Source organism: Erysipelatoclostridium sp. DFI.2.3 (assembly GCF_019132535.1).
GTDB classification, from domain to species: Bacteria; Bacillota_I; Bacilli_A; order Erysipelotrichales; family Erysipelotrichaceae; genus Clostridium_AQ; species Clostridium_AQ innocuum.
In genome coordinates, this window is the sequence record NZ_JAHOOJ010000007.1 from 114,531 (window position 1) to 172,201 (window position 57,671).

47 protein-coding genes, 1 CRISPR repeat array and 1 riboswitch (2 of these 49 cut by a window edge) are annotated in these 57,671 nt (G+C 44.0%); of the genes, 41 read left to right on the forward strand and 6 right to left on the reverse strand.

Annotation, left to right across the window (positions count from 1 at the left end):
• A protein-coding gene (locus KSZ58_RS08980) for a DUF6076 domain-containing protein (protein ID WP_040648331.1) crosses the window boundary here: on the reverse strand, positions 1-113 show its 5' end (the start). The gene continues 1,015 nt to the left of window position 1, outside the view; 113 of the gene's 1,128 nt are visible here — the first part of the coding sequence; the start codon lies at positions 111-113; its stop codon lies beyond the left edge, outside the window.
• Positions 114-335: 222 nt separating this feature from the next.
• Here KSZ58_RS08980 and KSZ58_RS08985 point away from each other — a divergent pair, with 222 nt between their 5' ends.
• From KSZ58_RS08985 to KSZ58_RS22700, 11 genes are all read left to right on the forward strand, one after another.
• A complete protein-coding gene (locus tag KSZ58_RS08985) occupies positions 336-956 on the forward strand; it encodes a CHC2 zinc finger domain-containing protein (protein ID WP_055269999.1) in 621 nt (206 codons plus the stop codon).
• The gene (locus tag KSZ58_RS08990) at positions 931-2,322 is read left to right on the forward strand and encodes a phage/plasmid primase, P4 family (protein ID WP_118622915.1); all 1,392 of its coding nucleotides are present in this window, start codon (positions 931-933) and stop codon (positions 2,320-2,322) included. Before KSZ58_RS08985 ends, KSZ58_RS08990 begins: the two co-directional genes overlap by 26 nt.
• A gap of 377 nt (positions 2,323-2,699) precedes the next feature.
• Entirely contained in the window at positions 2,700-3,989 is a 1,290-nt protein-coding gene (locus tag KSZ58_RS08995) for a plasmid recombination protein (RefSeq protein WP_021683580.1), read from the forward strand.
• A 15-nt stretch (positions 3,990-4,004) separates the two neighbouring features.
• Positions 4,005-4,190 (forward strand): hypothetical protein, encoded by a 186-nt coding sequence (locus KSZ58_RS09000; protein ID WP_021683581.1) that lies wholly within the window; start codon positions 4,005-4,007, stop codon positions 4,188-4,190.
• 183 nt (positions 4,191-4,373) lie between these two features.
• Complete coding sequence (locus tag KSZ58_RS22690) at positions 4,374-4,511, forward strand: hypothetical protein (protein WP_254884712.1); 138 nt, start codon at positions 4,374-4,376, stop codon at positions 4,509-4,511.
• Positions 4,483-6,168 carry a recombinase family protein gene (locus KSZ58_RS09010; RefSeq protein WP_308125123.1) on the forward strand — a complete coding sequence of 562 codons (1,686 nt, stop codon included), beginning with the start codon at positions 4,483-4,485 and terminating at the stop codon, positions 6,166-6,168. The genes KSZ58_RS22690 and KSZ58_RS09010 overlap by 29 nt, the downstream gene beginning before the upstream one ends.
• Before the next feature lie 155 nt (positions 6,169-6,323).
• Positions 6,324-7,097 (forward strand): amidohydrolase family protein, encoded by a 774-nt coding sequence (locus KSZ58_RS09015; protein WP_022300537.1) that lies wholly within the window; start codon positions 6,324-6,326, stop codon positions 7,095-7,097.
• Positions 7,098-7,350: 253 nt separating this feature from the next.
• Positions 7,351-9,669 (forward strand): EAL domain-containing protein, encoded by a 2,319-nt coding sequence (locus tag KSZ58_RS09020; RefSeq protein ID WP_217752683.1) that lies wholly within the window; start codon positions 7,351-7,353, stop codon positions 9,667-9,669.
• Between the two features lie 657 nt (positions 9,670-10,326).
• Complete coding sequence (locus KSZ58_RS09025) at positions 10,327-11,235, forward strand: hypothetical protein (RefSeq protein ID WP_224727297.1); 909 nt, start codon at positions 10,327-10,329, stop codon at positions 11,233-11,235.
• Positions 11,236-11,967: 732 nt separating this feature from the next.
• Positions 11,968-12,726: a hypothetical protein gene (locus KSZ58_RS22695; protein ID WP_233104388.1), complete on the forward strand. Its 759-nt coding sequence runs from the start codon at positions 11,968-11,970 to the stop codon at positions 12,724-12,726.
• A gap of 36 nt (positions 12,727-12,762) precedes the next feature.
• Complete coding sequence (locus tag KSZ58_RS22700; protein WP_233104387.1) at positions 12,763-13,965, forward strand: S9 family peptidase; 1,203 nt, start codon at positions 12,763-12,765, stop codon at positions 13,963-13,965.
• A gap of 98 nt (positions 13,966-14,063) precedes the next feature.
• Here KSZ58_RS22700 and KSZ58_RS09035 read toward each other — a convergent pair whose 3' ends face one another.
• Positions 14,064-15,464 carry a glutamate synthase-related protein gene (locus tag KSZ58_RS09035; protein ID WP_009269541.1) on the reverse strand — a complete coding sequence of 467 codons (1,401 nt, stop codon included), beginning with the start codon at positions 15,462-15,464 and terminating at the stop codon, positions 14,064-14,066.
• A 120-nt stretch (positions 15,465-15,584) separates the two neighbouring features.
• Positions 15,585-17,467: direct repeats of the CRISPR family, unit length 34 nt; unit sequence ATTTAGATCCACAAGCTCCGCGAAAGAGCTTGAC.
• Between the two features lie 365 nt (positions 17,468-17,832).
• Here KSZ58_RS09035 and KSZ58_RS09040 point away from each other — a divergent pair.
• The 4 genes from KSZ58_RS09040 (at position 17,833) to guaA (ending at position 22,819) form a co-directional block, all read left to right on the forward strand.
• Entirely contained in the window at positions 17,833-19,002 is a 1,170-nt protein-coding gene (locus tag KSZ58_RS09040; protein ID WP_008819220.1) for an aminotransferase class I/II-fold pyridoxal phosphate-dependent enzyme, read from the forward strand.
• Complete coding sequence (locus KSZ58_RS09045) at positions 18,999-19,601, forward strand: Type 1 glutamine amidotransferase-like domain-containing protein (protein WP_009269539.1); 603 nt, start codon at positions 18,999-19,001, stop codon at positions 19,599-19,601. Before KSZ58_RS09040 ends, KSZ58_RS09045 begins: the two co-directional genes overlap by 4 nt.
• A 67-nt stretch (positions 19,602-19,668) precedes the next feature.
• A riboswitch (purine riboswitch) is annotated at positions 19,669-19,768 on the forward strand.
• Between the two features lie 52 nt (positions 19,769-19,820).
• A complete protein-coding gene (locus tag KSZ58_RS09050; RefSeq protein WP_008819218.1) occupies positions 19,821-21,155 on the forward strand; it encodes an NCS2 family permease in 1,335 nt (444 codons plus the stop codon).
• Positions 21,156-21,277: 122 nt separating this feature from the next.
• Complete coding sequence (gene guaA, locus KSZ58_RS09055; protein WP_009269538.1) at positions 21,278-22,819, forward strand: glutamine-hydrolyzing GMP synthase; 1,542 nt, start codon at positions 21,278-21,280, stop codon at positions 22,817-22,819.
• A 138-nt stretch (positions 22,820-22,957) separates the two neighbouring features.
• Here the strand turns inward: guaA and KSZ58_RS09060 are convergent, their stop codons facing one another.
• Positions 22,958-23,161: a helix-turn-helix domain-containing protein gene (locus KSZ58_RS09060; RefSeq protein WP_009269521.1), complete on the reverse strand. Its 204-nt coding sequence runs from the start codon at positions 23,159-23,161 to the stop codon at positions 22,958-22,960.
• A 103-nt stretch (positions 23,162-23,264) separates the two neighbouring features.
• A complete protein-coding gene (locus KSZ58_RS09065) occupies positions 23,265-23,447 on the reverse strand; it encodes a helix-turn-helix transcriptional regulator (protein WP_009269520.1) in 183 nt (60 codons plus the stop codon).
• A gap of 97 nt (positions 23,448-23,544) precedes the next feature.
• Between KSZ58_RS09065 and KSZ58_RS09070 the strand changes: the two genes are divergently transcribed.
• The 8 genes from KSZ58_RS09070 (at position 23,545) to KSZ58_RS09105 (ending at position 31,402) form a co-directional block, all read left to right on the forward strand.
• Positions 23,545-23,964, forward strand: coding sequence for a hypothetical protein (locus KSZ58_RS09070; protein ID WP_009269519.1), 420 nt, complete (start codon positions 23,545-23,547; stop codon positions 23,962-23,964).
• An 84-nt stretch (positions 23,965-24,048) separates the two neighbouring features.
• On the forward strand, positions 24,049-24,723 hold the full coding sequence (locus KSZ58_RS09075; protein WP_009269518.1) for a GIY-YIG nuclease family protein: 675 nt from the start codon (positions 24,049-24,051) through the stop codon (positions 24,721-24,723).
• Positions 24,724-25,600: 877 nt separating this feature from the next.
• Positions 25,601-25,807: a helix-turn-helix domain-containing protein gene (locus KSZ58_RS09080; protein WP_040014025.1), complete on the forward strand. Its 207-nt coding sequence runs from the start codon at positions 25,601-25,603 to the stop codon at positions 25,805-25,807.
• 142 nt (positions 25,808-25,949) lie between these two features.
• A complete protein-coding gene (locus tag KSZ58_RS09085; RefSeq protein ID WP_009269517.1) occupies positions 25,950-27,386 on the forward strand; it encodes a P-loop ATPase, Sll1717 family in 1,437 nt (478 codons plus the stop codon).
• 331 nt (positions 27,387-27,717) lie between these two features.
• Complete coding sequence (locus KSZ58_RS22705) at positions 27,718-29,274, forward strand: DEAD/DEAH box helicase (protein ID WP_224727298.1); 1,557 nt, start codon at positions 27,718-27,720, stop codon at positions 29,272-29,274.
• A gap of 275 nt (positions 29,275-29,549) precedes the next feature.
• Positions 29,550-29,672 (forward strand): hypothetical protein, encoded by a 123-nt coding sequence (locus KSZ58_RS23190; protein WP_257269327.1) that lies wholly within the window; start codon positions 29,550-29,552, stop codon positions 29,670-29,672.
• 373 nt (positions 29,673-30,045) lie between these two features.
• On the forward strand, positions 30,046-30,342 hold the full coding sequence (locus KSZ58_RS09100) for an MGMT family protein (RefSeq protein WP_009269515.1): 297 nt from the start codon (positions 30,046-30,048) through the stop codon (positions 30,340-30,342).
• Between the two features lie 244 nt (positions 30,343-30,586).
• Complete coding sequence (locus KSZ58_RS09105) at positions 30,587-31,402, forward strand: Cof-type HAD-IIB family hydrolase (RefSeq protein WP_009269514.1); 816 nt, start codon at positions 30,587-30,589, stop codon at positions 31,400-31,402.
• A gap of 494 nt (positions 31,403-31,896) precedes the next feature.
• Here the strand turns inward: KSZ58_RS09105 and KSZ58_RS09110 are convergent, their stop codons facing one another.
• Both KSZ58_RS09110 and KSZ58_RS09115 read right to left on the reverse strand, forming a co-directional pair.
• A complete protein-coding gene (locus KSZ58_RS09110; protein WP_242411042.1) occupies positions 31,897-34,380 on the reverse strand; it encodes an ABC transporter permease in 2,484 nt (827 codons plus the stop codon).
• A 1-nt stretch (position 34,381) separates the two neighbouring features.
• The gene (locus tag KSZ58_RS09115) at positions 34,382-35,083 is read right to left on the reverse strand and encodes an ABC transporter ATP-binding protein (protein WP_009269512.1); all 702 of its coding nucleotides are present in this window, start codon (positions 35,081-35,083) and stop codon (positions 34,382-34,384) included.
• A gap of 512 nt (positions 35,084-35,595) precedes the next feature.
• Between KSZ58_RS09115 and KSZ58_RS09120 the strand changes: the two genes are divergently transcribed.
• The 18 genes from KSZ58_RS09120 to KSZ58_RS09205 form a co-directional block, all read left to right on the forward strand.
• Positions 35,596-36,153: a TetR/AcrR family transcriptional regulator gene (locus tag KSZ58_RS09120; protein WP_009269511.1), complete on the forward strand. Its 558-nt coding sequence runs from the start codon at positions 35,596-35,598 to the stop codon at positions 36,151-36,153.
• Positions 36,154-36,369: 216 nt separating this feature from the next.
• Entirely contained in the window at positions 36,370-37,059 is a 690-nt protein-coding gene (locus KSZ58_RS09125; protein ID WP_008819199.1) for a LytTR family DNA-binding domain-containing protein, read from the forward strand.
• Positions 37,047-38,018 carry a sensor histidine kinase gene (locus KSZ58_RS09130; protein ID WP_009269510.1) on the forward strand — a complete coding sequence of 324 codons (972 nt, stop codon included), beginning with the start codon at positions 37,047-37,049 and terminating at the stop codon, positions 38,016-38,018. Before KSZ58_RS09125 ends, KSZ58_RS09130 begins: the two co-directional genes overlap by 13 nt.
• A gap of 188 nt (positions 38,019-38,206) precedes the next feature.
• Positions 38,207-40,018, forward strand: a complete 1,812-nt coding sequence (locus KSZ58_RS09135; protein WP_008819197.1) for an ABC transporter ATP-binding protein — start codon at positions 38,207-38,209, stop codon at positions 40,016-40,018.
• The gene (locus KSZ58_RS09140; protein WP_008819196.1) at positions 39,990-41,783 is read left to right on the forward strand and encodes an ABC transporter ATP-binding protein; all 1,794 of its coding nucleotides are present in this window, start codon (positions 39,990-39,992) and stop codon (positions 41,781-41,783) included. Before KSZ58_RS09135 ends, KSZ58_RS09140 begins: the two co-directional genes overlap by 29 nt.
• A gap of 635 nt (positions 41,784-42,418) precedes the next feature.
• Entirely contained in the window at positions 42,419-43,837 is a 1,419-nt protein-coding gene (locus KSZ58_RS09145; RefSeq protein ID WP_008819195.1) for an amidophosphoribosyltransferase, read from the forward strand.
• A 298-nt stretch (positions 43,838-44,135) separates the two neighbouring features.
• A complete protein-coding gene (locus tag KSZ58_RS09150) occupies positions 44,136-44,765 on the forward strand; it encodes a TetR/AcrR family transcriptional regulator (RefSeq protein WP_009269509.1) in 630 nt (209 codons plus the stop codon).
• A 1-nt stretch (position 44,766) separates the two neighbouring features.
• Entirely contained in the window at positions 44,767-45,474 is a 708-nt protein-coding gene (locus tag KSZ58_RS09155) for a flavodoxin family protein (RefSeq protein ID WP_009269508.1), read from the forward strand.
• Complete coding sequence (locus KSZ58_RS09160) at positions 45,464-46,174, forward strand: hypothetical protein (protein ID WP_009587949.1); 711 nt, start codon at positions 45,464-45,466, stop codon at positions 46,172-46,174. Before KSZ58_RS09155 ends, KSZ58_RS09160 begins: the two co-directional genes overlap by 11 nt.
• 139 nt (positions 46,175-46,313) lie before the next feature.
• On the forward strand, positions 46,314-47,666 hold the full coding sequence (locus tag KSZ58_RS09165; RefSeq protein ID WP_008819191.1) for an MATE family efflux transporter: 1,353 nt from the start codon (positions 46,314-46,316) through the stop codon (positions 47,664-47,666).
• Positions 47,667-48,176: 510 nt separating this feature from the next.
• Positions 48,177-50,780 (forward strand): translation factor GTPase family protein, encoded by a 2,604-nt coding sequence (locus KSZ58_RS09170; RefSeq protein WP_009269507.1) that lies wholly within the window; start codon positions 48,177-48,179, stop codon positions 50,778-50,780.
• A 589-nt stretch (positions 50,781-51,369) separates the two neighbouring features.
• On the forward strand, positions 51,370-52,794 hold the full coding sequence (locus KSZ58_RS09175; RefSeq protein WP_008819189.1) for a deoxyguanosinetriphosphate triphosphohydrolase: 1,425 nt from the start codon (positions 51,370-51,372) through the stop codon (positions 52,792-52,794).
• 8 nt (positions 52,795-52,802) lie between these two features.
• Complete coding sequence (locus KSZ58_RS09180) at positions 52,803-53,387, forward strand: uracil-DNA glycosylase family protein (RefSeq protein ID WP_009269506.1); 585 nt, start codon at positions 52,803-52,805, stop codon at positions 53,385-53,387.
• A 535-nt stretch (positions 53,388-53,922) separates the two neighbouring features.
• On the forward strand, positions 53,923-55,251 hold the full coding sequence (locus KSZ58_RS09185) for an FAD-dependent oxidoreductase (RefSeq protein ID WP_040014051.1): 1,329 nt from the start codon (positions 53,923-53,925) through the stop codon (positions 55,249-55,251).
• Positions 55,252-55,386: 135 nt separating this feature from the next.
• A complete protein-coding gene (trxA, locus tag KSZ58_RS09190) occupies positions 55,387-55,704 on the forward strand; it encodes a thioredoxin (protein WP_040014023.1) in 318 nt (105 codons plus the stop codon).
• A gap of 9 nt (positions 55,705-55,713) precedes the next feature.
• Entirely contained in the window at positions 55,714-56,940 is a 1,227-nt protein-coding gene (locus tag KSZ58_RS09195; RefSeq protein WP_065530899.1) for a cytochrome c biogenesis protein/redoxin, read from the forward strand.
• Between the two features lie 43 nt (positions 56,941-56,983).
• A complete protein-coding gene (locus tag KSZ58_RS09200) occupies positions 56,984-57,418 on the forward strand; it encodes a helix-turn-helix domain-containing protein (protein ID WP_002608214.1) in 435 nt (144 codons plus the stop codon).
• A 119-nt stretch (positions 57,419-57,537) separates the two neighbouring features.
• Positions 57,538-57,671: the 5' end (the start) of a cyclic-di-AMP receptor gene (locus tag KSZ58_RS09205; RefSeq protein WP_002608215.1), read on the forward strand. 151 nt of this gene lie beyond the right edge of the window; 134 of the gene's 285 nt are visible here — the first part of the coding sequence; its start codon is at positions 57,538-57,540; its stop codon lies off the right edge, out of view.

The following is a 57,671-nucleotide window of genomic DNA, read 5'->3' on the forward strand; positions in this document are numbered from 1 at the left end:
GTATTCACAGGAACATTCAGTGCATCACAGGCAAGCGTACCGACAGGAAATGTTTTGCTCTCATATATGACCGTATCCTGCCAGAAATCCAATGTCATCAATTCTTGATTCATGCTTGCCCTCCTGTCCTGTTTTTTCATTTTTCTAATTATATCATGTAAATGTGAAGAAATCTACGTCCTCAGATAAGTTGTCCTGTTTTTTGAAACAGGATTGTCCTGTCATTAGCCTGTTTTTTGAAAAATCCGTCATAACCATAATAGAAGGAGCGAAGCACCTGCCAATCACGGCGGGTGCTTCGTGCTTTCCAGAATATTATGAACGGAGGGTTTTCTATGACAATCTATGAAACCATCAAGGCGGCAATCAGCGTCAAGCAAGCCGCCGAACACTACGGGCTGAAAGTGAGCCACAACGGCATGGCTTGCTGCCCGTTCCACAACGACAGGCATCCGAGCTTGAAGCTGAATGAGGACTATTTTTTCTGCTTCGGCTGCGGAGCCAAAGGGGATGTGATCGACCTTGTGGCAAGGCTGTTCAATCTGAGCAGTTATGAAGCAGCGCAAAAGCTGGCTTTGGACTTCGGGCTTGACCCGAAACCGCCCACTGCCGCAGCTATGGTCAAGCCGAAGCGTCCCTATATCCGTCAGTTCCGGGAGGATGAAATGCTGTGCTTCCGGGTGCTGACGGATTATTTGCATCTGTTGGAAGATTGGAAAGTGCGCTATGCTCCCAAGACACCGGAAGATGCTCTGGATGACCGTTTTGTGGAAGCCTGCCAGATGCACTGCCATATCGAATATATGGCAGATGTGCTGACGGTGGGTGATCTGGAAGAACGGGTGGCATTGGTGGACAAGCTGATGCAGGACGGCAAAATTGCTTTTCTGCAAGAGTATACCGCACAAAAGAAAAAGGAGGTGGCGCACCATGGCGAAGAACCGGAAAACGCCTGATATGAACTTGCCCATGTGGTTTGACGGGCAGAACATCAACGAAGCTCTGTTTTGTGAAGAATTTCTGCAAGAGCGCAGGATCATCTTCGCAAACGGAGCTTTTTTCACGCCCGATGGTCGAGTGACGGACGATCTTCCTCTGCGTGGGGAGATTTACGACAAGCTGAAATTCTGTGCCGTAAACAATATCCCCCGGAAGATCACCAACATTCTGGAAGTGCTGAAACTGGAAGCGCAAGTGCCGGACTTTCCACCGGAGCAGGATCGGATTCATTTGTCCAACGGTACGCTGCTATTGAACGGCACATTTACCGAGGGCAGACCGGCTATCGTGCGGAGCCGTTTGCCGGTTGCTTACAATCCCGATGCTACTGCGCCGGTGATCTGGCTGAACTTTCTGGATGGGTTGCTTTACGCCGAGGACATTCCAACTTTGCAGGAGTTTATCGGCTATTGCCTGATTCCCTCCAACAAGGGGCAGCGCATGATGGTGATTAAAGGCAACGGCGGCGAGGGTAAATCTCAAATCGGTGCGGTACTGTCTACCATCTTCGGCACGAATATGAAAGACGGCAGCATCGGCAAGATTTCTGAAAACCGCTTCGCCCGTGCCGATTTGGAACACATTCTCCTGTGCGTGGATGATGATATGCGGATGGAAGCTCTGCGCCAGACCAACTATGTAAAATCCATCGTGACAGCACAAGGCAAGATGGATTTGGAACGTAAAGGCAAGCAGAGTTATCAGGGCTGGATGTTCGCCCGATTGCTGGCATTCAGCAACGGTGATCTGCAAGCCTTGTATGACCGCAGCGACGGATTTTATCGCAGACAGCTTGTGCTGACCACCAAGGAAAAGCAGGTGGACAGAGCTGACGATCCTGATCTTGCAGAGAAGATGAAAGCTGAAGCCGAGGGTATCTTCCTGTGGGCATTTGAAGGCTTGCAGCGGCTTGTTGCCAACAACTTTAAGTTTACGGAGAGTGACCGCATCCGTGAAAATCGGGAAGCGGTCAAGCGTGACAACAACAATATCTTTGATTTCATGGAATCAGAGGGATATATCCGGTGCAAAGCGGATGCGTCCATCAGCTCCAAGGATTTCTATGAAATCTACCGGATGTGGTGCGAGGAAAACTCCCTTGCACCGCTGAAAGCCCGCAGCTTCAGCGACGCCATGATTGCCAATGCCAGAAAATTCAATCTGGAGCATTGCAACAACATCACCAACTCTGCTGGACGGCGGGTTTGGGGATTCATGGGAGTGGAAGCCATTGCACGACCTCATATAAATGGGTTTTACGGAGATTCGCCGTGTACGTACGTACCGGAGGACATTCCGGAGGAATGGCGGCAGGTCGAGTAAATCCCATTGCTGGTACGTATGTACGCAGCAAAAGAGCGTGAAACGCTTGTTATAGAAACAGCACACATCCTCTCGTTCGGGCTGTTTCTATGTCCACAGGCTTTTGAAAAAGTGTCTGTGGACACCGGCTGCAAGAGGAAGTTGACACAGAACAGCTTCATGCAGACGGGCTGACCATGGGAAAAGGCGCAGACATTTTCGCCTTGGTCAGCAGAGGTCACCGCAGTGACCGCATTCCCCCTCGGGAGAGCCCTCGGAGAGCCCACGGCACTTTGCAGCCAGTATGGATGAAAGTGTCATAGTGGGTTATTACACTTTGAAAAAGTGCCGTTCTCCAGCCTTCCGCTGTTGCAAATCTCAAAGAAAGGAAAAATCCAATGGCAAGAAATGATGGAATAGACCGTACCGTAGCCAGAAATCAGGACTTGGAAACACCGGCTGATGTGGCGAAGGTACAGGAACACAATGAGCGTGAAAAGGACAGCTACAGCAATCAGGACATCGTGCCGGAACGCACTTCTCTGAACGTCCATTTCAAAGCACCCACGGACGATTATGTAAAAATGTTTGAGCAGATGGAACAAGACGGCGTGATCTCCACCAGAGGTCTGAAACCGGATGCCGTCAAATACGGTGAGTTGGTATTTGATGTGAATTCCGCTTATTTCTACAATCATGGCGGCTATGAATTTGCGAAACAGTTTTATGCCGATGCCTACAAAGCTGCTGCGGAGATCGTAGGTGGTGAGCAGTATATCCTCTCCGCTGTGATGCACGCCGATGAGCGCAACCGAGCAATGTCCGAAGCTTTGGGCGAAGATGTGTACCACTACCACCTTCATGTGGTTTATATCCCGGTGGTGGAAAAGCAGATCCTTTGGTCGAAGCGATGCAAGGATGAAGCCCTCCGGGGAACCGTTAAGGAGGTCATCACACAGGTCAGCCGCAGTAAGAAATGGGAGTCCAAGCCGGTGCTTGGCGAGGACGGAAATCCCATGCTCAACGCAAAAGGGAAAAAGATTTTGAAGTCATCCTACAGTGTGTTGCAGGATGACTTTTTCAATTTCATGCGAAACGCCGGTTATACCGATGTGGAGCGTGGAGAACGTGGAAGCACCGAGGAACATCTGACTGTGACCCAGTTCAAGGTGCAGGCAGAACAGCAGCGGCTGGAAGCTGTGACCGGGCAGGTGGCACAGGCAGAACAGAATTTGGAGGATGCCAAAGCTGCCACAGCAAAACAGAAAAAGAAACTGGAATCTTTGCAAAAGGAAACCAAGGCGGCAAAGACCATTGCGCTGACAGTGCAGGACATTGAAGTAATGGGCAAAAAAGCCACATTCGGAAACAATATCACGCTGACACCGGATGAATGCGACACACTCAAACGCTATGCGGTCAATGGCATTATCGCCAATGCTGACAACAAGCGTCTGAAAGAAAAACTGGCTTCCGCAGAAAAGACGGTTTCCATCTGGAAGCAGCGGTATGAAGCGGTAAACGAAAAATATATGGAACTCAAACAGAAAGCCCAACCCTTTCTGGATGCACTGGAAATCGCATCCGAAAAGGTTCGGGCTTTTATCAATTCTATCCTCATCAGAGGAAAGCAAACACAGGAACACGAACACCCTGCCCGGAAGCGTGGACAGGATATGGAACTTTGATGGAGGAATCGCCTATTGAAGAAATATTATGAGGAAGCGAAATATAATGCGGCATTTGACCGCTGTGTGGATGTTATGAGCCAGATGCTCCAGAAATATGGACATCAGGTTTTGGATAAATTGGAACAGGACGCACCGCAGGGAGTGGAGCATTCCGAGGAAAGTAATCAAGCGCAGCTTCTGACGGATAAGGCTGCATAAAATTTGCAATTTACACGTTGCGTATTCGCTATGGCTATGCTATAATGATTACGCAACGTGTATTTTTTTGCTTTTGTGGAGAAAAGACGGATGGATTGTAAAAACAGAATTATAAAGTTGCGTGAAAGCACAGGACTGAATCGGAAAGATTTTTGCAAGCTCGTCCATATTCCTTACCGGACTATGACTGAATGGGAATTGGACAACCGCCATGCACCGGATTATGTGCTGTGGCTTTTGGAGTATTATATCCGCAACGAGGGACTTATGGTAAAAGGAAGGAATGAGGGAGGTGGAGATTCTGAAAAAGAAACAACTTAAATGCTATCTTTATACAAGAGTGTCCACCTCGATGCAGGTTGACGGATACAGCTTGGATGCCCAGCGTGACAAGCTGCGGAAGTATGCGGCATACGAGGATATGATCGTTGCCGGGGAGTATTCTGACGAGGGCTTTTCCGGAAAGAACATTCAAGGGCGGCAGGAGTTTCAACGGATGCTGAATGACATCCAGGACGGCAAAGATGATGTTTCTTATGTGTTGGTCTTTAAGCTGTCCCGATTTGGCAGAAATGCAGCGGACGTTCTGAATTCTTTGCAACTCATGCAGGATTTCGGTGTCAATCTGATCTGCGTGGAGGATGGCATTGACAGCTCCAAGGATGCAGGAAAGCTGATGATCTCTGTGCTGTCTGCGGTGGCAGAGATTGAGCGAGAAAATATCCGCACACAGACAATGGCAGGACGTGAGCAAAAGGCTCGTGAGGGCAAATGGAACGGCGGTTTCGCTCCATATGGATACAAACTGGAAAATGGAAACCTTGTCATTGCAGAGGATGAAGTGGAAGTAATTCGTGTCATTTATGACCGCTACATTCACACTAATGAGGGTGTTGCAGGAGTTGCAAAATATCTGAACCGCAATGGTTATACTAAGAAACTAAGACAGAATAATACCATTCCGGGATTTTCAAGAGATTTTGTGAAAAATGTATTGTACAATCCTGTTTATATGGGAAAGATTGCTTACGGCAGACGAAGAACAGAAAAGAAACAGGGTACAAGAAACGAGATGCACGTGGTTGAGCAGTCGGAGTTCCCGGTTTATGAAGGACAACACGAAGCTATCATTTCCGAAGAGGATTGGTATCTGGCACAGGAAAAGCGCAAGATCAATTCTTTTAAGCGGGAAAAGGTTAACAATCCAGACCACGCACACATCCTGTCCGGTATCTTGAAATGCCCATGCTGCGGAAAGAGTATGTACGGCAATATCGCCAAGGCGCACAGCAAGGACAAGAAAACACGGTATTATTACTACTGCAAAAATACGGTAACACCTACCGGGCATGAGTGCAGTTTCCGTCTGAATATCGAGCAGACGGAAATCAACAAATTTGTGGCGAAGGTTATCTCCGCTATGGTCAACAATCCACGGTTTGTAGAAGCGATTCAGGCGAAAATCGGAACAGCAGTTGATACAGAAGATATGGAACGGCAGATTGCTGTCCTACAAGGGCGGCTAAAGCAAGCCTTTGGAACGAAAAGCCGCTTGGAGCGTCAGATGGATACCTTGGACATCAATGATGCCCACTATGACAGAAAGATTTTGGACTTGCAGCGCCGCTATGATGAGCAGTATGACACCATAGAGGAAATCGAAGTTCAGATTGGCGAATTGCAAAGTCAGATCCGCAGCATCCAGCAGGAGAAGATTTCCGGAGACAATATCTATCGCTTGTTGCTGGCATTTGATGAAGTCTACCATTCCGCAACGGAAGCGGAGCAGAAGGAGTTTATGAAGGCCTTTATCGAGCGAATTGAGATGTTCCCGGAGAAAAGGAAAGACGGAAGCTGGATAAAGAAGATCGTATTCAATTTTCCTGTGCCTGTTGATGGTGAGGAAGTGAAAGAACTTCCCTTGGAAACTGAAACAACTGTCGAGAGTGTTGTCTTGATGTCACGAAAGAATAAATAAAGTGTCAAAGAACATCTAAAACAAGGGATTTCTGGTGTCAGGCGGAAAAGTGCTGGATATTGGAAATTCCTTTCCTTATATTTGTCAGAGTCAATCTATCTTTTTTCCAGAGGGTTATGTGTAAATAATCGCAAGGATACTAAGGAGACAGCCGTATGGATAGCGAACAGAAAAGAAGAATCCTAGATGCCCATATGCATCTGCCGACCCAGGGAATATCCTTGTCGGAGAAAAAAGAAATACTCCTTAAGGAAATGCAAAAAAACGGCATTGATGAGGGAATCGTCATCAGTGATTCCGCAATTACAAGTGAAATTGGAAGCTTAAAGGATTGTCTGGAACTGTTCTCAGATACCTGCTATGTTCATGTCGTTGGCGGAATCAGTCCTTTCTTCAATTACAAGGAGCAATGTAAACTGCTGGATACGGCTCTATCTGAAAAAAAGATTGTAGGAATCAAGCTGTTTTGCGGACATGAGTCGTTTTATCTGTCAGACAATATACTGGAGCCGGTTTATGCGCTTGCTGAAACATATAATGTGCCGGTGCTGTTTCATTCGGAAAAAGACAGCTCACAATATGCATCCTATTTTGCCGTATGCGAAGCGGTACGACAACATCCAAATATCACCTTTGTCTGCTGTCACTGCCATTATCCGAATGTAGAGGCATGCTTTCAACGGTATAAAAATGTAAATAACATCGTGTTTGATATTTCCTCCATTGCGGATGTACAAATGACAGCGGATATGAGAAAGGCTGTTCAATCCGAATTGCAAAGACATCCGGACGCTATCATGTTCGGCTCTGATTATGCAGGGTGCTCTCAGGCAGATCATTTGGATTTCGCGATGTCTCTGGCAGTATCGGATGATATACGAAACAGGCTGTTGTATAAAACTGCATACCGTGTTTTTCATTTGGCGTAGGAAAATGAAGCGCTGCATAAATTTATGAATATATATAGCCATATTGATATACATACAGCCTGTGTCTGTAGCTATCCACTATGGTGGCAGACAACTCGTGCAGTTGTATCCAATACATTCAGCTTTTCCTATGCCATTGGATGATTTGTATGCAGAATTCGCCTTTTTTTGCGGACTTACAGCAAAGAGAGTTCCTCTTTTCAACAATCTATAGTATAATACCTGTAATTGAATGTTGAGAGGGGGGGCGCATATGTATTCCCTGGGAAAAAAGCAGAAAACGCATACAAAGCTGACCATCGGTATTCTGATTCTCATGATCATAACAATGATTGGTTTGAGTTCTATGATGATACAGCAGAGCAAATCACTGATTATGAATGAAACACAGCGGTATCTTTCTGAATTATCGAAACAGACATCAAGCAGAGTGGATCAAAACATTGCAAAGAATATTGCACAGCTGCGTGAGGTCAGTGCAAATCTGTCAGAGATTGCCACAACCGATGCTGTCGGACAGACCATCATAGACAGTGTTCTAAAGGAGAACGACTTCTCCTGGATTGGCTATGTGGATATGAACGGTCTTTTGCATGTAAAAAATCATAAGACAGTCTCTGTCACAAAGCTGGAAATCGTTCTGGATGCTCTCCATAAGCAGAAAAGCGGCGTGAGTAAGCAGCTGGAAACGCTGTATGATGAAACGGGAATTCTGTATGCAGTTCCTTTTTATGTACAGGGGCACATAAAAGGAGCGATGGTTGCCTGGAGCAATACGGAAAATCTGCAGCTGCTCTCGGATACCGATACCTTCAACGGCGTTGGCTTCAGCTATATCATTTCGCAGGATGGCGATTTTATAATGTATTCCAGTAATCCATACGCCGTATTCCTGAAAAATGACTTCTATAAAAGCATTCAGGATGTGGCGGATATCGACAGCGGAAGCTCTCTTTCTAAAATGAAGTCGGATATCCATAACAGAAAAAGCGGTACCATACATTATATGGTGCATCAGGATGTCCGTGGAGAACCTGAGGAAAGGACTCTGTACTATACACCTCTGCAGGAGGGGAGCTGGTACCTGTTGTCCATAGCACCAAGTATGATTTATGCCAAAAATATACAGGACTATACGAATTTTTCCGTTATGATCAATGTATTTATCTTTCTGGTCTTCGGTATCCTTATTCTCTATATTTTGTTTACGAATACGAAATTCAATAAGGAAATCTATCGTGTTGCCTATGTGGATCCTGTGACCAACGGCTTTACTGCACCACGGTTTGAAAAGGAGCTGCAGGGAATTCTGGATAATTTTCAGCCCTTTGCGTTCGTTTCCGTCGATATTCGTAAATTCAAGCTCATCAATGACTCCTTCGGGAGCAGGGATGGAGACCGGGTATTGCAGTATGTGCATGACTGCCTGCAATCCTATTTGAAGGAAGGTGAATTTCTTGCCAGAATCTCATCGGATACATACAATCTGGTGTTGTTTACAACGGATATGGCAGAGATTCGTGAACGTCTGGAAGCAATGACGGATAAGGTGAACTCCTATAATCAGAGTAAGGAACAAACCTATTATCTGCCGTTGGATTGCGGCATCTATATTGTGACAGACAGCAGTATTGATATCGTCAATATACGTGATCGGGTAAACACCGCCAGAAAAAACAATAAGGACATGATCAGTCGCCATATGTGCTCCTGTGTATTTTATGATGACTATGACCGTGTGCAGATGCTGAAAGAGAAGAAAATGGAGAATTCCATGCAGCAGGCTCTTGAGAATGGTGAATTTATTGTATATCTGCAGCCGAAAATCAATCTGGAGAAGAGTGAAATCGTCGGAGCAGAGGCACTGGTTCGCTGGAATTCACAGGATGGACTGATATCACCCGGGGAATTTATTCCGTTCTTTGAGAAAAACGGCTTCATTGTCAAGCTGGATCTGTATGTGTTTGACTGCGTCTGCCGTCTCTTGCAGGACTGGGAAAACAGGGGAATCGCGCCTATTCCAATCTCTGTGAACCTGTCAAGAAATCATCTTTTGGATCCGCAGTTTTTGAAAAAGTATGAGGCAATACAGAAAACATATGGTATAGCTTCCCATCTGCTTGAGTTTGAGCTTACGGAAACTGTGGTATTTGAAAATCTGGAGCTGCTGAAAAATGTCATTGTACAGATTCATGCGGCAGGCTTTCAATGCTCGATGGATGATTTTGGAAGCGGCTATTCCTCCCTGAACGTATTGAAGGAAATACCGGTTGACATATTAAAGCTGGATGGTGCATTCTTCGATAAGGAAGGGGATCCAAGAGGCAATGATGTTGTGGAGACTGCGATTGAGCTTGCCAGAAAGCTTGGGATGAAGACTGTGGCAGAGGGCGTGGAAACCTTTACACAGGTGGAATTTTTGCGAAATGCAGATTGCGATATGGTACAGGGATATGTATTCTCCAAACCGTTGTCAATTGAGAATTTTGAAGTTTTGGCGTTTTCGGCAAGGAAAGCAAAAACGGACACGAATTCTGAATACAACAAGACGGGTAAGACTTCAAACGAATAAAGACGAAGACTGCCACAAGCACAGGGCAGCCCTTCTGAAATTCAGTTTTAGTGGGATATGATCAATATCACCTGAAATACAGGTTTTGCGGCATAGGATGATCAATACCACATATTTGTCATAACCAATACGTTTGAAAGAATAACGGGATCGACTGAGACTCGTTCAGAATCATGTATTTCAAAACAGACACAAGAGGAATATGAGATGATGCAGTTTCTCAGGTGCTTTTTCGATTTGTGGATAAACTTAACATAGGGAGACATCCATACGATTGTAGTTATCAATAGATGTTGAAGTCTCCCTTGCAAACACCCTAAAGTAAGAAAGAACCGTTTCTCGATTTCCTCTTTTTCTTATACCGTTTTCAGAATTCATGATACGTTTGAATGATATATGCTTTTGTGCACAGGGTTACTTTCAATGCAGCTTTTCGCATAGACTTTCGATCATGCTTTGTTTTATTCGCAATCTGCAGGATAAGCTGCAGTATTACTTCACCGGCTCACTCTTATCCTGTGGTAGTATAGGAGCTGTACCTGAGCGATATCATATAAGGAAACATGTCCTGTTCTTACAAGCCGTTCAGGAGCACCTGTGATATCATACGTAAAAAGAAAGGAAGCGCAGCAGAATAGGCACTGCGCAGATTAGACAATGACATGCCTGGATATAACAAAAACAGGCCGATGGATGCATCGCAATGCCAGAGGGCTGGAGCTGGCAAAATGGCGTTTTTACTTTGAGGGTGGTGATGCAGGGGCAGTGGTTGACGAATTGCAGTATTATCAAAATACAGATGGAGGATTCGCTCATGCTTTGGAGGCGGACTGCTGGAATCCTGCCTCTGCACCCTCTCAGATGTTTTATGCGGTACATATTCTTCATGAGCTTGATTACAAGGATAAAACACATCCGGTTATACAGGGGATGCTGCGCTATCTGGAAAGTGGAAAGGATATGGAGGACGGCTTCTGGATCAGTATTGTTTCCTCCAATAATGAATATCCGCATGCTCCATGGTGGACGAAGACAGAGAAAAAAACGTTTGATGTCTATATGCCGAATGCAGATATATGCTGGTTCATTCTGAATTTCGCACAGAAAGACAGCTCTCTGTATACTAAAGCGGAATCAATGGTACAGCGGATGCTGGATTTATTCCTTTCGCAGAAAGAGGTTGAACCGCATTCTCTGGAGTCTATGATGTTTCTTCTGCGTGAACTGCAGAAGACGGGAAGCTTTTGCGGACCGCAGACAGATGCTGCCGCTGCCCATGGAATTCAGCTGATGCGGGGATTGATTGAAGAAGATCCTGATCATTGGAATGCATACTGCATTACGCCGTCATTTTTCATACACGATCGTCTTCATCCGCTATATCCAGAGTATAGTACGCTTCTGAAGCTGGAGGTTCAAAGAATTACGGAAACAAGGGATGCCGAGGGTTGCTGGAATATCAACTGGGTATGGCAGGGGTATGAGAACGAATTTCGCCTGAGTGCAAACTGGTGGAAGAGCAGCGTTACCATGCAGAAGCTGATGCTGTATGAGACCTTTGCATAAAACCGTGCATTGCCGTAAGACTGTATCAAATCTCTGCAGTAGACGGCTGGATCCATCACATCCAAGCCTATAGGACAGCATAGCCAACGGCTTGTGATAAAGCGGTTTTATGTCAGGGTAAATGTTTGACAGTAACGGAAAAATGAATGATTTATAGGAGGATGACTTATAGCGAATGCCTGGTCATCTTCTTTTCATGCTTACAAGGGGGAGGCTGTGTGAGATCGTGGGAAGGTGAATATATGTAGGATATGCCTCATAAAAGTAATTGCTTCATCAGTATAACAAAGAACATGTGGTGATAAAAAATAGAGGATACAGGGAAGATATAGGAAAGTGAAGTGAATCCTTGGCTGTCCAAACTTTGGGGTTCGTTTCAAAGCGTCTTTTTGTTACAGATTCAGCTGATCCTGTTTACTCATTATTATGAAATGCATATAATTATCAGGAACGCTTTTTCATACAAAAACAAACAAAAGGGAAAACAGATGGTTTACCATGAGAAATTACATTTTCTTTAGATGAAATACTATGACGATAAAGGAACTGCAAATCAAGGCTCTCAGTATAATGGTTTAGGAAATGCATTGCCGGAATTATAAAGTAAGGGGTCTAACCGTTAAGCGGCCTATGCATGGCTTGGAAGTGGAAAGCCATACGGATTTCTCTAAAAGACTTTTTATTTCAGGGGTTTTGTACTAGAATAAAGGAAGAGCATAAGAGGAGGGTATTATGAAGGATACAATTAAATTAAAGGATTTTCTGGATTTTACATATCTGAGTAATCTGTCATTTGCACTGGATGAGGAGCATGGTGTTTTTGTCGGAAGTAAGTGTGTGGAGAAAGATAACAGCTATCAGATGAAGCTGTATCTGACGGATGGCGATACTGTGCGGCAGCTGACCAGCCATGGAAAGGAACAGCTCTATTTATGGGATGATAATGAAACTGTTCTGTTTGCCAATATGCGGGATGAGGAGGATCGAAAGGCTGTTGAAAACGGAGAGGAGAGAACCTGCTTCTATCGAATCAGCATTCATGGAGGAGAGGCTGTTAAGGCTTTTACCATACCATTACAGGTAACTTCCATCAAGAAGGCGGCAGATGGAGAATATGTATTCTGTGCGGATTATCATTTGGAATATTCCCGCATGTATCAAATGAATGCCGATGAGAAGGATAAAATCCTTCAGGAAAAGAAGGATATGCAGGATTATGAGGTTCTGGATGAGCTGCCCTTTTATGGAAATGGCATGGGATATACGAATAAGAAACGAAACAGCCTGTTCCTGTATCGCGAGCATGATGAAGATATAGTGCGCATCAGTGAAGAAACCTGCAATGTATATGATGTAGAGCTTTCGGATAATCATGAGATTGTATATTACACAGGTGAGAGCTACGCATGTAAACCCATAAATAAGGAAGGGGTATATGCTTATTACCGAAATACAGGAGAGCATCGTGAAATTCTTCCTGCAGGGCAGTAGTCGATTGGGAAAATTCTGCCATGGAAGGATAACATTATGATGCTGGCGAGTGAACAGAAGCGCTACGGTCTGAATGAAAACGGCATGTTTTATCAGCTGAATCCAAAAAGCGGAGCGGTAGAGCTGTTTGCCTCCTATGAGGATGCTGTTGGCTCCAGCGTAGGCAGTGACTGTCGTTATGGTGGCGGTAAGAGCATCTGTCTGTATAAGGATACGGTGTATTTTATTACGACATTGTTCAATAGGAGCAGTGTATATGCATTGCATAGTGATGGAAGCATTACACCTGTGTATGACAGGGAGGGAAGTGTGGATGTCATCGCACTTGCAAAGGACCGTTTGTATTTTGCAGGTATGCAGGATATGCGTCTACAGGAGCTGTATTCATATGATATGCACGGAAAAAGCTGTAGGCAGTTAACCGGATTCAATGAGGAATTTTATGCGGAGAAGGATATACGTCCATGCGTACCATGCAATTTCACACAGGATGGAATGGAGCTGTATGGCTGGGTGCTGGAGCCAAAGGGGTTTGATCCAAAGAAATCCTATCCGGCAATTCTGGATATTCATGGCGGACCGAAGACGGTGTATGGCGAGGTCTATTATCATGAAATGCAGGTGTGGGCAAATCAGGGATATTTTGTGTTTTTTATGAATCCGCGTGGAGGCGATGGCAGAGGTAACAGCTTTGCGGATATCCGTGGTAAGTACGGTACGATTGATTATGAGGATTTGATGAAATTCACAGATGAGGTACTGAAGAAATATCCGGCGATAGATACCGCGCGTGTCGGTGTGACAGGTGGCAGCTATGGCGGATTCATGACAAACTGGATCATCGGTCATACTGATCGATTTAAGGCTGCGGCAAGTCAGCGTTCTATCTCCAACTGGATAAGCTTTGCGCACACATCGGATATCGGAGAAATGTTCGGTGCTGATCAGCAGGGTGCTGACACATGGAAAAATGTAGATAAGCTGTGGTGGCATTCTCCTTTGAAATATGCAAATCAGTGTACGACGCCGACGCTGTTTATCCATAGTGATGAGGATTTCCGTTGTCCATACAGTGAGGGAATGCAGATGTACAGTGCCTTGTGCGAGCATGGTGTTGCGACACGCTTGTGCATGTTTAAGGGAGAGAATCACGAGCTGTCCAGGAGTGGAAAGCCAAGACACAGAGTAAAGCGTCTAAAGGAAATTACGACCTGGATGGATACCTATCTGAAGGATTAAATAGAAAAGAAAAACGAGCAGACTGTATTTGTTGAGGATACGAAGTCTGCTCGTTTTAATGCGGTTCAATTTCAAATAAGAGAGTAGGGTATTGTGACTTAGCAGTGCGGAATGCCGGTATGATTGGATATTTCTGAGCTGGTTGTGCAGAGATCTTCCCTGCTGAGGTCGTGAATACAGGTGTGTCCGCTGATTCTTGCGAAGGATTTCAATTCCTCCCGTAGTACATGCAGATAGTTTTCCAGGCGTTTCGCCCCTTTGTCTATGGAAAAATTCTTGCGTAGCTCAGGATCTTGCGTGGCAATGCCCATCGGGCATTTTCCATTGTGGCAGATACGGTACTGCTGACAGCCGATTGCTATCATGGCAGCACTTGCTATTGCGATGGCATCCGCTCCCATTGCCAGTGCCTTGATCATTTCTCCACTTGTACGAAAGCCTCCGGTAATGATGAGCTCCTGTGTCATATGGTGCTGATTCATGTATGCGCGGGCGCGGGCCAGGGCATATACGGTAGGCACTGTAGAATTGTCTTTCAGGTATTTTGGAGATGCTCCGGTTGCGCCACCGCGGCCGTCAATGGTAATGAAGTCAGGCTGTGCATATGCTATCCATTCCAGATCTGCTTCGATATGCCCGGCTGCGATTTTTATACCGATCGGACGTCCTTCACTGCGTTCTCTGAGAGATGTGACCAGCTGCTTTAAATCGTCCTTTGTTTTGATTTCTTCAAATTTCGATGGGGAAATGATGTCCTGATGCAGTGGCTTTCCACGTATGGCGGATATTTCCTCAGTGACTTTTTCTGCAGGAAGATGACCGCCCATGCCTGGTTTTGATCCCTGGCCGATTTTGATTTCGATTGCATCACTGCGTTTCAGGTTTTCATCGGTGACACTGTATTTGTTGGGAACATATTCAAAAATGTATTTGTAGGCATGATCGATTTCATCCGGGAGGATGCCGCCTTCTCCGCTGCATTGCGCGGTATGTACGGCTGCTGTTCCTTTTGCCAGTGCAGTTTTGGCTTCTTTGGAGAGGGCGCCGAAGGACATGTGGGATACGTAGACGGCATGATTAAGAACCATTGGCCTGCGTGCATTTTTCCCAATGATGGTTGTTGTATCAACATCAGCTTTATCAGCAAGTGGCGGGTGAGCGAGTTGTCCTCCTAATAGCAGGATGTCGTCCCATCCTGGTACGGATTTGTGTGTGCGCATTGCTTCAATACGGCTGGCGTTGTGAATAGCCATTTCATGAATGAGGGACATGCTGGTTTCCAGGGTGTCTTCCTTTTTGGCATTTTTCTGTATGGCAAGGGAGGTGGCATCGTTGCTTTTGGATGTAGCTGACGCGTCTTCCTCTGATGCTACTTTTTTAAAGCATTCCTTTGGAGCGATGCATAGCGGGCATTTCCATGTGCTATCAAGGTTGACCCAGGAGGTGCCTTCAACAGCTTCATCATACATGTAGCCGCATATTTCGCATACATATTTCATATAAAAAATCTCCTTCCTGTAAGCGTTTACTTTATGTGTTTATTGTACGCTGTTTAGAGAGAGATTGCAAATGGTATTGGATGGGAAGTAGTGTGTAGGAATGCAAAATCTGTACTGAGCTGTTTGATCGCCAAGCTCTGAAAAAGAGCTTGGCGGACAATTCGATCATATTGTCGATAAAGGCTGGAAATTTAGATCAACAAGCTCCGCGAAAGAGCTTGGCGTCTGGAATGTAAGTTGCAATGATTTCTAAAATCTCAATTTAGATCAACAAGCTCCGCGAAAGAGCTTGACCTGGCGGCAGGGAAACGAAAACCGACGAAGGAAATTTAGATCCACAAGCTCCGCGAAAGAGCTTGACGCAAAGATTATACGTGGCGGTACAGGAATTGATGTATTTAGATCCACAAGCTCCGCGAAAGAGCTTGACGTATTCAGTGCTGACTTCTTGAATGACCTCATGATTTAGATCCACAAGCTCCGCGAAAGAGCTTGACCGACGACAGGCTCCGCTCCGGATCCTGAAGCAGAATTTAGATCCACAAGCTCCGCGAAAGAGCTTGACCCTGTCAATCACATTCAAGGATACGGAAAAGGTATTTAGATCCACAAGCTCCGCGAAAGAGCTTGACGTTGTCTGTTTGTTTTTTACACTTTCTAAGGAGATTTAGATCCACAAGCTCCGCGAAAGAGCTTGACCTGGTCCGGCCACAAGTAGTGAGGGTGCGCCTACAATTTAGATCTACAAGCTCCGCGAAAGAGCTTGACTTTCACACATGTCATCATCTTTAAATATCTGATAATTTAGATCCACAAGCTCCGCGAAAGAGCTTGACAATGGTGTTAACTGGTCATTGGTGTGCAGTGGTATTTAGATCCACAAGCTCCGCGAAAGAGCTTGACGGTTCGTGGGCGTCAATATCTAGAGGAGTATTATATTTAGATCCACAAGCTCCGCGAAAGAGCTTGACCAAAACTGCCAGAGAGTAAAGTTACGGAAGACATATTTAGATCCACAAGCTCCGCGAAAGAGCTTGACTTTCAAACTCAAAGGCTTTATCGTCTCTACTTCAAACATTTAGATCCACAAGCTCCGCGAAAGAGCTTGACGTAGAGAAAACGAACGACAGTGTAGCAAGCCTACTATTTAGATCCACAAGCTCCGCGAAAGAGCTTGACCGATGTGATATGTTCTATCATTATCTAGGATAAATTTAGATCCACAAGCTCCGCGAAAGAGCTTGACCCTTATCATGTACTTCTGGTGTGAGGATATACGGGATATTTAGATCCACAAGCTCCGCGAAAGAGCTTGACTAAACGTGTTATTTGTGATTGCCAGACAATAGAAATTTAGATCCACAAGCTCCGCGAAAGAGCTTGACTAAAATTAGGTGATATATTAATTCATATAATAATATTTAGATCCACAAGCTCCGCGAAAGAGCTTGACAATCATCCTCATCATTTTGATAACACCATCCTTGATTTAGATCCACAAGCTCCGCGAAAGAGCTTGACCATATAAGCGTTCGTATTAGTAACGGCGCTTAAAGATTTAGATCCACAAGCTCCGCGAAAGAGCTTGACGAGGATTTACTAAGAGAGGGCGTACCAATGATGATATTTAGATCCACAAGCTCCGCGAAAGAGCTTGACAGTTACGCAAGAAATTATAAAGAAGCGAAAGATATTTAGATCCACAAGCTCCGCGAAAGAGCTTGACCATTCTGACCTACATATAACAGCCCCCAAGGCTATTTAGATCCACAAGCTCCGCGAAAGAGCTTGACGGGATGATTATACGTCTAATGTCTTGGCTGTTAATAATTTAGATCCACAAGCTCCGCGAAAGAGCTTGACCTACGGGAGCTTTATATAATTGTATATATAATGAGGATTTAGATCCACAAGCTCCGCGAAAGAGCTTGACGTTTGCTAATGTATCACTTCCAGTTGTCATCTTTTTATTTAGATCCACAAGCTCCGCGAAAGAGCTTGACTGCGAGATTTGTGATAAACCACTCCGAATGTAACAAAAAATATTATTTACATTTAATTATCTATCGTACTTTTATTGTAAATTGTTACATTTTGTTTTAAAACACAATTATGTGGCGCGAACCTCCCTGGAAAATCATGTGAGCTTGGGGTTCGCGCAAAGAACATGTGAGTGGATATGATATCTCTACTTTTATTATAACAGAAACTTTACAAAGTGCTAAACAAAAATGTAATTGAGGTCAGTTTTTAGAATCTGTTAGTGTACACCATACGAAGGTTGTGAAATTCACCCATCAGCTATTGAAGGGACCGGTCTTTTCTTTTATAATGAGAGAAATATGAAATATCAGGAAAGAGGGAGAATATGAAATTTTCCAAACGAATGGATTTACTTGCGGAAGGTGTTTTCAGCAGGCTTGATGAAGAAAAACAAAACATGCTGGCTAGTGGGAAAGCCGTGTATGACTTTACAATAGGATCCCCTAACATAGCACCAAGTAAGGAGGTCATGGATGCACTAATCACTGCTGCACAGCAGCCGGAAAGCTATATGTATTCACTTCATGATACAAAAGAATTAAAAGAAACAATACAAGCCTGGTACAGAAAACGATATCAGGTAGAATTGGATACAGAAACAGAGATACTGTCTCTGCAGGGATCTCAGGAAGGACTTGCACATGTCGCATTGGCACTATGTGATGAAGGTGATATTGTTCTCATCCCTGCTCCCAGCTACCCTATCTTTGCGAATGGACCGAAAATAGCAGGGGCAGAGTTATATGAAATGCCGATGCTGAAAGAATATGATTATCTGATTCAATTCGATGCAATTCCTGAAGAAATAGCAGAAAAGGCTAAGATGATGATTATATCCTATCCGAATAATCCAACAGGCGCTACGGCTCCAGATAGCTTTTATGAAGAATTAATTCAATTTGCAAAGGCACATGATATTATCGTCATTCACGATACAGCCTACAGCAATCTTGTGTTTGATGGAGAGGAAGGAAAAAGCTTCTTATATTATGCGGGTGCAAAGGATATTGGTATCGAATTTAATTCCTTTAGTAAAACCTATGGCATGGCTGGAGCACGTATTGGAATATGTGTGGGTAATGCGGAAATCGTCGGTATTCTGAGAAAACTGAAAAGTAATATTGATTACGGTATGTTTTTACCTATTCAAAAAGCCGCAATCGCAGCTTTAACGCAAGACCAGAGCATTGTGAAGGAAACCCGTGAAACCTACCAGAGAAGAAGAAATCGTATTGTTGCTGGCGCTGCAGCTGCAGGCTGGCACATCGCTTCATGCAAGAGTACCATGTTCTTATGGGCACAGATACCGGAAGGCTATGGAAGCAGTGAAGAATTCGCTTTAAACCTGTTAAAATGCAGCGGAATGCTGGTGACTCCTGGCAGTTCTTTTGGAGCATATGGTGAGGGCTTTGTACGAATTGCACTTGTTCAAAGTGATGAAGTTATCGAACAGGCATTGCAGGCTTTAAAGGAAAGCCGGTTCTTTCTGAAATGAAAACACTGATTGCAATCGGCGGCGGAAGCTTTCAAAAGCAGGAAACAATGTCAATCGACACCTATGCGATTTCCAGGTGTGGAAAAACACAACCACATGTATTGTTTATTCCGCTAGCAGGCAGAGACGATCAGGGCTATGCGAAACGCTTCAAGCAATATTACCGCAGCCTTGGCTGTCAGGTCGAAGCTTTGCGTCTGCTGCATACAAAGCTGAGTAATGAAGAAATATATAAGAAATTCCGTTCACAGGATATGATATATCTTGGGGCAGGCGATACCGTGTTTCTCATGAAGCAGCTGAAATTGCGAAAACTGGATCTGCTTTTAAAGGAGCTTTCCAATCAGGGAATCGTCATCTGCGGTCTCAGTGCCGGGGCGAATGCTCTCTTTGAATATGGCTACAGCAACATCGCATCAGACACATTTGAACTTGTGAATGGTATGGGTATGATCGAAGGAGCGTTCTGTCCACATTATCAGAAGGAAGAACGTAAATCCTTCGATATGGTATGCAGGAAACAGAATTTGCCGGCTATCGGCTGTGCGGATCAGTGTGCTTATGTAGTTACGGATGAAAAGAGATTTTTCCTCGAGTGAAGAATCTTTTTCTTTTATCAGATCTTCGGGTAATATTACTTGCAAATTGTTTCATTTTTGTCTATAATGTACAAGTCTATAGAAACATCGTATATACTTTCGACATGATGGTGAAAGCGTTTCTACCTGAAAACCAATTTCAGACTACGATGGAAGCTTATATACGAATACTGCGGGTTGCGGTGTTTTTTTGTTTTGGGAGACAGAAAAGAGGGAATTATGTTAGAAAAATTATTCAAATTGAACGTGAAGCAGACTTCTGTGAAAACCGAGGTAATTGCCGGTATTACAACCTTTCTGGCAATGGCCTATATTCTTGGGGTAAACCCGTCTATTCTGCATGATGCAGGTATGGATCGCGCATCTGTTTTTATGGCAACAGCTATTTCTGCAGGCTTTGCCTCTATCGTTATGGGATTGGTGGCGAACTATCCGGTTGCGCTTGCTGCCGGTATGGGGGTAAATGCATTATTCGCCTACACGATCTGCGGGCAGATGGGGATGAGCTGGCAGGCTGCATTGGCTGGCGTATTCATTTCCGGTTTGATTTTCATCGTGATTTCTGTTACCGGTATTCGTAAGGCGATTATCAATGCAATTCCAAAGCAGCTGAAGATGGCAATTGGTGCCGGTATCGGTTTCTTTATCGCTTTTGTTGGATTGAAAAATGCAGGAATTGTCGCAGGGAGTGCATCTACCTTTGTGACAATCGGTAATTTTGCGGATCCACAGGTGTTGCTTGCACTCTTCGGTATTCTGCTGACCATCGCTTTGCTTGTTAAGAAGGTACCGGCTGCTGTTTTTGTCGGAATGGTGATTACTGCGGTGATTGGAATTGTCTGCGGTGCAGCATTTGGTTTAAAGGGAATGCCGGCATTGCCTGATACATTCTTCGAAATGAATTTTCATCTGAATGCGGCAGGTTCTTTTATGGATGGTTTCGGTGAGCTGTTCGCGAATCCGTTGAATGCGTTTGTTGTGATTTTCTCCTTTCTGTTTGTGGATTTCTTTGATACTGCCGGTACGCTGGTTGCTGTTGCGAACCGAATCGGTCTGGTGAATGAAAAGGGTGAGCTGGAGAATGTGGAGCGTGCACTTGTTGCGGATGCAGTAGGTACTGTTGCAGGTGCTGCGTTAGGAACTTCTACGGTTACCTCCTTTGTGGAATCAACTTCCGGTGTTGAGGTTGGCGGTAGAACCGGTTTAACTGCATGTACGACGGGTATACTGTTCTTTGTATCCATTCTGTTTTCACCCATCGTGTTATCTGCGGTAACAAATGCGGTTACGGCTCCTGCTCTTGTTGTTGTGGGTATTCTGATGGCACAGCAGCTGAAGGAAATCGAATGGGATAACATGGTTTATGCGACAGCCGGATTCATTACCGTTCTTATGATGATTCTGACATATTCCATTTCCAATGGGATTGCGTTTGGATTTATTGCCTACGCGATTGCAATGACGGCTGCCGGTAAAACAAAGGAAGTACATATCACGGTGTGGGTATTGATGGTGATTTTCCTAATCTACTTCGCACTGCCGCAATTTATGTAGAAAAAGATTTTAAAATCAGAAAAATAATGATATTATAATACACGGAAATCTTAGTATTTCAACGACGCCGATACTATACATATTCGCTATGGTATCGGCTTCTTAATAAGGAGGATACATTCATGGCTGATAAAATTATCGTACTTGACTTCGGAAGTCAGTATAACCAGCTGATAGCACGTCGTATTCGTGAGTTTGGTGTTTATTCTGAATTGCACCCGCACACGATGACACTGGAAGAAATTCTGGCACTGAAGGATGTCCGGGGAATCATTTTCTCTGGTGGACCAAACAGTGTATATGATGAGGAAGCGTTTAAATGCGATTCTGCAATTTTTGAATCCGGTATTCCTATTCTTGGTATCTGTTATGGTATGCAGATGACACATTTTATGAATGGCGGAAGTGTGAAGGCTTGTGAAGCAAAGGAATATGGAAGAACAGAGATTACGGTTGAGACGGATTCTCCGATTTTCAAAGGACTGCCGGAAAAGCAGATTGTTTGGATGAGTCATGGTGATCAGGTGGATACACTGGCTGATGGCTTTGTGAAGGATGCGTACAGCGATACCTGTACATTTGCGGCTACCAGCAATATAGAAAAGAATATTTATACGCTGCAGTTCCATCCGGAGGTACGTCATTCCGAGTATGGAAACGAGATACTGAAAAATTTTGTTTTTGAGGTCTGCAAGGCGAAGAATGATTGGTCTATGCACAGCTTCATCGATATGGAAATTGAGAAGATCCGCAAAACTGTCGGTACGGACAAGGTGCTGTTGGGATTAAGCGGAGGAGTGGATTCCTCTGTTGTTGCGGCACTGCTGCATAAGGCGATCGGGGATCAGCTGATTTGTATGTTTATTGATCACGGCTTGCTGCGTAAAGGCGAGGCGGAAAGCGTTATGGAGACATTCGGGCGCGAGATGAATATCAATCTGGTGAAAATCGATGCAAAGGAGCGTTTCCTGAGTAAGCTGGCGGGCGTGAGTGATCCGGAGAAGAAGCGTAAAATCATTGGAAATGAGTTTGTGTATACCTTTGATGAGGAAGTGAAGAAGCTGACTTCAGGTGAGGATATCAAGTGGCTGGCGCAGGGAACGCTGTATACGGATGTCATTGAGTCAGGGACAAAGACAGCACAGACGATTAAGTCACATCACAATGTTGGTGGGTTGCCTGAGGATATGCAGTTCAAGCTGATTGAGCCGTTGAATACGCTGTTTAAGGATGAGGTGCGTGCATTGGGGACGGAGCTGGGATTGCCTGATGAGATGGTTTGGCGGCAGCCGTTCCCGGGTCCTGGCTTGGGTATTCGTGTGCTGGGCGATATTACGGAGGAGAAGTTGGAAATCGTTCGGGATTCTGATCTGATTCTGCGTGAGGAAGTTGCGAAGGCAGGGCTGCAGAAGGAGATTTGGCAGTATTTTACGTGTCTGACGAATATGCGTTCCGTTGGTGTTATGGGGGATCAGCGTACATATGATTATGCGGTGGCTATCCGTGCGGTGACTTCGATTGACGGAATGACGGCGGATTGGGCGAAAATTCCGTATGAGGTGCTGGATGTTATCAGCAATCGTATTGTGAATGAGGTGAAGCATGTGAATCGAGTGGTGTATGATATTACGAGCAAGCCTCCGGGAACGATTGAGTTCGAATAGTGTACTATAAAGAAAAACGCCTTTGTTAAGGGCGTTTTTGTCTTTTTAAGATGATATTGAGTACAATAATTCAGAATTATATTACTTTTTGCTAGGCTTTGTATATTTATTAAGAGCTTCGATATGCTTTTTTTGTAGTCATTTGGTATTTGTTCTATTTACTAAATAATCAATAGAAGTTTTATAATAATCAGCGAGTTTTATCAGTATTTGAATAGGAATATCTCTGCCACCTGTTTCGTAATAAGAATAAGTTCTTTGTGATATATTCAGATAATCGGCTATATCGTTTTGAGATAAATCATGATCTTCTCTTAAGTTTTTCAATCTTACAAATATCATTTATATCACCTCATGAAAATTATAGAATGAAAAAGTGAATTGATATTGCTTATAGAACATATTGTTCTAGTGTGACGTCATATCTATTTAGTACATTTATTGCTTATGAGGACATTATCGTTGTATTATAAAATTCGGCAAGTTTGACTAGTATTTCAACAGGTACATTTCTATCTCCAGTTTCATAATAGGAGTAGGTTCTTTGTGAAACATTCAAATATTTAGCTAATTGTTCTTGAGATAAATCATTATCCTCTCTTAAATCTCGTAACCTTTTGTATGCCATTGTTACCACCTCATAAAAATTACATGTTATAACATTATGTTCTATTGCGTTTTAGAACGTTTTGTGCTAAAACTATTACTTAAGGAGGATTGGAATTATGAGCATAGATAAAAATGAATTCAAGTGTTTGATTTATGAATTATCAATAGGGGCTAGGAATTTAGAAGAATATCCAGTGGAGAAAAGTGAAGTTGTAGTTGATGATTTTGAAGAAGGATCGTATTGTAGCGACACCTATGAGGTAGTATATAATGCCAACCGTAGGCTATGTGATAGTTTAAATGTTGATGAGGATGAAGATGTTGAGTGCATTGTTTCTAATCTGTTATGTATTGCAAAGCATCTAAATATGAAGATGTATGATTATGGAGAATATTATGGTAATAAAGCAGTTAATAGTGAGATTGAAGATATTATATGTTTTTATGAGGAATCTAGTGAAGAAGAAAAAACGAAATACATGAAACTTATTTCAACAATTAAAAAGTTTTTGATTTCATCAGATTCTGAAGAATAGTAATTAGCAATTGAGTTATTTGATAATTGCTAGTGATTATCGCTTGTGCTATAATTTTATTAGAAATTTCTATGGGAGGAGAATATGAATAATTCATGTGGATACATCTATATCTTAACAAATCCTTCATTTGAAGAATATGTGAAAATTGGCTATGCGGATGATGTACAGAAAAGGTTGAATCAACTTAATAGAAGTGAATGCATTCCATTTGCATTTCGAGTCTATGCAACTTATGAAGTTAATTCACGTCTTTCTGATATGAAAATACATAAGATTATTGATAAGCTGAATCCTAATTTACGTTCGATTGAAACATTTGCTGGGAAAAAGAGAGTAAGAGAATTTTATGCTATGTCACATGATGATGCATATAGTATCTTAGAAGCAATTGCAGAAATACATGGCTGTAAGGATAAATTAAAGAAGATTGAACCTACGGTTTCAGAGGAGCAAGAAGAGGAAATGGCAGAAGAAATAGTAGCTGAACATAAAGAACGACTAGCTCCTTTCCGATTCACTATGTGCAATATTCAACAAGGAGCTATATTAGAATTTTGGTCTAGTGCAAATTCTAACAGTGGTATTACTTGTGAAGTTGTTAATGATAGACAAGTCGAATATCAAGACAAAATTTGGTCTTTATCATCACTTGCTAGAATGTTATCAAAATCAGAATGGCCGGTTGCTGGACCTAGATTTTTTAAATATAATGGAGAATGGCTTAATGATATTCGCAAACAAATGGAAGATTCATAAGAAGGTAATTAATTAGATATAATGCGTGGATGTTGATTATATGTTTTTCAATTTTGATAATAATATTATTTATTTCTAAGAAATAATAAAGAGTATATCTATAAATTGATATCGCTTCATGATATCAAACTGATACCATAAGCTTGTATTATCACGAGAATAGGTATAAAATAACATTGATAAGGAATAAAAAGCTGCGAAAGTTAAATAGATAAGTTTAGCTATCACAAGTGCTATGAAGAATTTGGATAGTGTACAGATATTTGAAAAGACCGCTTACGCTCTAAATGGGATTTTCTATACAGAAGTGTAACATCTTCTAAGAGAGCCTTTTGTGCAAAATCCATATTTAACCTTGATAGATTCAGTAACTTCTAATGTTTTAACTTTAAAGAGAAACTGTGTAAATAGCAATATGAGAATAATGATAAGTGGAATTTGTAAGATACTGCTCAATACTTGTATTTACGTATTTCTACCTTTGACAAACTCACATTATAAGTACATACTCTATAATATCCTCAAATATTTGGGTGTGTAAAGGGTAAAATTTAAAAATATAATTATAGGAAAAGACGATTTCTTTGATTAGTTATAAACCATTTTTTGAAACATAAAAGAGAATGGGAGGCAGGCAATATAAATTAGAAACAGAATATGGTATATCTAAAGGCACTTTTGATAACTTAAGACATAATTGAATTATTACACTATATACTGTAGAAAAATTATATGTAATTCTTAATTGTGAAGCTTGGGATATCTTTGTAATTGATTTTGATAGAAATGATTCTAAAGTATAGACTATTAAAATGCATTCTTTAGATACAAGATATAGATTCTGATTGAAATATATTATGTTTTGTGGGGTGATTGAATGTATAAATATCAGCGATTACGTGATTTAAGAGAAGATAGGGATGTAACACAAAAGCAAGTTGCTGACAAGTTAAAAACGACACAACAGCAATATTGTAAATATGAAAATGGTAGACAAGAGATACCAGTGCATCACTTAATCATCTTAGCGAAATTTTATGGGGTTACAATAGATTACATTGTAGGTTTGACAAATCAAAAATAATGGAAATATATTACACCTTTTTAGGTTTAAAATCACACACCTTATTGGTTTTAGCTATATCATAAACTTATGAGGTGTTTTAATGTACCACTACAATAAATTTAGCGTATTTCATTGTAAGCATAAAGAGAGGAAGAAATTTATGATATTTAATGATTTGTTTTTTGGTTTTGCGGATGCTTCTAAAGAATTTATGATAGAACCAATTTTATTTGAAAAGTCATTTTATGATCCTTATGGTATTATAACGCAATTACAGGAGGATTGGAAATATATAGTGGTAGGTAGAAAAGGGGTAGGAAAATCTGCATTTAGTTCTAAACTTCAATCCAAGGCTAAAACTAATAACGAGATTATCACTTTTCCTTTTGAATTAAGTAATTTTGAATACACTACATTTTCTAAGACAAGCGCCAATAATGCTGTTGTAGGGACAAGAAAATACAAAGACTCTTGGGATTTTATTTTATTACTTTCAGTATTAAAAACACTGAAATTGCAGCCCTTGGAACTAAATGATAGAGTTATACAGACTATAGAACTCCTTAAAAAGTTAGGATTCGATATAGACGACGAATATACAAAAAATGTAAAGAGATTAAGCAAGTTAAAAATAGGCGCTTCTATAGGTGTTTTCGATTTGAATTATGAAGAAGAATTTGGAGAAAAACCGATTGATTTTTCAGAAAGAATTGGTACACTTAAGTCATTAATTTTGGAAGCAATAAGATCTATACATATAGAGAAAAAAAACTTTATTTTAATCGATGGTTTAGATGATATTTTAAGATTTAAAAAAAACCAATTAGAAATATTGTCTAGTCTAATTAGAAGTGTCGATTTTCTTAATGAGTACTTTTATAAAAATCAATCAAATATAAAAATTCTATTATTTATAAGAGAGGATATGTTAGGGATGATTACAGATCCTGACTTAAATAAGATTAAACGGGATGGCAGTATAAAAATTTCTTGGTGTGATGATGTAAATTCGTTAAAAGAAATTATTGAGTTGAGATTTAGATATTCAAAAATCGCACAAAAGGAAAATTTGATTTCCAGCGATTTTTTTCCTAAATTTATGAAAAACAAAGAATTTTGGGATTATATTTTTGAATTCACATTATATAAGCCTAGAGATGTTTTACAGTTTTTAAATATATGCAAGTCAATGTATCCTAATCATAATTCTTTAACTTATGCAGAAGTAAATAAGGTACTTAAAATATATTCAAAAGAATATTTTTTAGAAGAAATGAAAAATGAAATTACAGGATTTGTTGATGATGAAGTTATCAACACTTTACCTTCAGTTTTTAGAAAATTATCAACTAGATCATTTAGCTTAGGTTCATTTCATACATTATTAAATGATCAGTCTATAAAAAAAACATATAATATAAAAGAGGTAAAGAATGTCTTGTATTATTTGTTTGAAGCTGGATATATAGGACATATTTATAGCGGAGGAAGTGTTGATTTTAAATATAGAAATCCTACGACAAACGTTGATTTTAGTGAGAATTTTTTAATTCACAAAGGCTTACATTTAGGACTTGGGATAAAATTATCCCACTAAAATTTAGTAATTTATAATATATGGAACAAAGTTCATACTATAAGGAATTCTCTGAACTGAAAAGAGTAAGTGCTCACCAAGGAGTGTAAAGCAAGGAAATGTAGGACTTGAGAGTAAATTACACTTCCTTTTTAGTGTTGTGGAATGGTAATTCAAGATAACATGGGCAAGTAGTCTAAGAATGAATGTTATTCAAAACATTAAAAGTAAGAAAACTTGGTTTCTTAATCATTCAAAAAGCAATGGAGGTAAATATAAATCTTGAATTTGATTCTTTTGATAGAATATTTCTCAATCAGGTCAGGTAATCGATATAGCGTTTACAGGAGAATTGCGGCAGAATCAACAGGAGGCTGTCAATACACTGATGCAGTATGATATGGGAATTATGAAGGCAGTTCCGGGTTTTGGTAAAACAGTTATGGCATTGTATATGATAGCGCAAAGAACAGTATCTACTTTAGTTATCGTACCCAATAAAGAAATCCAAAAACAATGGGAACAACGGATCCATGAGTTTTTAACCATACCGCCGGGTAAATCAAAACGAGACTCCTATATCGGAATCTATAACGGCTCCAAGAAAAAACTGAGAGGGCATATAGATATCGCCGTTGCTGCATCTTTAGCAAATTTAGAAGACATTGCAGTTACCCTAAAGGAATATGGCATGATTATCGTTGATGAATGTCATCATGCCGCCAGCGATACATTTACCAGAGTATTGAGAAACGTGAATGCAAGGTATATATATGGCTTTTCGGCAACTCCCAAAAGAAAAGACGGGTTGGAGAAAATCATGCATATGTTCTGTGGTCCTATCCGCTATGAAACCAGTTCATTTCAAATACAGAATACATACAGGTTTCAACAGCTCCTGATTCCCAGAATGACGACTATGCGGTGTCTGGATGATAGTAAAACCTACACGCAGTATTGCAGCGATCTTATGAACGACCAGATTCGAAATTATCTGATTGTGAAGGATGTGGTGAAAGAATTTCAGAATGATGGTAAAATCATTATCCTGTCAGAGCGTAGGCAGCACCTGACAATCTTATATGAGATGTTGAAGCACCTGCATATACATGTGTATGTACTGACGGGTGAAAGGAAAACAAAAGAGAGAAATGAAATCATTGCAAAAGTACGGAATTTTAATAGCAAGGAGAAATTCATCCTCTTGGCAACCAGCAAGCTTCTTGGTGAAGGCTTTGATTTACCTGCCTTATCAACGTTATTTCTTGTTATGCCGATTTCTGATGAATCCAGGATAGAGCAGTATACAGGAAGAATTCATAGAAATGTGGAGGGTAAGGATATGGTGAAGGTATATGATTATGTGGATGCTCATATCCCCATGCTGGAAGGAATGTTTCGCAAAAGGTTGAAGCAGTACCAGAAAGAAGGCTACTTTCTGCAGGAACAAAATCAAATTGTTGAAGTTTCCCAGCTGATGTATGAAGGGCAGAGCTATAAGCATGTATTTCTTGAAGATATAAAGGCATCCAGCAGTGAAATCCTGATTATGAATGTACATTATGAGTTAGGAAAAATCAAAAGCTATTTCGATGTCCTGCAGGAAAAGGCACATCAAAATGTTCAGCTGTATGTCGTCTTGAATGATGAGCAAAGACAAAAGGAAATGCTTGTGCGAACGATAGAAGGAATGGGCGCAGCTATTTTGCACAGCAATCATTCAGCACATTTTGTTGTGATTGACAAAGAAATTATCTGGTACAGTGATATGGATTTTCTTGGAAGGGCAAAAAAAGATGGTTTAAGTACAAGGCTGAAAGATCCGCATCTGGTAAATGAAATTATGAAAATTGCACAGGATGAACAGCTGCAAAATATAGAGGATGATGAAAAGATAAGCTTATGGTGAATAAGAAAAGTGAATGTAAAATAGAAATATAAAAGCCAGATAATCCAATGCCATTTGGAATTAAGGTAAAAACTGTATGAGGAAAATGCCATTCTGGAAGTTTTTACTGTAAGTGATACCAAAGCCTGTATCCGTGTAAAAGGAACGATTGATTATACAGTGGTTTTACAGAAAACAGAGCATGGCGTTACGATTGCTTGCAATTGTTCGTATCTTAGAGAATGGTAGCACAAGGTAGCTGTATTACTGTATCTTAAAAAGTATCGCATCCAGTATTGAAAATCGAACACAGAACGGTCACGATAGAGATTAGTCATTTGGATGATTTTAAGTTTGAGGTTAAGGAACAGCTGTATGAACTGGATGTAAATGATGAGGATTTATCGCATGAGGAATGACTGTATTTACGCTATCAGACATTTCAACATGAAAGGCATGTGGAAACCAAGCTACAAATGCTGATTTACTTATCAAGAAAATTGTAGTATCACCTGATGTATGGATGGTGATTTTTAAGGATCTGAATCAGAATTCTGAGTCTGTAAAAGCGGTAATTTCAAACATGAAGGAACAGGATATGATTTTCATGCTAAGTGAAGCTATACGGACTGTGGAAGAATCTGGTTCCTCAGCATAGGAAGCATGGATGATATGCTTTCAGGAGAGAATTCTGGAATTGGAAGATGTATTCGCTAATGCAGGTATGTAAGGCAGGATAACAGGAAAGTCAAAACTGTAATCATGTTCATATAAAAAATCGGAGGTCCCCATATGGATGAGCATTTTATTTATATCGTACTGGAAATCGTATCGGAAATACCCAAAGGAAGCGTCGCAACCTATAAACAGATTGCGGAGCTGGCCGGCAGAGAGCGTAATGCCAGGCAGGTTGGCAAGATTCTCTCCGCATCCACCCTGTATGGCGAATACCCGTGCCATCGCGTCGTTAACAGTGCAGGCAGAACGGCTCCGGACTGGGATGAACAGAAAAATCTTCTCATAGACGAGGGCGTCACCTTTAAACCAAACGGAAACGTTGATCTCAAAGCCTGTCAGTGGAAGATATAAAGCAAGCACCTCTATCAAAAGAACCACCAGCAAAACCCAAACAGAGGCACGCATAACCTGACGGGTGAACTTCCCAACTGCTGAGTGACAAATTATTTTCAAAAAGCATACATCAACCGTGCAGTTTCTAATGAGAAACCATCATTTCCGGAATTCATGCTAACAGATTCGGAAAAAGTGTCTTATAATGTAACTGACAGGGGAATTCTCCCCGCAAACTTTACAAGCCAAGGAGCAATCGATTATGGAAAAAAATATACGTCTGGTTATCTGTGATATTGACAGTACCCTCGTTACTTCCGAAAGAGAACTGACACCGAGAACAAGAGCTGTCATCCATCAGCTTCACACAAAAGGAATTTACTTCGGCATCGCATCGGGCCGGCCATTGGATGAACTGGCAAAAAAAGCAGCACTGTGGGGAATCTCATACCCCTTTGATATCCTGATCGGCATGAACGGCTCCGAGCTTTGGGATAACCTTTATCAAAAGGAATACAGCTACTTTAAAATGAAAAAGGAGTGGATCAAAGAAACAATGGAGCTGATGAAGCCCTTTGATTCCAACTGCTTTATCTATCGCGATGACTGCCTGCTCTGTGAACGCGATGATGCACAGATGCGCAAATCCGCCCTAACCAGTGACAAGCATATGGTTGTCGTGGACTCTCTCTCTGTCATGTATGAGCAGGAAAACGCTAAAATCATGTATCGTGTCAAAGAAGATATCGTGGATGAAATCGAACAGTATTTGAACGAACATCCATCTCCTTACTATAAAGGCTTCAAAACACAGCCGACCCTCATTGAATTTGCAGATCAGCGGGTATCCAAAGCCTATGCACTGAAAAAATTCTGTGAATGTAACAGAATAACACCGGAAGAGGTCGTTGCCTTTGGCGATACGACCAATGACAATGACATGCTGGCATACAGCGGTCTGGGTGTCTGTATGATCAATGGCAGCGATGATACCAAAGCAATTGCAGATGATATCACCGCATACAGCAATGATGAAGACGGCTTTGCCAGATACATGGAAGAGCATTTTCTGAAATAACAGAGGCATACAGATAAATATCTCTCGCTTATCCGCTTTGCCAGATACATGAAAGAGCATTTCTTGAAATAACAGAGGCATACAGGTAAATATCTCTCGCTTATCCGCCTAAACACAATAGACATACAGGAACGCATCTTCATTGGATTGTTGCAGCCTGCATGCAGACTCTAACATCCCCCCTCTGCAGGATCAGTAATTTCATATGAACAAGAAAACGCAGCATTCAATCACCATTACTGACAATAACATACCTGTAGGAATCCCTGGTTTATGACGATCTACAAACGAACGCATATCCAAAGAACACAGCCTGCACAAAACACGATAAAGCCCATAGAAAAAGTATCCGTAAGGATTCACTTCCAACAGGAATAAATCCTATCGCCATCGGATACTTTTTTACTACACAATTCTTTCCTCTTGTTATTATCACACAAAATTCAATAAACATGCCAATCAACACGTTTAGATTCACACCTATTGCTGTTCCTTTACTCCATGCTCTTCAAAGACTCCACCATATCAATATGATTCAGTACACGGTTTGTAATCAGATTCACAACAACAGCGAACCCAAAGGATAACAGCACCGTATACAGATAACTGATCGGGCGTATAGTCACCGCAAAATGGATGGACGGCATATTCAGCACATACGTAAGACTCTGCGCAAGTATCGTACCGGCAGGAAGCCCAACCAGAATACCCAGCAATGTCAGAAGCAGCGTCTCCTTATTCACATAGGAATGCACTTCCTTATCATAAAAGCCCAGCACCTTGATGGTCGCAAGCTCCCGTACCCGCTCTGAAATATTTGTAGTCGACAACGTGAACAGAACAACGAAGGCAAGAGCGGCAGCCATGGCTAAAATCAGATACACAACCGAGGTTATCAGGGAAAAGGAGGTTTCAAATGCATTCTGCATCGACGAAGTGCTTACAACAGACAACACATCATCCCGCTCCTCCAGCTTCTGCACATACCTGTCCTTCTGCAGTTCACTGACCTTACCCTTATAATTCGCCAGCACTGCATTATCCTCATAAGAGCCGAACAGCTTCTCATAGGTGTTTTCACTCATATAAATCGTATTTCCCAGGTAATTCTGAACGATCCCCGTGACCTTTACACGCTCTTCCTTCAGATCGCTGTTTTGCACACGTATCGTATCCTTCACAGAAAAATCCAGAACCTGCGATGCATTCTGTGTCACATATACATCGCCCTCCTCAAGCGTTACCGGATCACCGTTCAAATCCTCCAGTGAGAGATACGAAGCCACATCCGCCTGTTTGGAAAAGACCATCAGCTGTACGCGCTCTTCCTTATTTCCGCTGCTCTTGATTGTGGCATTATCCACCAGCAGAGCCATGCACTCGCTCACCTCATCATTCTTTGAAAGCGATTGATATACATGCGCTTCATCCGTCATCACCATGAGATCATAGCGGTAAATATGCTCATACTGTCTCGGAATCAAGGCACTGACGGAATCATTGATCGCCATGGCACACAGCACCAGCGCACTGCAGCCCATAATCCCGAACACCGTCATCAGCATTCGTTTCTTATAGCGAAACAGATTCCTTGCCGTAACCTTATTCAAAAACGTCAGATTTCTCCATAACGGACGAATCCGCTCCAGCAGAACTCTTGCGCCTGTTCGTGGCGCCTTAGGCCGCATCAGTACAGCCGGCATATGCTTTAGCTCTTCGTGAACCGCAATCCACACGGCAACCAGTATCCCACCAGTAAACAATGCAATTCCACCGATTCCATACCATGCGTCAAACTGCAGACTGTAATTCGGAATCAGGTATAATGTCTGAAAGATACGGAACACAAACTTCGGAAGCAGAAGGAATCCGCCGATATCCCCGATGATACCTCCCAGCAGACAGGCACTCCCCGCATACAGGAGATATTTCTTCATAATTTCTATATTTCGGAACCCCAGCGCCTTGTAGGTGCCGATCAACAGGCGTTCTTCCTCAACCATTCTGGTGATTGTCGTTAACGCAATCAGAATCGCAACCGTAAAAAATACAATAGGGAAGGCTGTACCAACCGCCTCGATGGAAGCCGCATCACTTTCAATATTGCTATAGCTGGAAAGTGATGAACGATCCTGGATGTACCATTTCGGATGCTGAATGGAAGAGGTATCCACATGGGCAGCGGCCTGCGGATCGACTGCATATGCCGCAAGCTTCATCTGCTCCACCAGCTCGTCATAGCGTCTGTCCTCCTGCTGCTGCTTCACATCCTGTTCCAGCGTTTTCTTTGCCCGTTTGATCAGCGCCTCATATTCCTGGGAATACGACGCCATATCCCGGCTGCCCTTCACCTGTACATAGGCTGCCGTATATGCAGGGAAAGAAATACCGTCCTCCCTGATAAAGCATACATAACGGCTGGCTGAAATGGAGCGAAAGGAAGCTGCCCCGTCTTTGTTATTCAAATCCGAAGGGTCCTGTACGATGGCCGATATGGTGTAAGTACTTCTAATCTGCGATGGTTCATGAAACTGAATCGTATCACCGATTGTTTTTTCGCTGTCATCCGCATAGGTTTTAGAAACAGCAATCTCTTTCTCGTTTTCAGGCAGTCTCCCCTTCAGGAGATAAGGTGTATTCAACTGTCCGCCCAGTGTCTGCACATCCATATTCTGTGAACTGCCATTTACGGAGGTGTACACCGTTTCACGATAGACGCCTTCTGCGCGCTCGATCCCATTCGCCTTTCGCAATGCCGCAAGATCGTCCTCGTTCAGCCCCATCGTTGACACAACCTGAATATCGAATACCTGCTGTTCATCGTAAAACTGATCCGCACTGTATCGCAGATCGTCACAGGCCGCCTTCAGACCACTCAGCATCATGACACCAAGCGCAGTGATAATCAGGATGGAACAAAAGCGCTTCTTATTGCGGAATATCGTTCTGCGGATATCTTTATTGGATGCTTTCATCATCTCACCACGCAATTTCGGAAATCGGCAGCGGTGTATTGCGTACCATTTCGCTGACTGTACCATTTTTAAAGCGAATAATGCGATCCGCCATCTGGGCAATGGCCGCATTGTGCGTAATGATGAGTACGGTCATCCCTTCCTGGCGGCTCAGCTTCTGTAACAGCTCCAAAACCATCCGCCCGCTCTGATCATCCAGCGCACCGGTCGGCTCGTCACAGAGCAGCAGCTTCGGCTTTTTGGCAATGGCTCTGGCAATGGCAACCCGCTGCTGTTCTCCCCCGGAAAGCTGCCCGGGGAAATTACTGCTTCGATGGGACAGTCCGACAAGCTTCAGAATTTCACCTGCATCCATGCTGTCCTTCTTCATTTGGTTTGCCAGCTCGATATTCTCAAGGGCAGTCAGATTTGGTACCAGATTATAAAACTGAAATACAAATCCGATATCATAGCGCCGGTATTCCACCAGCTGTCTGCGATTGCAGGCGGTGATATCTCTGCCATCCACAAGCAATTTTCCGCTGGTAGCGGTATCCATACCGCCCAGAATATTCAATGCCGTCGTCTTGCCGGCACCCGATGGTCCCAGGATGACCGCAAGCTCGCCCTGCTCTATGGTAAAGCTGGCACCGTCCAGGGCTCTGGTTACGACATCTGCACTGTGATAATGCTTTGCGATGTTGTCAAATGTGATATATGCACTCATAAAGTCCTCCATAATTCCTATGAACTATTATAAAATGGAATGTAAAGCGTATCAATAAACAATATGCGACATGCTGTTGAGTGATTGAAATACAGTGGCCGGCATGGTATCATAAAGCAAGGTGAAGTGTAAAAGAAACGCTGTACAGGCAGCCTTGCATGATTAGAAATGAGAATATGCGATACCGCTGTTACGCTTTTGATTATGGTGTTCATTCGCAAGCCCTATTCCCGTGATACGCGTTCCTCATCTGTACGTTTACCAGCAAAATCATACATAAGTGCCACATACATGTTTTGCAGTGTTATAAATTACACAGCAAACGATTCTTACAGAAGTATGTATTCCCGTTATTCCATCCGATTCTATGCCAGCATAGCCGTCTTACCATACAAGAAGCAACCCGACAGCGGCATAGAACGAAACAGCTTTGCTTAGGAAATACGTGTGTACCACCCTATAAACGTCAAGGGTTTTCCTAATAGTGCTGCGTAAAGAAAGGAACTACCACCATGAAAAAACAGCCGCAGATTACAGAACAGACAAAGGACAATCTGCGCTCAGCCTTCTGGACGCTTTATTCCAGTAAGCCGATCGATAAAATCACCATAAAGGAAATCACAGATCTGGCAGGCTATAACCGGGGAACCTTCTACTTATACTATAAGGATGTCTATGATATCTTTGCATCTATAGAGGCCGAGCTGCTGCAGGCATCTGAGCAGATTCTTGAAACAGCAAGAGAAAGCGAGCTGTCCGGGTTAAAAAATCATATGAGCATGATTATGGAGCTGGCCAGGAAATATTCCGCCTATGTAAGTGTATTGCTGCGGGACCCTTCCAGCAACCAGTTCAGCAGGAAGCTGCGGGAAATGATATGGCCGGTACTGCGTCCGTATGTAATTCAGCATCCCTGTACCGAGCAGGAGGAAAGCCTTCTGGAGGAATTTTACCTCTGTGGTCTGCTTGCCGCAATTTCAAGCTGGGTCAAAGAGGAGGAGCCGCTTCCCATTGATCAGTTTATCAGCTTTGTGTTATCAAATATACTGCCATTCAGCTGGAAAGCCTGAACACAGTATTGCAGGCAATCAGGAATGTATGCAGGAAGCATATGCATACGGATGCTGCGCATACAGAACCGTGAAATTGTCTGCGGATTATCCACATGTATATAGGATGATCGAGCCAGCTGTGAATTGCATATATGCATACAGGCTGCAGGAAATCATGGAACTGTCTTATGAGGTTTGCGCATGAATTATGAAATGAGATGAGAGGGTGACGATATGAGGATAGCTATTGTAGAGGATGAGCAGGATTTAGCCTTGGAGCTGCATGCACTCCTGCAGAAGCTGGGCAGCCACAGCATTGCGCTGTTTCCCGGAGGAGAGCAGTTTCTATTCGCATGGGAGGAGCAGCCCTATGATCTTGTGTTTCTGGATATACAAATGAAGGGTATGAACGGTTTAAAGATAGCCCGCAAGGTGCGGGAAAAGGACGCACACGCCTATCTTGTGTTTCTGACAAATGATCCATCCTTCGTATTTGAAGGCTATGAGGTAAATGCTGTCCGCTATTGGCTGAAGCCGGTACAGGAGGAAAAGCTTTGTCAGCTTTTGGATCAGCTGGAAGCACCGAAAGCGTATCTGTTATGGTCCATAGATGGAGAACTGCGCAAGCTGTACGAGGAGGATATTTATTATTTGGAAAGTGATGCACATTATGTACGCTGTCATCACCGCAAGGGAATCTTCCGCATGAAGGGCAGCTTTCAAAAGGAATGTGCCGGACTTTCCAGCGACTTTCTGAACTGCCATCGCAGCTATTGTGTGAATCTGAATCACATCCATGCTCTGCGCAAGGATGGCTGTGTGCTGGATAATCAGGAATGCATCCCGGTAAGCAGAGGTATGAAGCAGCGGGTGCAGGAGGAAATTATGAAGCGCTGCAAGCGGGATTTGTTATGCAGATTCTGATACTGCTGCCGCTGCTGGTTCACCTGTGGCTGCTGCGGAAGCAGAGAAACAGACTGCTGTTGGAAGGCGCAGCTTCCCTGATCGTCTTTTTTGCACTCCTGTATACAGGGGATCGCCGGCTGTATGCCGCATTTCTTCTGCTTATTTTTATCCTGGATACAGGCGGGGAGTATATCCTGCATATCATCGTACCCGTTTTTATCCTGCTGACCTGGCCGCTTTCGTATGCCCCCTTTGTCTGGACACTGATGGAGCTTGTGCTCGTACTCTATGATAAGCTGATGATCCGCAGCTATGAACAGCAGCTGCAGGAATATCAGAATAAGGTATTTGACCGGCAGGTGCAGGAGGTGGAGCATATGTATACCACCATGCGTGCATGGCGGCATGACTATCATAATCATCTGCAGAATCTCAAGGCGAAGCTGCGGAAAGCGGAGGTGGAGGAATCTCTCGGTTATCTGAATGAGCTGGAACAGGAGCTGGATGATATCCGTCAGCTGGTGGAAACCGGAAATGCCAATATGGATGCAATCCTCAACTCCAAGCTTTCTCTGGCACTGGCGCAGGGAATCGATATCCATGTGAAAGCTAGCGTTCCGGAAAGCATACCGTTTCAGGATACGGATATGTGTGCTCTGCTGGGAAATCTGACGGATAACGCGGTGGAGGCCTGTGCAAAGGTAAAGGAGCAGCCGTTTTTACGGCTGTATATCGGTCTGTACAAGGGACAGCTGTATATCTCCTGTACCAACGCCACCAGTGAAGTGGTGCGTAAGCTGGATGCGGACTATGTGACAAGGAAACGCGGCAATCACGGACACGGGTTAAAGCGTATGGATCTGATTGTTGAAAAATATGATGGCTTTATACAGCGAAAAAATGAGCCGGGGGTATTTACTACAGAGATTATGCTGCCGCTGCAGGAATCTGAAATACTCGGAAGGAAAATGCTGTAAGAACACTGATGAGGCATTCCTTCTGTATGCATCAGCCTCTGCACTGGCATGATCCGGTTTCTTTCAAACTGCGCCATATCCTGTAATGGAGAGGGGCTACAACCATTCGTGTACGGAAATCTGCAATTCGTGCACGTTTTGTTATTTTTGAGAGCTTTTGCTTTATACTGCAGATGTGAGGTGAGAATATGAAAAAAACGATACCGGGAAATATGCTGTATCTGCTTAACATTTTATGGAAAATTGACCGCAGCACCTTTTGGAGCATGCAGCTTCATATACTGCTTGGCGCAATTGTCCCCTTTATTTCTGTACTGATTCCCAGTGTGATTATAAATCTGCTGTTGAAGGAGCGCTCATTATCAACTTTTGTATTTGTATTGGGAGGGCTGTTGCTGCTGTATGGGATCCTGCAGGGACTGGTCAGCTATTTAAACGAATACAATGCATTTGCGTTTATCAAAAGCCGTGGACTGTATTTTGTCCGTAATGTATATCTGGGAAGAGCCCATCTGGATTATGCTTTACTGGAAAATGAGGAATACAAGAAAATACTGGAGGACGCGGTAGAGGCAATCGAAACCAATAACAACGGGCAGGAGGGGATGTTCCATGACTTCATCATCTTTGCCACATCGCTTCTGGGACTGATACTGTATGCACTTGCAAGCTCTGGACTCAGTATATTGTTCGTCCTAGGTCTGCTTCTGCTCGTGGTTTTGCAGTATGCATTGTTTTCCATCGCCAGACATTATGAATATTCACACCGCCCTGAGCTGGACGGCTATCTGATTGAAACGCGCTACCTGAATCAGATTGCATACGATACAGCGGCAGGCAAGGATATTCGTCTGTATCAGCTGCAGGACTGGATCAATGACAAATTTGAACATGTAAACCGTTTGATTGCCCGTATTCGCGCAAGGGATTACAGTGCCTATATGCTGGTGGATACACTGGGAATTCTGCTGGATTTTGTGCGTGATATCGCCTGCTATGCATTCTTGATCAATCAGCTGATTGCAGGAATGGCAATAGATGAGTTTGTGTTTTATCTCGGTATTATTTCCGGTTTTTCTCTTTGGTTTAAAAAGGTGGAGGAAAGCTATGCGAGAATGTCGGTAAACAATGTGCTCATTAACCGGATGCGTACGGCATTGCAAATGAAAAACAGGATGCATCATGGCAGCGGTGTCAAATTGGATCAGAAAGAGATAACGATCACCCTTGATCATGTATCCTTTTCCTATCCGAATCAGGATAGAAGCATATTGGATGATATTTCCTTTACTCTGCATGCGGGACAAAAGCTTGCACTGGTCGGCGCAAACGGAGCCGGAAAAAGCACAATCGTAAAGCTGATTCTAGGCTTTTATACACCAAGTGCGGGAAGCATTTATATCAACGGCACGAATATACGTGAGCTGGATCTGGATGATCTGTACGCACATATCACAGGGATTTTTCAGGACGCTGTGATGCTGAGCTATTCCATTGCGGAAAATGTAAGCATGCAGGATATCACCGATACCGATCTGCAGCGGGTGAAGGATTGCCTGAAGCGCTGCGGACTCTGGAATTTTATATCCGCACTTCCACAGCAAGAGCTGACGCATATTGGCAAGGATATCGAAGAGGATGGGATTCAGCTGTCCGGAGGTCAGAAGCAAAAGCTGTTTATGGCCAGAGCGCTGTATCGTGACTTTGGATGTCTACTGCTGGATGAACCAACTGCGGCGCTGGATGCACTTGCAGAAAAAGCGCTATATGAAAGCTATCACGAGCTGACACAGGGAACCTCCAGTCTGTTCATTTCGCATCGGCTCAGCTCCACGAGATTCTGTGATGAAATTCTCGTGCTTGATCAGGGACATATCGTAGAGCGGGGAAGCCATGAGGAGCTGCTGGGAAAACAGGGAATTTATGCGGCGATGTTTCAGGCACAATCGCAATATTATGAGGAAGAGGGTGATGGATGTGAATGCATGGCAGGAAATTAAAAAATTTACCGGTATTGTTCGCTTAAGCAATCCGCATATTGTCTGGATTTGGGGTGGCTATGGAATTACAAATGCGCTGTCTCCGTTCATTACCCTGTATTACTCCGCAGAAATCTTGAATCAGCTGATTGTAAAAGAATATACAGCTGCATTTCAAACGGCGCTTCTCATGTGCACAGGGGTACTGATCTGCTCCCTGCTGGCAAAGGCGTTTTATAACCGTCTTCAGGTCATCTGTCGTACAGCGGTACAGCGAATTGATCAGAAGCTGCTGTATAAGGCGATGCGCATGGAATATGAGCTTATGGAAACACAGGAAACCATGGATACGCTTAGAAGAACACGGAATTCCAGCAATGGCTCCGGTAAGATTGACTCTGCAATCGAGAATTTCGCATTATGCAGTTCCTCACTCTGTACGATTCTTCTGGCACTGCTTGCGTTAGGTACTTTGATGCTGCAGATTCGCACCTGGGATATATACCTTCTTCTTCTGCTGGCAGTTCTGGCTGTATTTCTGCTATTTAAGAATGCATTCGCAAAGAAGCACGGTGCGCTGCTGGAAAAGCTCTGTAAGGAAAACGATCATAACAATGCTTTGGTTAATTACCTGTGGAGTCTGTTCTACAGGATGGAAACGGCTAAGGAAATCCGTCTTTATCATATGGATCCGCTGTTTGAAGTGAAAAATGAAAAGCTTATGCAGGATCCGGCTTTCCGCAGCTTCGGAAAGGATAACGGAAAGCTGCTGTTTCAAAGTGATTTGCTGGGGCAGGTACTTTCCTTCAGTGCCTACATTTATGTAGCTACCCTGGCTATGCGCTCCATTATATCCATCGGACAGGTATTGTATATGGCTGGCATCATCCTGAAGGCAGTGGATGCGATTGCACAATTTCAGGTAGACTATGCACAGCTTCGCCATCAGCTCTCCTATCTGAATGCATTTTATGATTTTCTGCACCTTCCCAATATGCATTATGATGGAACGCTTCCCATTGAAAAGCGGGATGACGGAGAATACGAGTTTGAATTCCGTCATGTTTCCTTCCGTTATCCGCAACAGAAAAACGATGTCCTGCATGACGTGAATATTCGGTTTCATTTAAAGGAAAAGCTGGCGATTGTGGGGATGAACGGCGCCGGAAAAACCACGATTGTGAAGCTGCTTTGCCGGCTGTATGATCCAAGTGAGGGTGAAATATTATTGAACGGTATTAATATTCAAAAGTACGATTATGCGGAATACACAAGTATCTTCTCTGTCGTATTTCAGGATTTTGCGTTATTCTCCTATCCGCTGGATGAAAATGTCGCAGGAGCATCGGCACCAAACGCCAAAAGGATTGCGTCTGTCCTGCAGCGGCTGGATATATGGGAGCGCATCAAGTCGTTTACCGATCAGGAGCATAGTCTTCTGTTTACGGATTATGCGAACGGTGTGAATGTGTCTGGCGGGGAGGCACAGAAGCTGGCCATTGCCAGAGCCCTGTATAAGGATGCTCCCTTTGTGATACTGGATGAGCCAACCGCCGCACTGGATCCGCTGTCGGAGGCGGAAATTTATGAGCATTTCGATATGCTGGTACAAGGAAAAACCACCCTGTATATCTCCCACCGTATGAGCTCCTGTAAATTCTGCGACCGCATCATTGTTATGGAACAGGGGGAGGTGGAGGAAGAGGGAACACACGATACTCTGCTGAAGGAAAATGGTGTGTACGCACAGCTTTGGAATGCGCAGGCGGAGTACTACAGTGAGTAATGCTGTTCCTGATAAATTCCTTATACGTGAACATTGCTCGGCATGGTACTCCGGTGTTGAAAAGAGAAGTCTGAAAAATGACTGCCTCCTAATGCTTGATATAGGAAAGCAGAAGAAAATTATTTGATAGCATGCACTTAGGATGATCCTGTATATCTTCATGATAGTAAATCAAAGCAATGAGAAAGAACTTCCCTGTGAGGTTCTTTTTTAACGAAGTCAAGACGATTTCCGTAGCGTATCTGATATCAGATATATGGAAGAACCAGCTTGAAATCGGACTGTGACAGTACTTTCATCCATAATTCGATGGGGATACACTGTTCTAAGAACACTTATGCATACACGCCATATGCTGGAGCATCATGTATAGAATGTGATGAATCACCAATATTTCAGAAAGAAAGTCATACAGCTGCCGTACAGTAGGAGAAACTGAAACAATGTCTATGATCAGCTATGACATCCCTTATAGTTTGTGCAGGCTTTCTCAGAATTTCAACGGCAAACAGCCACTACAGCTTAGAAAAAAATGTAAAAAAAACTATCTTTTTATTTTCATACGGGGCAAAAAGCGTTAAAATGAATCTGTGCTATGCGCAAAAAGAAAAGAAAGAGTTAATTGGAGGTAAGATATGAGCGGTTTTTTTGGAGTAGCTTCAAAAGAAAACTGTGTACTGGATGTGTTTTTTGGTGTAGACTACCATTCACATCTGGGCACGAGACGTGGAGGAATGGCGATACATGGAGAAAAGGGCTTTGCCCGTGCCATTCATAACATCGAGAATTCTCCGTTTCGTACGAAATTCGAAAAAGATATTGAGGAATTTGATGGAAATCTTGGAATCGGATGTATTTCAGACAATGAGGCACAGCCGCTTCTGGTAAAATCCCATCTGGGCTCCTTTGCCATCACAACGGTTGGCCGTATCAACAATCTGGAAGAGCTGCAGAGTCTATGCTTTGAACGCGGGGTTACACACTTTCTGGAGATGAGTACCGGAGAGGTGAATCCAACAGAGCTGATTGCTTCGTTAATCAATCACAAGGCAACCATCGTAGAAGGCCTGCAGTATGTACAAAGTCTGGTCAAGGGCAGTATGAGCATATTGCTGATGACACAGTATGGTATTTATGCGGCAAGGGATTTACTTGGAAGAACACCAATCGTTCTTGGAGAAAAGGAGACGGGCTTCTGCGCAACCTTCGAGAGCAGTGCATTTTTGAATCTGGGCTACCATCACTACCGTGATCTGGGAGCCGGAGAAATTGTCTTCATCACTCCGGAGCGTATTGAGGTACTGCAGAAACCAAGGGAAAAAATGAAAATCTGTTCCTTTCTGTGGGTTTATTACGGTTATCCGACGTCCACCTATGAGGGAGTCAATGTGGAATGTATGCGAAACCGCTGTGGTGAGCTGCTTGCCGGTCGTGATGATGTAGAGGTGGACAGTGTCGCAGGTGTTCCGGATTCCGGAATTGCACATGCAGTAGGGTATTCCAATGTCTCCAGCGTGCCGTTCGCAAGACCGTTTATCAAATATACACCAACGTGGCCGAGATCCTTTATGCCAACAGGACAGATGCAGCGGAATATGATTGCGAAGATGAAGCTGATACCGGTACAGGAGCTGATTCGGGATAAGCGCCTGCTGTTAATAGATGATTCCATTGTGCGGGGGACGCAGCTTGGGGAAACTACGGAATTCTTATATGAAAGCGGTGCGAAGGAAGTACATGTCCGTCCAGCCTGTCCGCCGATTATCTTTGGTTGTAAATATCTTAATTTTTCACGCTCAAAATCGGAAATGGATCTGATTACACGCAGAGTCATCCGCAAATTGGAGGGTGATGATGTATCGAGTGAGGTACTGGCGGAATACGCAGATCCTGACAGCGAACGCTATCAGAAGATGTGTGAGGAAATCCGTCAGCGCTCCAACTTCACATCCCTTCGCTATCACCGTCTGGACGATATGATTGCATCCATCGGACTGGATAAATGCAAGCTGTGTACATATTGCTGGGATGGCAAGGAAGACGACGAGGAGTAGGGAAAAGAGGCTTCGTCTGCTTTCTGAAGGAGAATAGAGCGGATAATGAGAACACCTTACCTGTTTTCGAAATAATAAAGAAATGGAGATACCTATGCAGTTGATGCAAGTCAGGCATACGTATCTCCTTTTTTTGTAGGAGCAATATTGCTTTCTGTGTAATTTACTGCAGTAAGACAAAAGAGCCAGTTGCTTTCACAAACAAAAAGAATACAGCGTATGTGCTTGACAGCTAACGATTATTAGCCTATACTGACAGTAGAAAGGCTAATGAGTGTTAGCTGAAGGGAGAATAGCTATGAAGCAGTTATCCACAAAGGAGCGTATCCGTACAGAGGCTCTGCATCTGTTTGCACAATATGGATATGATGCAATCAGTGTCGCACAGATTGCAAAGGCAGTAGGCATACAGGCACCGTCCTTATACAAGCATTATGCAAGCAAGGAGGACATTTTCCTTGCCATTATAAAGGAAATGGAAAAGCGCTATGCACAGCACGCTGCCGGTATGCAGATCAATGGCAGTGATGCGAAGAAAGACGGAAAGCTGTATACCCAAATTACGGATGACCAGCTTGTCGATATGGGCGTGCATATGTTTTCTTATTTTCTTCACGATGCGTATGAGAGCAGCTTTCGCAAAATGCTGAATATGGAGCGCTATCACAATCAACGACTAGCCAAGCTATTCCAGAAGCAGTATTTCGATGATGCAATTGCATATCAGACAGTGATCTTTCAGCACTTGATGAAAGCAGGTATTCTGAAGCCGCTTGATCCGCAGATTACGGCACTGCAGTTTTATTCACCAATCTTTCTGCTGCTTCAGCTATGCGATTCCAACCCACAGTATGAACGAACGGCAATCGAACTGCTTCAGCAGCACATTCGACAATTTCTGAAGCTGAATTCTACAAAGGGTGACTGATATGAAGGTTACGCTACTACATGGTCAGAATCACAGGCAGTCATCGTGGCATGCGGCACACCTGCTGCTGGAGCAGCTGCCGGTGGAAGCCCTGCATGAATTTTATTTACCTAAGGATATGCCGCATTTCTGCTGCGGCTGTTATCGCTGCATGGAGCTGGGAGAGGACTTCTGCCCGCACACAGCCTATATGGCTCCTATTATGAAGGCAATGAAAGAAGCAGACTTACTTATATTTACAACCCCTACCTACTGCTTGCGGACAAGCGGTTCCATGAAAGCATTTCTGGATCACTGCTTTCTAAATTTCGTTGTACATCGTCCCCTGCCTTCCATGTATCATAAGCAGGCGGTAATCTTAGCCTCCGGTGCAGGCAGCGGGATGAAAAAAGCCGCAAAGGATATTCGCACAAGTTTGACAGGATGGGGAATATCCCATATAAGCAGCTATGGCTTTCGATCCATGGCAACTACATGGGAGGCAGTACCCGAAAACATCAAACGAAGACTGACGACAGATCTTGCAAAGCTCGCCAGCCGTATCAAACGAAAGCAGCACCATAAGCGTATCAGCTGGAAACAGAAGCTGCTGTTTCATGCGATGCGGCAGATGCAAAAGCACGGGATGGGGGCAGGCGAGCTGGACTATCAATACTGGAAGGAACGGGACTGGCTTGGACGCAGTCGTCCATGGACGGATGATGAATAGAATACGTGTATTTACTTCCGGTGCACTACTTGCATTTGCCTGCTATTGTATGCTGTTTGATAGAAATCTGCCCTTTTCGCTTCCTTTCCCTGTTTATGCTGCCGCGTTTCTTTACTTTAGCGTGTTTCCGATAAAGGATATGCTGTCTTTCTGCAATACCACCCTGTATAAAGGTCGGCAGTTTGAGAAAAATTATGAGGCCGGGGAGGAATCAGCGCAGGTACTTCTCACGGAAAAACGCAGCTATGACCGGCGTGCTGCCGGCGCAATGCTGTTCTGGCTGACCTTTCTCGCCATCCCCGGGTATCTGTACTGCAACGGACTTCTCGATCGGATCTGGATATTCCTCCTGTTTACTCTCTCCAATTTTTCCGTATTCTTCGCCATATTCGGCTGGTGCCCGTTTCATTCCATCTTCATTCGTCCGGACTGCTGTATGGAATGCAGAATCTACAACTGGGACTCCTTCTTCCAATACAGCTTTCTGATCTTCTTTCCCAATGTATTCACCCTCACACTGGTTCTGCTCGGTGTGCTGTCCCTGATAGTCTGGGAAATTCGACATGCACTGCATCCGGAGCGCTTTTACAAATGCAGCAATGCACGTCTTACCTGTGAAAACTGTGACCTTGACGGCTGCCGAAAACACAAGAAAAAACTGTTCCATAAGACACTGAAAGAAGAATATAGAAACAAATGAATGGGATAACGCTGCTGTAAAGGATCAAAAGGTCATAAAACAGCCGGGTATTTTTGGATTATCAAAATCTGCTCTTGACGAAGCAGCATCGTGTGAGTATCATAAATACTAGCATTTAAAAAGGGAGAGTAGAAAATTTATGGAGGTAGAGGAATCAAAAAATTTAATGACAGAGGGAACGATATGGAAGAAAATCATATTCTTCGCCCTTCCTCTGTTTTTGGGAAATCTGTTTCAACAGCTGTACAATACAGCGGATTCATTGATTGTAGGAAATTTTCTTGGCAGCAATGCACTGGCTGCCGTCAGCTCGTCGGGAAATCTCATCTTTCTGATGGTCGGCTTTTTCAACGGTATCGCAATCGGTGCAGGGGTTGTGATTGCCCGTTATTTTGGAGCCAGAGATATCGACAATATGCAGCGGGCGATTCATACAACAGTCGCCTTCGGTCTTGTTTCCAGTTTGGTTCTAACGGTGCTCGGCGTTCTTCTGGCACCTCAGATTCTGATCTGGATGGATACACCGGCGAATGTTCTGCCGCAGTCGGTAACCTATTTCCGCATTTATTTTATGGGCTCTCTGGGGCTTGTCATGTACAACATCTTTGTGGGCATCCTGCAGGCGGTAGGTGACAGTAGACATCCGCTGAATTATCTGATCATTTCATCAATTATCAATATCGTGCTGGACATCGTATTGATTGTCGTCTTTCATATGGGAGTTGGCTCTGCGGCCTTTGCGACAATTCTTTCACAATTCGTCAGTGCATTTCTATGTATGAACCGGCTGCTGCGGACAAAGGACAGCTATCGGCTTTCCCTGCGCAAAATTCGCTTTCACAAAGATATGCTCGCACTGATTATCCGCTATGGTCTGCCAAGCGGTCTTCAGAATTCCATCATCGCCATCGCCAACGTGGTCGTGCAATCCAATATCAACGGCTTTGGGGAAATGGCAATGGCCGGATGCGGAGCCTATTCAAAAATCGAGGGGTTTGCGTTTTTGCCAATTACCAGCTTCACCATGGCACTGACAACCTTTGTCGGTCAGAACCTGGGGGCACGTCAATACGAACGTACGAAAAAGGGCGCAAAATTCGGTATGCTGTGCTCCATGGCGATTGCAGAGGTGATCGGAATTGTCATTTTTCTGGGGGCACCGCTATTGACAGCTGCCTTTAACAATGATCCGCAGGTGGTAATGTTTGGAACCGAGAGAGCCAGAACCTCGGCAATGTTCTTCTTCCTGCTGGCTTATTCACACTGCATATCCGCCATACTGCGCGGTGCCGGAAAATCCATGGTACCAATGATTGTCATGCTGCTGTTCTGGTGTGTGGTGCGAGTGACCTTTTTAACGGTTATGATTCACTTTTTGAATGATATCGCCGTTGTATACTGGGTATATCCGCTGACATGGTCCTTAAGCTCCATCGCCTTCTTCCTATATTATCGTAAGGTGAACTGGATGCATGCGTTCGAGGCGGCCTGAGACACACACACTTGTTTCCAACCGGAAGGCCTGTATGCGCGTCATAGTAGCTATGACATTTTTCGCTAGTTGCAGGATAGGAGTTCAAAATATTTGCCTTTTAATTCCAAACGGCTTCAAAAAACGCTTCAAATCCGGGCATGATGACATACTGAGCTGAAAAGACTTTACAGAGATGAACATACATATTGAATGAAGGAACAGGTAACCTGCATGCGGGCACGCTGTTCTTTTTATATGCGGTTTTTATAACATTAAGGAAGCATACAGCTGTAGGGCAAAGAATACAGCGGCTTTTGCTTCATGCGATATCTGCCGAGAACGTACGGTGAAATATGAAATTGCCTGTTCGCTATTGACAGGGAGCAGCTACAAACGGATAACGCCCCATCGATTAGGAAGCTGACAAAATTCTTTTCTTTTTTCCTCAGAACTCTTATAATGAAAAGAGCAGCTCAGAAAGAACAACAATACGTGATGCTTTACGCTGGATACTATGAAAGAAGTGAAATGATGAACAATATAAATATCGGAATGCTGGCACATGTGGATGCCGGCAAAACAACGCTGTCGGAAAGTCTGCTGTATGTGTCCGGGAGTATTCGTCAGCTGGGACGGGTGGACCATGGAAATGCCTTTCTGGATTATGATGCACAGGAAAAGGATCGCGGTATCACGATTTATGCCAAGCAGGCAATCTTTGACTGGAAGGATACACGCATTACCCTGCTGGATACACCGGGACATGTGGATTTTTCCGCAGAAATGGAGCGGGTGCTGCAGGTTCTGGACTATGCAGTGGTGATCATCAATGCACTGGATGGCATACAGTCCCATACGGAAACGATCTGGAAGCTGTTGCAGCACTATCATGTTCCTGCTCTCGTATTTGTGAATAAGATGGATGTCAGCCATACAGAGCGCACACAGATCATGGAGGATTTGAAACGGCATCTGGATGAGCATTGTGTGGATGTTACCCTGCAGGATGAAGCATGTCAGGAGCAGCTGGCCATGTGCAGTGATGAATTGCTGGAAAGCTATATGGAAACAGGAGGAATTACCGATGAGCAGCTGGCGGATGCGGTTGCGCAGCGAACCATCTTTCCCTGCTGCTTCGGCTCTGCACTGAAAATGGAAGGAATTCAGGAATTTCTTGATATGTTAAACTCCTGTACAAAGGCTCCGGCATATCCGGAAGCATTTGGTGCCCGGATATTTAAAATCAGTCGGGATGAGAATGGAAACCGTCTGACGCATATGAAAATCACCGGCGGCAGTCTCAAGGTAAAAACGAAGCTTGCGGAGGATGAAAAGGTCGATCAGATTCGTCTGTACTCCGGAACCCGTTATCAGCTTTGCGAGGAGGCATGCAGCGGCTGTGTATGTGCAGTAAAGGGATTGACCGATTTTCATGCAGGAGATGGTCTTGGCTTTGAAAGGAGTCGGCAGGAGGTTCAGCTTACCTCGTTTATGAATTATCGTGTGCAGCTTCCAACGGGCTGTGATCCCTTTGTCATGCTGAAGCAGCTGCGCCAGCTGGCGGAGGAGGATCCACAGCTGCATGTAAGCTATGATACTCATTTGAAAGAGCTGCATGTACGGCTGATGGGGGATATTCAGACCGAGGTATTAAAGCATACCATACAGGAGCGTTATCATACCGCAGTGGACTTTGATGAGGGCAGTGTTGTATATAAGGAAACGATATTGAACACAGTTGAGGGGATTGGCCATTATGAGCCGCTGCGTCATTATGCAGAGGTGCATCTTCTTTTGGAGCCCCTGCCGAGAGGAAGCGGTCTGCTCTTTGAAAGTGACTGTAAGGATGAGGTGCTGGACCGTCACTGGCAGCGTCTTATTCTGAGTCATTTGCAGGAAACGGAGCATGTCGGCGTTTTGAGCGGGTCTCCCATTACCGATATGAAAATCACCCTGCTTTGTGGCCGTGCCCATCAAAAGCATACCGAGGGTGGAGATTTCCGGCAGGCAACCTATCGGGCATTGCGGCATGGACTGCGCAGTGCAGAAAGCATACTGCTGGAGCCTTACTATGAATTTACCCTTCGCATTCCCCCTTCCTGCGTCAGCCGTGCGGTATTTGACATCGAGCGCTTTCACGGTACCTTTACCCTGCAGGAGGACAGTGGGGAGATGAGTGTCATCAGCGGCAGTGCACCGGTACGGAAGCTGCAGAGCTATCCACAGGAGGTATATGCCTATACCAAGGGGAAGGGACGCCTGTTCTGTACACTGAAGGGCTATGAGGCGTGCGCAGATGAGGAGGATGTGCTGAAGGAAGTGGCATATGACTGTGATGCAGACATGGATCATCCGTGTGGTTCCATCTTCTGTTCTCATGGAGCGGGCTATTATGTGCCTTGGAATGAAGTGAAGCAGCATATGCATATGCAGAGTGACTGGGGCCGTATGCAGCTGAAAAGGGAAAGCTATCAGAGCTATACGGCAAAGCCTGTGGATGAAAAGGAGCTGGAGGAAATCTTTATCCGTACATACGGTCCGATCAAGCGAAGACCACCGCAGAAAACGAAACCCGCCTCGAATATTATAGATTTGGAAAAACAGAACATTTGCTGTCAGCCGCTCCCGGAATGCCTGCTGGTGGACGGATATAATGTGATTCACGACTGGGAAGAGCTGAAAGCCATGGCAAAAGAGCATCTGGATGCGGCACGGCATCGATTGATCGACATCATGTGCAGCTATCAGGGGTATCGCGGCTGTGAATTGATTCTTGTCTTTGATGCCTATAAGGTAAAAGCAGGTATCGGCTCCTCTCATAAAGAGGGAACGATTCATGTTGTGTATACAAAACAGGCGCAGACAGCCGATATGTATATTGAACAGGCAACGCATCAGCTTGCGAGTGAATTCCGTGTAACTGTGGCAACCTCTGACGGTATGGAACAGCTGATTGCCAGCGGACAGGGGGCATCCCGTATGTCATCCCGCCAGCTGTATGCCGAGGTATTGCGCATGAAGAACACCTCGGTAAAGGAATTTGAGCGGAAGCAGCTGCGCGGCGGTGCGGAGCCGCTGAAAAAACTGCGGGAATACCGGATTGAGGATGCTGATGAGGAAATGAAATCATAAAACAAAAGCACCGGAAAACATGGTATGATGGAAGCGTCAAAGGTTCCTTCTGCAGAAGATTGTGCAGGCATAAGCGCCTTTTGATTTAGAAAATACACCGCTGTAAGAGATGATACTGCAATGTATCGCCTTTCTACCGGTGTTTTTTCATATCCATCATGCACACACAAGCCTATCCGCTGTAGAAGGAAACAGGGCTGAACAAAACGAAAAAGAGACCTTCATGCTGCAGAGTATATAAATGAAAATGCCATGGAATCAAAGCAGACCCTATCTGTGCCGGCATGCAGACTGCTTAAATTTCTCATTCGTGCAGGACCACAAAACCATGGTATGCGCTTGGTTTCTGAAAAGCAAATACCCGCTATGATTCTACAGCGGCTTCATTTCTGTGTGCCGGAATAGAAAGCTTTTGAAAAACGGTATACACAGCAGTCCTGTGTTTTTTCTTTGTATGACAGGGGTAAAAGGATGCAGAGTGTGATAAAATAGAAAAAAGGGCAAGAGCATATGGCGGCAGCTTATCCTGATACAGGCGTTATTCAGAGTACCTGTGTTTGGGTGTGCCGGCCTAAAAGGAGGTAAGACCATGCACCGACTATCATGGAATAGCATAACAAGCGAAACACGGATTCCGCAGAAAACATCCGCAAATGCAGAGAAATACCGCAGTGAATTTGAAAGTGACTATCATCGGATCATCCGCAGTGCATCCTTTCGCAGACTGCAGGATAAGACACAGGTATTCCCGCTTGACAACAGTGATTTTGTGCGCACAAGACTGACGCATTCTCTGGAGGTATCCTCCATCGCAAAGCTGATTGGCAAGCAGGTATGCATACAGGTGCTTGATCAGCAGCTGGCACCTGCCGGGGATCAGCCGGATTCCTTGAAGGTTATTGAAATTCTCAACTGTGCAGGTCTTCTGCATGATATTGGCAATCCTCCCTTCGGTCATTTTGGAGAAAGTGCAATTCGCAACTGGTTTGAGAAAAATCTATCCCTGTTACAATTCAAGCAACGGCCTTTACAGGCATGGCTGGATGAGCAGCAGCAGGCAGACCTTCTGTATTATGAGGGCAATGCCCAGGCGCTGCGTATAATCACAAAGCTGCACCGTCTTACAGGACGAAGCGGCATGCATCTGACCAGCAGTGTTATGGATACGATTATCAAGTACCCGGTGAACTCTCTGGAAAAGCTGGCAGAGGATACAAAGGAAAAATCAAAGCGCAGTCTGCTCAGAAAAAAGGTCGGTTACTATCAGAGTGAAACGGATCAGTTTCTGGAAATCAAACAGAATACCGGTACAACGGGCTGCCGGAATCCGCTGTGCTTTATACTGGAGGCGGCAGATGATCTGGCTTATACCTTTGCGGATTTGGAGGATGGCTATAAAAAAGGTCTGTATTCCTATGAACAGCTGCTGGATGTAATCGTGGAAGCGCAGGATGAGCGGGGAGCGGAGCTGCTGCGGCAGGGGCTGGAGGAAGGACGCCAGCTGAAGAAAACGAGTGAAAAGGGCTTCGATCCTTATCAGCACGCAGTTTTCACATGGCTGACAAAGAAACAGCTGTTCAGTATTTCCGGTGTGTCCGATGCATTTTTGAAGCATTATGATGCGATTATGAACGGGGAATTTGATCAGGAGCTGCTTGCGGTAAGCAAGGAAGGACAGCTGATCCGAAGTCTGAAGCAATTCGCCTTTGACAGAGTTTATAATGATGCCGCAATACTAAAGCTCGAGCTGATGGGGAATGAAATCATCACCTTTCTGCTGGATCGCTTCATGGATGCACTGCTGCCCTATGACAGCGGCTTGAACATGAGTGAAATACAGGAAAAATACATTGATCTGCTTTCCGGAAACTACCTGAATACCTATCAGTATACTGCACAGGATAAGGAGGATGGCGAACGGCTGTATCTGCGTTTACTGCTGGGAGCGGATTTTGTGGCCGGCATGACAGACAGCTATGCAATCCGTCTGTATCAGGAGCTGAAAGGAATCTAGGTGATGCTATGAAGCAGGAAATCTTTGAACAGCTGAAAAGGGAGCTATGCGCCTGCCGGCTCTGTGAAGGAAAATTTGACCATGAGCCGCGTGCGATTTTTCAGGGGGCGCAGGACGCAAACATCATGCAGATTTCACAGGCACCCTCTATTCATGTACATAACAGTGGTCTGCCCTTCCATGACGCCAGTGGGAAAAAGCTGCGCAGGGAATGGTATCAAATCGATGATGCGCAGTTTTATGATGAGCATAACTTCTATATCGCTTCCATGGGACACTGCTATCCGGGAAAGGGGAAACAGGGAGATAAAAAGCCTCCCAGAATCTGTGCCAGAACCTGGCTTATGCGTGAGCTTGACGCGGTGGATAATCAGCTGTATATCATCATCGGGGCAATGGCCGCAAAGGAGCTGTTTCCCGAACGAAGCTTTGAGGAGCTCGTATTTCACGATCAGCAGCTGCGTGGAAAGCCGGCTCTGGTGCTGCCGCATCCATCTCCACTCAATGTACGCTGGATGAAGGAGCATCCGCAGTTCGAAGCGGATCGCCTGTTGCATATCCGAAAGCTGATACATAGGGCTTTGCAGCTTTGAAGGCAGGATTTCCTGTTGGATATCACCATATTCTATCGGGAAGACAATTAAGAATTGCAGGAAGCAGGATGCCATACAATGGGCATACTGCATGGATGTAAGGCTTTCTGTATTATCATGAGCAGTCCTGCACAGGTATGTTATACAGCAGTAGGGCTTAGGATAAGGAGTGCCGTTTGCTTGTTGCACAAAGCAGCATGCGGGTGCTCCCTTTTTATTTGTGAAAAAGTAAACCACCAATAAGGTTCAGCGGCTTCCGGTGATGTGGGAAGGCATACAGGCGCTGAAAGCAGCCATTGCAGAAAATAAAAGAGCTGTATCTATCAGACGGTATAGATGATTGCTATGGTGCATTAAGTAAGGAACCTGCTGTGCCTGTTTGTTTGCACATCCGGCAGGGGCAAGCAGATTTCTGTGTTATCTTCCATAAACAGGAAAAAAGTTTACTTTCTTTATGCAAATCACTTTAAAAAATAAAGTTACTATGGTATAGTATGAATGTAAAGCAGGGAAACACATGCTGCAGGAGGTATTTATGAAATCTTACGACGCAATTATCATCGGCTTTGGAAAGGGTGGAAAGACCCTTGCCGGATATATGGCAAAACAGGGAAAACGGGTGGCAATGATTGAAAAATCAAATCAGATGTATGGAGGTACCTGCATCAACGAAGGCTGCATTCCCTCAAAATCCCTGATCATACAGGCAGATAAGCAGTCCTATGGGCAGGCGGTAGAGCGCAAGGAAGCACTCATCGAGAAGCTGCGAAAGAAAAATTTTGACAAGCTGGATTCTCTGGAGCCGGTCGATGTCATCACGGCAAAGGCTTCCTTTGTCAGCGACCACGAGGTACATGTACAGGGGGCAGGTGTGGATGAAACCCTCTATGGAGACTATATCTTCCTCAATACCGGTTCTGTTTCAAACATTCCCAATATAAAGGGGATACACGAGGCACGGCATATTTACACAAGTGCGGAAATGATGAAGGAACGCAGTCTTCCTGCGAAGCTGGCCATTATCGGCGGCGGCTACATCGGTCTGGAGTTTTCCAGCATGTATGCACGCTATGGAAGCACAGTCACTGTATTTGAGCATGGAAGCCGTCTGGTAAAGCGTGAGGATCAGGATGTTGCGGATGAGATTCAGAAGGTGCTGGAGAAGCAGGGGGTAGGCTTCGTATTTGAAAGCAGTGTAAAGGAGTTTGCCAATGACGGGGAACAGGTTGTGATTACGTATGATGATGCGCATGGTATACAGCAGAAGCTTACAGTGGATGCAGTCCTGCTGGCGGCCGGAAGGAGTGCGAATACAAAGCAGCTCCATCTGGAGAACACCGGAGTAAAGCTGGATCAGCGCGGCAATGTCATCGTGAATGAGTATCTGCAAACCAGTGTGCCTCATATATATGCGATGGGTGATGTAAAGGGTGGATTGCAGTTTACCTACATTTCTCTGGATGACTATCGCATTGTGAAGGATCATCTCTTCGGAAACAAGCAGCGAACTACAAAAAATCGCGGTCATATCGCTTATTCCGTATTTATTTCGCCAACCTTCTCCCGTGTGGGACTGAGCGAACAGGAGGCACGGGAACAGGGCTATGCCGTAAAAACGGTTTCCATGCCAGCCGCCGCAATTCCACGGGCGAATGTCATTTCACAGTCCGATGGTCTTTTAAAGGCGGTTATTGATACAAAAACAGATCAGATTCTAGGCTGTGTACTGTTTTGCGCAGAATCTGAGGAGGTTATCAATTTTGTACAGCTGGCTATGAATCAGAGGCTGACGTACCAGGAGGTCGGAAATCACATCTTTACACATCCGACGATGAGCGAGGCCCTGAATGATTTATTCAGCTGATAAAGCGGTTTAAAGCATTCGAAAGAAATGAGGCAGGAGGCGTGTCAGGAAGCTGTAGCTTTCTTCTACGGTTAGGAATTCTCATGATGCAGCCCTGCCTATCTTGTAAACAACATAAAATAAAAGGAGGAAAACATGATGTCAAATGTAATACATGCAAAGGAAGCTGAATTTAACGAACTGATTCAGAAGGAGGAACTGGTACTGGTGGACTTCTTCGCTACCTGGTGCGGGCCATGTAAGATGCTGGCACCGGAAATCGAAGAGCTGGCAGATGAGTTTGAAGGAAAGGCGAAAATTTTAAAGGTGGATGTCGATCAGGAGCAGGCACTGGCTATGCGCTACGGGGTACAGTCCATTCCAACGCTGATCGTATTCAAAAACGGCGTACAGACTGAAAAGCGCCTGGGCTATCAGCCGTATCCGAAATTGAAAGAAATGTTAAACAGATAGGAGAATAGAATGCTGAATCCCAACGACGTATTAAGCCATATCAGCTTTCTGCTGGTCTTTCTGGAGGGCTTATTATCCTTTTTATCACCCTGTGTATTGCCGCTGCTGCCTGTCTATATGGGGTATCTGGCAGGGCAGGATCAAGAGCAGCCGCATTCGCAGCGCAGAATTTTCCTGCTGACGGTCAGCTTTGTCATCGGAATTTTTACCGCGATACTGCTGATGAATATTTCCGTACATGTGCTGAGCAGCTTTTTCAAGGATCACATGGTGTATTTCGTACGAATCGGGGGTATCCTGATTGTGCTTCTTGGTCTGCATCAGCTGGGAATCTGGAAATTCAAAAGTCTGGAGCGCACATGGAAGCTGCCGTTTCAGAAAAAAGGAAGTGTGAATGCAGTTATTGCCTTTCTGATGGGCTTTACATTCAGCTTTGCCTGGACACCGTGTATCGGCCCTGCGCTGTCTTCCATTTTGCTGCTGGCGTCATCCTCCGGCAGTCTTTGGGTGTCCACCTTCCTGATGATTGTATACGCACTGGGGTTTACAATTCCCTTCCTGATATTGGGATTGTTTACCGGAAAGGTACTGCACTGGATTTCCAATCATAAGAATATCATGAAGATTGCTGTCAAGCTGGGGGCTGTTATCTTAATTGCAATCGGTTTGATGATGTTTACCGGTAAAATGAATACCATCAGCTCGTACATGAGTACCTCGGATAAGGCAACTGCCAAAAAGGATACGGATACGGCCACACCAGAGCAGGAAGAGGAGGCTGCGGATACTCCGGATGCACAGACCTCGGCGGAGCAGCTGGATTTTGTTCTGACGGATCAAAACGGAAAACAGGTATCCCTTGGCGATTATCGGGGAAAGGTTATTTTTCTGAATTTCTGGGCAACCTGGTGCCCGCCGTGTCAACGTGAACTTCCGCATATTCAGGAGCTGTATGAGAAGTACAGGAACAGTGATGAGGTAGCTGTTTTAACGGTGGTGAATCCCGGCGGTCAGGAGAAATCTGCAGAAGGAATTCGGACATTCCTTGATGAGCATGCATATTCCATGCCGGTTTTGTTTGATGATGGCTCCATGTATTATTATTTTCAGATAACAAGTATGCCGACGACGTTTATGATTGATAAGAACGGGAAGCCGTTTGGCTATATCAAGGGACAGCTGACGCCGGATATGATGGAGAATATGATACAGCAGACATTGTCAGGAAAAAAATAAGGAATTGATGGTATATATGGAAAGGGTTATATAAGGTGATGGTATGAAAAAACAGTATGATATGCATTGCAATATCGCACAGACACTCAATCTGATCGGTGACAGATGGACACTGCTCATTTTGCATGCAGTGCGTGAGGGGAGACGCACATATAAGGATTTGCAGGAGGGGCTGGAGGGCATACCGACAAATCTGCTGTCCAGCCGATTAAAGTCCTTGTGCGAGGATGAGCTTCTCAGCTGCAGCCTGTATCAGGAGCATCCGCCGCGCTATCAGTATGAGCTTACGGATAAGAGCAGGGATCTGGATGATATCTATAATGCAATGATGATCTGGGGGGACAGGCATCTGCATAAGAGCTATAAGTGTCTGAAGCATAAGGATTGCGGGGGGGCTGTTGATATACAGTATGTATGTAGGGAGTGCGGAAAGGTCATACGAAAAGAGGACCTGATTGCGAAACCGGTTGAGGGGTGAAGCGGGTACAGCTGGCGCGGGCTGGCTGTATCTTTTTTGTATGCATTCCTGGAATTTGAAAAGATTAACGATAAAGTATATGAAAAATATGATATGATAGTAGCTGAGGTGAGTCTTTCATGAAATTGATGTTTATTATTGCAGGAGATGAGTATGCTGCCGATATTTCGGAAAAGCTCAAAGAGCATGCATTTATGGCGACAGAGGTTGGAAGCACAGGTGATTTTCTGCAATATGGACAGACCGTTTTGCT

Bases quoted from the DNA above. Each gene is read 5' to 3' on its own strand.
- KSZ58_RS08985 (WP_055269999.1), top strand. From the start codon at position 336: ATGACAATCTATGAAACCATCAAGGCGGCAATCAGCGTCAAGCAAGCC.
- KSZ58_RS08990 (WP_118622915.1), top strand. From the start codon at position 931: ATGGCGAAGAACCGGAAAACGCCTGATATGAACTTGCCCATGTGGTTT.
- KSZ58_RS08995 (WP_021683580.1), top strand. From the start codon at position 2,700: ATGGCAAGAAATGATGGAATAGACCGTACCGTAGCCAGAAATCAGGAC.
- KSZ58_RS22690 (WP_254884712.1), top strand. From the start codon at position 4,374: ATGACTGAATGGGAATTGGACAACCGCCATGCACCGGATTATGTGCTG.
- KSZ58_RS09015 (WP_022300537.1), top strand. From the start codon at position 6,324: ATGGATAGCGAACAGAAAAGAAGAATCCTAGATGCCCATATGCATCTG.
- KSZ58_RS09020 (WP_217752683.1), top strand. From the start codon at position 7,351: ATGTATTCCCTGGGAAAAAAGCAGAAAACGCATACAAAGCTGACCATC.
- KSZ58_RS09025 (WP_224727297.1), top strand. From the start codon at position 10,327: ATGACATGCCTGGATATAACAAAAACAGGCCGATGGATGCATCGCAAT.
- KSZ58_RS22695 (WP_233104388.1), top strand. From the start codon at position 11,968: ATGAAGGATACAATTAAATTAAAGGATTTTCTGGATTTTACATATCTG.
- KSZ58_RS22700 (WP_233104387.1), top strand. From the start codon at position 12,763: ATGATGCTGGCGAGTGAACAGAAGCGCTACGGTCTGAATGAAAACGGC.
- KSZ58_RS09035 (WP_009269541.1), bottom strand. From the start codon at position 15,464: ATGAAATATGTATGCGAAATATGCGGCTACATGTATGATGAAGCTGTT.
- KSZ58_RS09040 (WP_008819220.1), top strand. From the start codon at position 17,833: ATGAAATTTTCCAAACGAATGGATTTACTTGCGGAAGGTGTTTTCAGC.
- KSZ58_RS09045 (WP_009269539.1), top strand. From the start codon at position 18,999: ATGAAAACACTGATTGCAATCGGCGGCGGAAGCTTTCAAAAGCAGGAA.
- KSZ58_RS09050 (WP_008819218.1), top strand. From the start codon at position 19,821: ATGTTAGAAAAATTATTCAAATTGAACGTGAAGCAGACTTCTGTGAAA.
- guaA (WP_009269538.1), top strand. From the start codon at position 21,278: ATGGCTGATAAAATTATCGTACTTGACTTCGGAAGTCAGTATAACCAG.
- KSZ58_RS09060 (WP_009269521.1), bottom strand. From the start codon at position 23,161: ATGATATTTGTAAGATTGAAAAACTTAAGAGAAGATCATGATTTATCT.
- KSZ58_RS09065 (WP_009269520.1), bottom strand. From the start codon at position 23,447: ATGGCATACAAAAGGTTACGAGATTTAAGAGAGGATAATGATTTATCT.
- KSZ58_RS09070 (WP_009269519.1), top strand. From the start codon at position 23,545: ATGAGCATAGATAAAAATGAATTCAAGTGTTTGATTTATGAATTATCA.
- KSZ58_RS09075 (WP_009269518.1), top strand. From the start codon at position 24,049: ATGAATAATTCATGTGGATACATCTATATCTTAACAAATCCTTCATTT.
- KSZ58_RS09080 (WP_040014025.1), top strand. From the start codon at position 25,601: ATGTATAAATATCAGCGATTACGTGATTTAAGAGAAGATAGGGATGTA.
- KSZ58_RS09085 (WP_009269517.1), top strand. From the start codon at position 25,950: ATGATATTTAATGATTTGTTTTTTGGTTTTGCGGATGCTTCTAAAGAA.
- KSZ58_RS09100 (WP_009269515.1), top strand. From the start codon at position 30,046: ATGGATGAGCATTTTATTTATATCGTACTGGAAATCGTATCGGAAATA.
- KSZ58_RS09105 (WP_009269514.1), top strand. From the start codon at position 30,587: ATGGAAAAAAATATACGTCTGGTTATCTGTGATATTGACAGTACCCTC.
- KSZ58_RS09110 (WP_242411042.1), bottom strand. From the start codon at position 34,380: ATGATGAAAGCATCCAATAAAGATATCCGCAGAACGATATTCCGCAAT.
- KSZ58_RS09115 (WP_009269512.1), bottom strand. From the start codon at position 35,083: ATGAGTGCATATATCACATTTGACAACATCGCAAAGCATTATCACAGT.
- KSZ58_RS09120 (WP_009269511.1), top strand. From the start codon at position 35,596: ATGAAAAAACAGCCGCAGATTACAGAACAGACAAAGGACAATCTGCGC.
- KSZ58_RS09125 (WP_008819199.1), top strand. From the start codon at position 36,370: ATGAGGATAGCTATTGTAGAGGATGAGCAGGATTTAGCCTTGGAGCTG.
- KSZ58_RS09130 (WP_009269510.1), top strand. From the start codon at position 37,047: ATGCAGATTCTGATACTGCTGCCGCTGCTGGTTCACCTGTGGCTGCTG.
- KSZ58_RS09135 (WP_008819197.1), top strand. From the start codon at position 38,207: ATGAAAAAAACGATACCGGGAAATATGCTGTATCTGCTTAACATTTTA.
- KSZ58_RS09140 (WP_008819196.1), top strand. From the start codon at position 39,990: ATGGATGTGAATGCATGGCAGGAAATTAAAAAATTTACCGGTATTGTT.
- KSZ58_RS09145 (WP_008819195.1), top strand. From the start codon at position 42,419: ATGAGCGGTTTTTTTGGAGTAGCTTCAAAAGAAAACTGTGTACTGGAT.
- KSZ58_RS09150 (WP_009269509.1), top strand. From the start codon at position 44,136: ATGAAGCAGTTATCCACAAAGGAGCGTATCCGTACAGAGGCTCTGCAT.
- KSZ58_RS09155 (WP_009269508.1), top strand. From the start codon at position 44,767: ATGAAGGTTACGCTACTACATGGTCAGAATCACAGGCAGTCATCGTGG.
- KSZ58_RS09160 (WP_009587949.1), top strand. From the start codon at position 45,464: ATGATGAATAGAATACGTGTATTTACTTCCGGTGCACTACTTGCATTT.
- KSZ58_RS09165 (WP_008819191.1), top strand. From the start codon at position 46,314: ATGGAGGTAGAGGAATCAAAAAATTTAATGACAGAGGGAACGATATGG.
- KSZ58_RS09170 (WP_009269507.1), top strand. From the start codon at position 48,177: ATGATGAACAATATAAATATCGGAATGCTGGCACATGTGGATGCCGGC.
- KSZ58_RS09175 (WP_008819189.1), top strand. From the start codon at position 51,370: ATGCACCGACTATCATGGAATAGCATAACAAGCGAAACACGGATTCCG.
- KSZ58_RS09180 (WP_009269506.1), top strand. From the start codon at position 52,803: ATGAAGCAGGAAATCTTTGAACAGCTGAAAAGGGAGCTATGCGCCTGC.
- KSZ58_RS09185 (WP_040014051.1), top strand. From the start codon at position 53,923: ATGAAATCTTACGACGCAATTATCATCGGCTTTGGAAAGGGTGGAAAG.
- trxA (WP_040014023.1), top strand. From the start codon at position 55,387: ATGATGTCAAATGTAATACATGCAAAGGAAGCTGAATTTAACGAACTG.
- KSZ58_RS09195 (WP_065530899.1), top strand. From the start codon at position 55,714: ATGCTGAATCCCAACGACGTATTAAGCCATATCAGCTTTCTGCTGGTC.
- KSZ58_RS09200 (WP_002608214.1), top strand. From the start codon at position 56,984: ATGAAAAAACAGTATGATATGCATTGCAATATCGCACAGACACTCAAT.